Annotated in this window: 52 protein-coding genes (1 of these 52 running past the window's edge); 16 read left to right on the forward strand and 36 right to left on the reverse strand. The window is 69.6% G+C overall.

Features of this window, described 5'->3' with window-relative positions; all coding sequences use genetic code 11:
• Positions 1-217, reverse strand: the 5' end (the start) of a protein-coding gene (ftsH, locus tag ODE13_RS11635) for an ATP-dependent zinc metalloprotease FtsH (RefSeq protein ID WP_322479425.1). The gene continues 1,775 nt to the left of window position 1, outside the view; 217 of the gene's 1,992 nt are visible here — the first part of the coding sequence; the start codon lies at positions 215-217; its stop codon lies off the left edge, out of view.
• Positions 218-512: 295 nt separating this feature from the next.
• Between ftsH and ODE13_RS11640 the strand changes: the two genes are divergently transcribed.
• Genes ODE13_RS11640 through ODE13_RS11650 form a run of 3 tightly spaced genes read left to right on the forward strand, consistent with a single transcriptional unit; the run spans position 513 to position 3,959 of the window.
• Positions 513-2,264, forward strand: a complete 1,752-nt coding sequence (locus ODE13_RS11640) for an ATP-binding cassette domain-containing protein (RefSeq protein ID WP_322479426.1) — start codon at positions 513-515, stop codon at positions 2,262-2,264.
• On the forward strand, positions 2,261-3,409 hold the full coding sequence (locus tag ODE13_RS11645) for an ABC transporter transmembrane domain-containing protein (protein WP_322479427.1): 1,149 nt from the start codon (positions 2,261-2,263) through the stop codon (positions 3,407-3,409). Before ODE13_RS11640 ends, ODE13_RS11645 begins: the two co-directional genes overlap by 4 nt.
• Positions 3,396-3,959 carry an ABC transporter ATP-binding protein gene (locus ODE13_RS11650; protein ID WP_322479428.1) on the forward strand — a complete coding sequence of 188 codons (564 nt, stop codon included), beginning with the start codon at positions 3,396-3,398 and terminating at the stop codon, positions 3,957-3,959. The genes ODE13_RS11645 and ODE13_RS11650 overlap by 14 nt, the downstream gene beginning before the upstream one ends.
• 42 nt (positions 3,960-4,001) lie before the next feature.
• On the opposite strand, the gene ODE13_RS11655 is transcribed toward ODE13_RS11650, so the two are convergent.
• From ODE13_RS11655 to ODE13_RS11700, 10 genes are all read right to left on the reverse strand, one after another.
• Positions 4,002-5,024, reverse strand: coding sequence for an ABC transporter substrate-binding protein (locus tag ODE13_RS11655; protein ID WP_322479429.1), 1,023 nt, complete (start codon positions 5,022-5,024; stop codon positions 4,002-4,004).
• A 62-nt stretch (positions 5,025-5,086) separates the two neighbouring features.
• A complete protein-coding gene (locus ODE13_RS11660) occupies positions 5,087-5,896 on the reverse strand; it encodes an ABC transporter ATP-binding protein (protein ID WP_322479430.1) in 810 nt (269 codons plus the stop codon).
• The gene (locus ODE13_RS11665; RefSeq protein WP_322479431.1) at positions 5,893-7,152 is read right to left on the reverse strand and encodes an iron ABC transporter permease; all 1,260 of its coding nucleotides are present in this window, start codon (positions 7,150-7,152) and stop codon (positions 5,893-5,895) included. Before ODE13_RS11665 ends, ODE13_RS11660 begins: the two co-directional genes overlap by 4 nt.
• 55 nt (positions 7,153-7,207) lie before the next feature.
• Entirely contained in the window at positions 7,208-8,605 is a 1,398-nt protein-coding gene (locus ODE13_RS11670; protein WP_322479432.1) for a 2-hydroxycarboxylate transporter family protein, read from the reverse strand.
• A gap of 326 nt (positions 8,606-8,931) precedes the next feature.
• Positions 8,932-9,606 carry a GntR family transcriptional regulator gene (locus ODE13_RS11675; protein WP_322479433.1) on the reverse strand — a complete coding sequence of 225 codons (675 nt, stop codon included), beginning with the start codon at positions 9,604-9,606 and terminating at the stop codon, positions 8,932-8,934.
• Between the two features lie 126 nt (positions 9,607-9,732).
• A complete protein-coding gene (gene hpt / locus ODE13_RS11680) occupies positions 9,733-10,284 on the reverse strand; it encodes a hypoxanthine phosphoribosyltransferase (protein WP_179541550.1) in 552 nt (183 codons plus the stop codon).
• A gap of 89 nt (positions 10,285-10,373) precedes the next feature.
• A complete protein-coding gene (tilS, locus tag ODE13_RS11685) occupies positions 10,374-11,393 on the reverse strand; it encodes a tRNA lysidine(34) synthetase TilS (RefSeq protein ID WP_322479434.1) in 1,020 nt (339 codons plus the stop codon).
• A 1-nt stretch (position 11,394) separates the two neighbouring features.
• Positions 11,395-12,687 (reverse strand): zinc-dependent metalloprotease, encoded by a 1,293-nt coding sequence (locus tag ODE13_RS11690; RefSeq protein WP_322479435.1) that lies wholly within the window; start codon positions 12,685-12,687, stop codon positions 11,395-11,397.
• A gap of 91 nt (positions 12,688-12,778) precedes the next feature.
• Positions 12,779-13,258: an inorganic diphosphatase gene (ppa, locus tag ODE13_RS11695; protein ID WP_322479529.1), complete on the reverse strand. Its 480-nt coding sequence runs from the start codon at positions 13,256-13,258 to the stop codon at positions 12,779-12,781.
• A gap of 112 nt (positions 13,259-13,370) precedes the next feature.
• Complete coding sequence (locus ODE13_RS11700) at positions 13,371-14,345, reverse strand: F510_1955 family glycosylhydrolase (RefSeq protein WP_322479436.1); 975 nt, start codon at positions 14,343-14,345, stop codon at positions 13,371-13,373.
• Positions 14,346-14,423: 78 nt separating this feature from the next.
• Here ODE13_RS11700 and ODE13_RS11705 point away from each other — a divergent pair, with 78 nt between their 5' ends.
• The gene (locus tag ODE13_RS11705; protein ID WP_322479437.1) at positions 14,424-14,987 is read left to right on the forward strand and encodes a GNAT family N-acetyltransferase; all 564 of its coding nucleotides are present in this window, start codon (positions 14,424-14,426) and stop codon (positions 14,985-14,987) included.
• Positions 14,988-15,017: 30 nt separating this feature from the next.
• Here ODE13_RS11705 and ODE13_RS11710 read toward each other — a convergent pair whose 3' ends face one another.
• The 3 genes from ODE13_RS11710 to ODE13_RS11720 form a co-directional block, all read right to left on the reverse strand.
• The gene (locus ODE13_RS11710; protein WP_322479438.1) at positions 15,018-16,304 is read right to left on the reverse strand and encodes a DNA glycosylase AlkZ-like family protein; all 1,287 of its coding nucleotides are present in this window, start codon (positions 16,302-16,304) and stop codon (positions 15,018-15,020) included.
• Between the two features lie 92 nt (positions 16,305-16,396).
• Positions 16,397-17,173, reverse strand: coding sequence for a GNAT family N-acetyltransferase (locus ODE13_RS11715; protein ID WP_322479439.1), 777 nt, complete (start codon positions 17,171-17,173; stop codon positions 16,397-16,399).
• Between the two features lie 114 nt (positions 17,174-17,287).
• A complete protein-coding gene (locus ODE13_RS11720; protein WP_322479440.1) occupies positions 17,288-18,781 on the reverse strand; it encodes a cytochrome P450 in 1,494 nt (497 codons plus the stop codon).
• 310 nt (positions 18,782-19,091) lie between these two features.
• On the opposite strand from ODE13_RS11720, the gene ODE13_RS11725 reads away from it, so the two are divergent.
• Genes ODE13_RS11725 through ODE13_RS11735 form a run of 3 tightly spaced genes read left to right on the forward strand, consistent with a single transcriptional unit; the run spans position 19,092 to position 22,153 of the window.
• Entirely contained in the window at positions 19,092-20,810 is a 1,719-nt protein-coding gene (locus ODE13_RS11725; RefSeq protein ID WP_322479441.1) for a carbon starvation protein A, read from the forward strand.
• Positions 20,811-20,820: 10 nt separating this feature from the next.
• A complete protein-coding gene (locus ODE13_RS11730; RefSeq protein ID WP_322479442.1) occupies positions 20,821-21,099 on the forward strand; it encodes a cory-CC-star protein in 279 nt (92 codons plus the stop codon).
• Between the two features lie 46 nt (positions 21,100-21,145).
• A complete protein-coding gene (locus tag ODE13_RS11735; RefSeq protein ID WP_322479443.1) occupies positions 21,146-22,153 on the forward strand; it encodes an ArsA family ATPase in 1,008 nt (335 codons plus the stop codon).
• A 16-nt stretch (positions 22,154-22,169) separates the two neighbouring features.
• Here the strand turns inward: ODE13_RS11735 and ODE13_RS11740 are convergent, their stop codons facing one another.
• Positions 22,170-23,048 carry an HAD family hydrolase gene (locus ODE13_RS11740; protein WP_416210677.1) on the reverse strand — a complete coding sequence of 293 codons (879 nt, stop codon included), beginning with the start codon at positions 23,046-23,048 and terminating at the stop codon, positions 22,170-22,172.
• Between the two features lie 189 nt (positions 23,049-23,237).
• Here ODE13_RS11740 and ODE13_RS11745 point away from each other — a divergent pair, with 189 nt between their 5' ends.
• Positions 23,238-24,167, forward strand: a complete 930-nt coding sequence (locus tag ODE13_RS11745; RefSeq protein ID WP_322479444.1) for a galactose mutarotase — start codon at positions 23,238-23,240, stop codon at positions 24,165-24,167.
• A 44-nt stretch (positions 24,168-24,211) separates the two neighbouring features.
• Here ODE13_RS11745 and ODE13_RS11750 read toward each other — a convergent pair whose 3' ends face one another.
• Positions 24,212-25,681, reverse strand: coding sequence for an ROK family transcriptional regulator (locus tag ODE13_RS11750; protein ID WP_322479445.1), 1,470 nt, complete (start codon positions 25,679-25,681; stop codon positions 24,212-24,214).
• A 112-nt stretch (positions 25,682-25,793) separates the two neighbouring features.
• Here ODE13_RS11750 and xylA point away from each other — a divergent pair, with 112 nt between their 5' ends.
• Entirely contained in the window at positions 25,794-26,969 is a 1,176-nt protein-coding gene (xylA, locus tag ODE13_RS11755; RefSeq protein ID WP_322479446.1) for a xylose isomerase, read from the forward strand.
• 37 nt (positions 26,970-27,006) lie between these two features.
• Positions 27,007-28,467 (forward strand): xylulokinase, encoded by a 1,461-nt coding sequence (gene xylB, locus ODE13_RS11760; RefSeq protein WP_322479447.1) that lies wholly within the window; start codon positions 27,007-27,009, stop codon positions 28,465-28,467.
• A gap of 10 nt (positions 28,468-28,477) precedes the next feature.
• Here the strand turns inward: xylB and ODE13_RS11765 are convergent, their stop codons facing one another.
• From ODE13_RS11765 to ODE13_RS11825, 13 genes are all read right to left on the reverse strand, one after another.
• A complete protein-coding gene (locus ODE13_RS11765; protein WP_322479448.1) occupies positions 28,478-28,978 on the reverse strand; it encodes a DNA starvation/stationary phase protection protein in 501 nt (166 codons plus the stop codon).
• A gap of 107 nt (positions 28,979-29,085) precedes the next feature.
• On the reverse strand, positions 29,086-31,479 hold the full coding sequence (locus tag ODE13_RS11770) for a beta-glucosidase family protein (RefSeq protein ID WP_322479449.1): 2,394 nt from the start codon (positions 31,477-31,479) through the stop codon (positions 29,086-29,088).
• 54 nt (positions 31,480-31,533) lie between these two features.
• The gene (locus ODE13_RS11775; RefSeq protein WP_416210679.1) at positions 31,534-32,466 is read right to left on the reverse strand and encodes a carbohydrate ABC transporter permease; all 933 of its coding nucleotides are present in this window, start codon (positions 32,464-32,466) and stop codon (positions 31,534-31,536) included.
• Positions 32,463-33,380: a carbohydrate ABC transporter permease gene (locus ODE13_RS11780; protein WP_179541534.1), complete on the reverse strand. Its 918-nt coding sequence runs from the start codon at positions 33,378-33,380 to the stop codon at positions 32,463-32,465. Before ODE13_RS11780 ends, ODE13_RS11775 begins: the two co-directional genes overlap by 4 nt.
• Before the next feature lie 13 nt (positions 33,381-33,393).
• A complete protein-coding gene (locus ODE13_RS11785; protein WP_322479451.1) occupies positions 33,394-34,689 on the reverse strand; it encodes an extracellular solute-binding protein in 1,296 nt (431 codons plus the stop codon).
• A gap of 354 nt (positions 34,690-35,043) precedes the next feature.
• Positions 35,044-35,745 (reverse strand): DUF6226 family protein, encoded by a 702-nt coding sequence (locus ODE13_RS11790; protein WP_322479452.1) that lies wholly within the window; start codon positions 35,743-35,745, stop codon positions 35,044-35,046.
• Positions 35,673-36,044: a hypothetical protein gene (locus ODE13_RS11795; protein WP_322479453.1), complete on the reverse strand. Its 372-nt coding sequence runs from the start codon at positions 36,042-36,044 to the stop codon at positions 35,673-35,675. The genes ODE13_RS11790 and ODE13_RS11795 overlap by 73 nt, the downstream gene beginning before the upstream one ends.
• A gap of 162 nt (positions 36,045-36,206) precedes the next feature.
• Entirely contained in the window at positions 36,207-37,148 is a 942-nt protein-coding gene (locus ODE13_RS11800) for an SMP-30/gluconolactonase/LRE family protein (protein ID WP_322479454.1), read from the reverse strand.
• Positions 37,145-37,939 (reverse strand): triose-phosphate isomerase, encoded by a 795-nt coding sequence (locus tag ODE13_RS11805; RefSeq protein WP_416210681.1) that lies wholly within the window; start codon positions 37,937-37,939, stop codon positions 37,145-37,147. The genes ODE13_RS11800 and ODE13_RS11805 overlap by 4 nt, the downstream gene beginning before the upstream one ends.
• Positions 37,940-37,986: 47 nt before the next feature.
• Positions 37,987-39,708 carry a dihydroxyacetone kinase family protein gene (locus tag ODE13_RS11810; RefSeq protein ID WP_322479456.1) on the reverse strand — a complete coding sequence of 574 codons (1,722 nt, stop codon included), beginning with the start codon at positions 39,706-39,708 and terminating at the stop codon, positions 37,987-37,989.
• Between the two features lie 53 nt (positions 39,709-39,761).
• Positions 39,762-41,165 carry a gluconate:H+ symporter gene (locus tag ODE13_RS11815; RefSeq protein WP_322479457.1) on the reverse strand — a complete coding sequence of 468 codons (1,404 nt, stop codon included), beginning with the start codon at positions 41,163-41,165 and terminating at the stop codon, positions 39,762-39,764.
• 10 nt (positions 41,166-41,175) lie between these two features.
• Positions 41,176-42,168 (reverse strand): 3-hydroxyacyl-CoA dehydrogenase family protein, encoded by a 993-nt coding sequence (locus ODE13_RS11820; protein ID WP_322479458.1) that lies wholly within the window; start codon positions 42,166-42,168, stop codon positions 41,176-41,178.
• The gene (locus tag ODE13_RS11825; protein ID WP_322479459.1) at positions 42,165-43,148 is read right to left on the reverse strand and encodes a sugar phosphate isomerase/epimerase family protein; all 984 of its coding nucleotides are present in this window, start codon (positions 43,146-43,148) and stop codon (positions 42,165-42,167) included. The genes ODE13_RS11820 and ODE13_RS11825 overlap by 4 nt, the downstream gene beginning before the upstream one ends.
• A 140-nt stretch (positions 43,149-43,288) precedes the next feature.
• Between ODE13_RS11825 and ODE13_RS11830 the strand changes: the two genes are divergently transcribed.
• Entirely contained in the window at positions 43,289-44,053 is a 765-nt protein-coding gene (locus ODE13_RS11830; protein WP_322479460.1) for a GntR family transcriptional regulator, read from the forward strand.
• A 20-nt stretch (positions 44,054-44,073) separates the two neighbouring features.
• Here ODE13_RS11830 and ODE13_RS11835 read toward each other — a convergent pair whose 3' ends face one another.
• Together ODE13_RS11835 and ODE13_RS11840 are read right to left on the reverse strand one after the other, a co-directional pair.
• Positions 44,074-45,357, reverse strand: a complete 1,284-nt coding sequence (locus tag ODE13_RS11835; protein WP_322479461.1) for an extracellular solute-binding protein — start codon at positions 45,355-45,357, stop codon at positions 44,074-44,076.
• A gap of 74 nt (positions 45,358-45,431) precedes the next feature.
• Positions 45,432-46,652 (reverse strand): ROK family protein, encoded by a 1,221-nt coding sequence (locus tag ODE13_RS11840; protein WP_322479462.1) that lies wholly within the window; start codon positions 46,650-46,652, stop codon positions 45,432-45,434.
• A gap of 120 nt (positions 46,653-46,772) precedes the next feature.
• Between ODE13_RS11840 and ODE13_RS11845 the strand changes: the two genes are divergently transcribed.
• From ODE13_RS11845 to ODE13_RS11855, 3 genes are read left to right on the forward strand one after another with little or no spacing between them, the layout of a single operon-like run.
• Entirely contained in the window at positions 46,773-48,041 is a 1,269-nt protein-coding gene (locus ODE13_RS11845; protein ID WP_322479463.1) for an ABC transporter substrate-binding protein, read from the forward strand.
• A gap of 24 nt (positions 48,042-48,065) precedes the next feature.
• Positions 48,066-48,968 (forward strand): sugar ABC transporter permease, encoded by a 903-nt coding sequence (locus tag ODE13_RS11850; RefSeq protein ID WP_322479464.1) that lies wholly within the window; start codon positions 48,066-48,068, stop codon positions 48,966-48,968.
• 2 nt (positions 48,969-48,970) lie between these two features.
• A complete protein-coding gene (locus ODE13_RS11855; RefSeq protein WP_322479465.1) occupies positions 48,971-49,861 on the forward strand; it encodes a carbohydrate ABC transporter permease in 891 nt (296 codons plus the stop codon).
• Positions 49,862-49,942: 81 nt separating this feature from the next.
• On the opposite strand, the gene serS is transcribed toward ODE13_RS11855, so the two are convergent.
• Positions 49,943-51,232, reverse strand: a complete 1,290-nt coding sequence (gene serS / locus ODE13_RS11860; RefSeq protein WP_322479466.1) for a serine--tRNA ligase — start codon at positions 51,230-51,232, stop codon at positions 49,943-49,945.
• 44 nt (positions 51,233-51,276) lie between these two features.
• Between serS and ODE13_RS11865 the strand changes: the two genes are divergently transcribed.
• Positions 51,277-52,461: a diacylglycerol/lipid kinase family protein gene (locus ODE13_RS11865; RefSeq protein WP_322479467.1), complete on the forward strand. Its 1,185-nt coding sequence runs from the start codon at positions 51,277-51,279 to the stop codon at positions 52,459-52,461.
• Positions 52,462-52,479: 18 nt separating this feature from the next.
• On the opposite strand, the gene pheA is transcribed toward ODE13_RS11865, so the two are convergent.
• Together pheA and ODE13_RS11875 are read right to left on the reverse strand one after the other, a co-directional pair.
• Positions 52,480-53,427 (reverse strand): prephenate dehydratase, encoded by a 948-nt coding sequence (pheA, locus tag ODE13_RS11870; RefSeq protein ID WP_322479468.1) that lies wholly within the window; start codon positions 53,425-53,427, stop codon positions 52,480-52,482.
• Positions 53,424-53,753, reverse strand: a complete 330-nt coding sequence (locus tag ODE13_RS11875) for a rhodanese-like domain-containing protein (protein ID WP_322479531.1) — start codon at positions 53,751-53,753, stop codon at positions 53,424-53,426. Before ODE13_RS11875 ends, pheA begins: the two co-directional genes overlap by 4 nt.
• Positions 53,754-53,932: 179 nt before the next feature.
• Here ODE13_RS11875 and ODE13_RS11880 point away from each other — a divergent pair, with 179 nt between their 5' ends.
• Positions 53,933-55,486, forward strand: a complete 1,554-nt coding sequence (locus ODE13_RS11880) for an amidase (RefSeq protein WP_322479469.1) — start codon at positions 53,933-53,935, stop codon at positions 55,484-55,486.
• Positions 55,487-55,557: 71 nt separating this feature from the next.
• Here ODE13_RS11880 and ODE13_RS11885 read toward each other — a convergent pair whose 3' ends face one another.
• Both ODE13_RS11885 and ODE13_RS11890 read right to left on the reverse strand, forming a co-directional pair.
• Positions 55,558-55,680 (reverse strand): hypothetical protein, encoded by a 123-nt coding sequence (locus ODE13_RS11885; protein ID WP_322479470.1) that lies wholly within the window; start codon positions 55,678-55,680, stop codon positions 55,558-55,560.
• A 711-nt stretch (positions 55,681-56,391) separates the two neighbouring features.
• The gene (locus tag ODE13_RS11890; protein WP_322479471.1) at positions 56,392-56,607 is read right to left on the reverse strand and encodes a CsbD family protein; all 216 of its coding nucleotides are present in this window, start codon (positions 56,605-56,607) and stop codon (positions 56,392-56,394) included.
• Positions 56,608-56,802: the final 195 nt, after the last annotated feature.

Below are 56,802 nucleotides of genomic sequence, written 5' to 3' on the forward strand. Positions count from 1 at the left end.
CATAAGGCTCGGTGAGGTGCAGGTCCACCCGGTGGTCGCCGTCGTCGATCCGCGCCTCGGAGACCTGCCCGTCCTGGATCAGCTCCATGCCGATGTTGGTGTCCACCCGCGAGCCGGTCTGGCCCGAGGAGAACAGCATGGGCACCACGATGAGCAGCGCCGCCACCGCCAACAGGATCCAGAACAGCGGACCGGTGAAGATCTTCTTCAAGTTCATGCAGCTCCGTCAGACACAGGGGACACACCTAGCGCACCAGAGTACTGGCAGTGCCTGACAACGGCACCTACGGCGTCGTCACGTTCGCGACAGGTGGAATGAGGAATCGCCCCGTCCTCCGGCGGAGGCGGCCGTGCAGCCAGGACGAACCACGGTGCCCTCATGAAAACGATTCCCATTTGATATACGGTGAGCATCGACCGCCCGGGCCGACGCGACCGGCGCCTCACCGGACCGACTCTTCCCGTGCCGGCCCTTCCCACCTCAGTCCTCCCCGCCGCGGCAGGTAATCCTCATGATGATCGTCCCTGAGCTCGTCCACCTCTCCCGGGATCACCGCCACCGGTTCCGACGAGTGACGGGCACGCTGGTCGGCGTCTCCCTCACCCATCTCGTCCAGGCGCTGTCCGTCGCCGGCGCCCTGACCGCAGTGGTGCAGGCGCGCCCGGGGCTCGGCGCCCTGTGGCTCAGCGTGCTGGCGATGGCCGCCGTCACGCGGCTGCTGCTGCGGCAGCATCAGCAGCGTCTCGCCTCGGACCTGGGCACGGAGATCCGGCGTCAGATGCGGGCACGGGTGCTGCGTCGCCTGCTGGTGCCAGGACGTCTGCATGATGTCGCCAGTCGCGCCGGATCCGCCCGGCTGACCGCGGTGGACGCGGTCGACGGCGTCGACGCCTACCTCACCCGCTACCTGCCGCATGTGGCGCAGGTGGCCGTGGTCTGCCCTCTGCTGGTGCTGGCCATGGCGGCGTTCTCCCCTGCGGCGGCCGGAGTCCTGGCGATCTTCGTGCTCCTCGCCGTGGTCGCACCGCGAGCCTTCAACCGGTGGATGACCACGCGTTCCCGAGAGCGCTGGGAGTCCTATGACGATCTCAGCGCCGACGTCCAGGAGAGCCTGCAGGGGATGCGGACCCTGCAGCTGCTCGGCGCGGTCCCGGCGCGGCGCCGGTCGCTGCGGCGGCGCTCGGCGCGGCTCCACCGAGAGACCGTGCGGACCATGCGGACGTCTCTGTGGGAGACCGGGATCCTGGATCTGATGATCCAGGCCGGCACTGCGGTGGCGTCCGCACTGGCGATCCTCACCGCAGCCGGGGTCAGCGACGACGGACTGCTGGCCGCTCCCTTTGCTGCCGTCGCCGAGGACCCCTTCCGGATCTTCGCGGTGCTCGTGCTGGCCTCCGAGACGTTCCGCCCCATCCGGGACGTCTCGCAGCAGTGGCACGCCGGGTTCCTCGGCCTCTCCGCGGTGGGCACCCTGCGCGAGCATGGAGCCTTCGACGCCGACCCGCCCTCCCCGACGCCACCGGAGAAGCCCGGCCCTGACGACAGGCGCCGGCGGCGAGCGTCCGGTTCGCTGCGTCTCGAGGGTGTGCACCATCAGTATCCGCGCACCGTCTCACCTGTTCTGCGCGGCGTCGAGGCCGAGTTCCTCCCTGACCGGATCTCGGTGATCTCCGGGCCCTCGGGAGCAGGGAAGTCCACCCTCTTCGACATCGTCCTGGGGCTGCTGGAGCCTGAGTCCGGGCAGGTCACCCTGGCCGACCGCCGCCCTCATCCCCAGGAGATCACCGTGGCCTCTCAGGCGCCGTCGCTGCTCTCCGGAACCCTGCGCGAGAACCTCTGCCTCGCGGCGTCCGACGACGTCGACACCCCCATGATCCTGGACGCCTGCGCCGATGCCGGCCTCGACGGGCTGCTGGCCGAGCTCCCCGAAGGCCTGGACACTCTGATCGCCGAGGGCGGAGCCTCGCTCTCCCGCGGGCAGGCCCAACGCGTGGCCATCGCGCGCGCCTATCTGGCCGACCGGCCGGTCCTGCTGATGGACGAACCGACCAGCGCCCTGGACACGGACAGCGCCAGGCATGTGCTGTCGCGGCTCCGTGAGCGGGCCGAGGGCCGCATCGTGCTCGTCATCAGCCACCGCGACGACGTCGCCGCCGTCGCCGACCAGCGATGGCATCTCGAGAGCGGCCTGCTCCGGCCGCTCGACGCCGCCTCGTCCGTCACAGCGGACCCGCCGCCCGCCCACCTGGAGGATGACGCGTGACCCCCCTCGGAGGACACGTCCAAGCAGACGGCGCGGACGCCCGCCCGATGCTCGTGCTGCTGCGGCTGCTGCGTCCCATGGCCGGCCCCATGCTCTGGACGGGGTTCGCCTCCTGGGCCGGCTGGTCCTCCCTGATGGCGATCACGGTGATGGGAGCCTGGGGCGTGGGGCACTCCGTGGTGCTGAACACCTTGCCGCCAGCGGCATTCTGGTGGGCTCTGGGCCTCGCTGTGGCTGTGCGAGTGCTGCTGACCTGGCACGAGATGGATATCTCCCACGCCCTGGCGTACCGGGTGCTCGATCTGCTGCGGATGCGTCTGTTCGACTCCTACGCGGCCCAGGTGGTCGAGGGGAGGCAGGCCCATTCTGGGGAGGCCGCCGCCACTGCTCTGACCGACCTGGAGAAGCTCGAGTTCTTCTACGCCCATACGATCGCGCAGATCGCCTCGGCGCTGTTGACGTTCGCAGTGGGCGCTGTCGCGCTGTGCCTGCTGGACCCGGCGATGGGGGCGGCCGTGGTGATGCTGGGGGCTCTGCTGATGGCCAGCGGCCTGTTCCTGCGAGGACGCCTGACTCAGGCCGGGCAGGACCAGCAGGAGGAGACGAGCCGCCTCTCCACGTTTCTGACCGATGTCTTCGGCAACGCCCGGGACGTCCTGAGCTTCTCGCTCACCGACCGGATCGTCGACGAGACGGAGCTGCGCACCGGGCGCATCAGCCGTCACGAGCGCCGGGCGGCTCTTCTCCAGAGCCTCGCTGAGGGCGCCCGCGACCTTCTCACGGTGGCGGCGCTGCTCACGGTCCTGCTGCTGGGCCTCCGCGGTGCGGTGGCGCCGGAGCTGATGGCTGCGGCGGTGACCCTGGCGATGATGAGCCTGGCTCCGCTGATCGGGGCCGCCGACACCCTCGGGCGCCTGCACCCCCTGCAGGCCTCCGCCGCGCGGGTGGCCGCACAGCTCGAGGACGGCGCCCCCTCCGCGGCCCCGGCATCACGGGAGCGCATCGACGACGGCCCCGCGAGCGCGCCCGGCCGAGCCCAGTCGTCCCCCGACTGCCGCCTGGGGCCTACAGATCAGCGAGCTGCGGCACCGTCACCCGGGCCGTGGGGAGCTGCGCTACCCCGAGATCACCGTGCACCCCGGTGAGCATGTCGCCATCACCGGACCCTCCGGCGTCGGGAAGACCACGCTGGTGAACCTGGTGGCGGGCCTGTGGCGGCCCAGTGCGGGCGAGGTGTTGCTGGTCGTTCAGGCCGACGCTCTGCCGGGCCGGAGCCCGCAGGCAATACCGGAGGAGGAGCTCCGCGCTCGGGTGGCGGTGGTGGACCAGGAGTCACGCCTGTTCCGCGGCACGGTGGCGCAGAATCTGCGCATGGGAGCACCTGACGGGCTGCTTCCTGACGAGGAGCTCCAGGACGTCCTCGGCGCCGTGGGCGCCGATGGGTGGATCAGCCTGGAGGACGAGCTCGGCGAGACCGGACTGCGCCTCTCCGGAGGTCAGCGCGCCCGACTCTGCCTGGCGCGGGCGCTGGTCCGGCGCCCTGCGCTGCTGATCCTCGACGAGGTCACCGCCAGCCTGGACGCGGAGACGGAGGCCGGCATCACCGGCCTGATCCGCTCCCTGGAATGCACCGTGCTGACCGTCTCACACCGAGCCAGCACCGTGGCAACGGCGGACCGGGTCATCGCGCTGTGAGAGCCCCATCCGCCGTCGCCGCTGCTGGCGGGTCGGCGTGGCTCAGTCCCCGTACAGACCCTCGGCCACCAGCTCGACGGCGTCGACATTCTGCAGCGAGCCGGGGAACAGGTGATGGTTCGGCACCGGGATCAGCCAATCCTCCTGCACCGCCTGGATCTCCGCGTGGTTCTGCTCGAAGTACTCCCGAGTGGCCTCCTCGTGGGCGGCGTCCTCGACGCCGAAGGTGATCGCCTCGGGATCCCGAGCGGCCAGCTCCTCGGCACTGATCTGCGCGAACACGAAGGAGGAGAACTGCTCCTCATCCGGGGAGAAGACGTTGTCCCCACCGGCCTGGGCGATGATGTCGTACTCCACCCCACCTCCGACCACCGAGATCGAATCGCCCTCCACGTACACCTGGGCGACCGTCAGCGGCTCGGCGCCCTCACTGAGCTGGGCTGCCTGGTCGAGACGCTCCCGGCCGTCGGCGATCAGCTCAGCGGCGGACTCCTCGGCGGCGAAGATCTCCCCCACGTTCTCGATATCGACGAACAGGTCCTCGACGGTCCCCTCTGCGCGCCGCTCGAAGCAGCCGCCGGTGGCGATATAGGGGGCCGCTCCCGCCTCGTCGAGCTGCTCGATGCTGGCGAAGCCCTGATCGGCGCTGAACTCGTAGCTGGTCGGGGCGTACACGAAGTCGGGCTCCACCTGCATGAGTATCTCTCGTGCGGGCGGCATGTCCTCACTGAGCTCCTCGACGCCGTCCAGCTGTGCTCCGATGTCCTCCGGAAGCTCTGACGAGGCGGTCTGGGCGAGGCCGACCATCCGGTCCGCCAGGCCGAGCCGCACCAGCAGCTCAGTCTGTGCCGGGCTCATCCCCACGATGCGCTGGGGAGCGGCGTCGAACTGCAGCTGCTGGCCGCAGTTCTCCAGGGAGACGTCGACGTCGGCGCTCTCCGCGCCGTCCGTCCGGCCCTCCGCGGCGTCGGCATCGGCAGGGTCCTCGACCCCGGACCCGCAGGCGGTCAGCAGCAGGCCCGCGCCCGCAAGGGCCGCGATGGTCGGACGAGTGGTCTTCAGCATGGGTGGGTCCTCGTGGTGTCGGTGTACAGGTGGGTGGTGCCGGTCTTCCCGGCGGGTGTGCCTCAGACCTCGAGGCGGTCGAAGGCCAGGCGGGTCTGCTGCCCTCCGGGGAGGGTCAGGGTGGTGGCGCGGACCCCGAAGGCCCCCCGCACCTGCGTCTCGGTGAGCACCTCTGCCACGGGCCCATGGTCCAGCAGCCGACCATCGGACAGGACCGCGGCGTGGTCGCAGTAGGCGAGCGCCAGGTTGAGGTCATGGACTGCGACCACTGCGGTGCGGCCGAGGTCCCGCACGATGTGCAGCAGCTCCATCTGGAAGGCGATGTCGAGGTGATTCGTGGGCTCGTCCAGCAGCAGCGTGCCGGTGCCCTGCGCGAGCGCCCGAGCCAGCAGGACCCGCTGCTTCTCCCCTCCGGAGAGTTCGGAGAAGGAGCGGGCCGCCAGGTGCCCGGCGCGTGCCGTCTCGAGGCTGCGGACCACCTCGGCGAGGTCGGCGTCGGTGTCGGGGCTGAAGCCGCGATGGTGGATGGAGCGGGCCATCAGCACGATGTCCAGCACTGACTGGCCCATACCGGCGCTGTCCACCACCGTCTGCGCCTCCTGGGACATCACGGCGATCCGGCGGGCCACCTGACGGCGCGGCAGCTGCCACAGGTCCTCCCCGGCCAGACTCACCGTCCCGGCGTCGGGTTTCACGAGCCGATAGGCCGTCTTCAGCAGCGTGGACTTGCCGGATCCGTTGGGACCCACCAGCGCGGTGACCTGACCCGCCGGGGCGGTGAAGCTGACCTCCTCGACCAGCCGCCGGCCGGCGCGCTCCACGGTCACTCCGCAGAAGCGCAGCCCGGCTGCGGGCTCCTCCGCCTCGCTCATGCGCCCGCCTCCATCCGGCCGCGCAGGCTCCGGAGACGTCCGCCCCAGGAGCTCCGCGCGCGCCGGGGGCGCAGCAGCCACAGGAAGAACGGCGCGCCGACGGCGGCGGTGAAGATTCCGATGGGCACTTCGGTCGGAGCGGCGGCGGTCCGTGCCGCGAGGTCCGCAGCGGCGAGGAACAGCGCGCCTCCCAGCACGGCGACCGGGAGCATGAGCCGGTGGTCCGACCCCACCAGCAGCCGTGCCGTGTGCGGGATGATCAGCCCCACGAATCCGATGCCGCCGCAGACCGCGACCACAGAGGCGGTCAGCAGAGCGGCCAGCACCAGGGAGCCGATGCGCAGGGCGTTGACGTTCACGCCCAGTGCGGTGGCGGTCTCATCCCCGGCCATCAGGGCGTTGAGCCCGCGGGCGTTGACTCCTGCGAAGACGAGCACCAGTCCCAGCACGACCGCAGGAAGCATCAGTTGGCCGAACGTGGCCGCCGAAAGGCTGCCGAGCAGGAAGAACATCACCGAGAACACCTGGTGGGCGTCCCCGGTGAGGGTGAGGAAGCTGGTGACCGCGCTCAGCAGCGAGCCCAGCGCGACACCTGCGAGGATCAGCCGGGTCGGGACGACGACGCCGTCCTGCTGAGCACAGAGGAACACGGCCCCGGTGGCGGCCAGCGCGCCGACGAAGGCGGCCACGGAGATCGTGACCCCGCCCAGGGCCGCCGAGCCGAAGGAGATCACCGCGACGGCGCCCAGCCCGGCCCCGGAGGAGACCCCGAGCAGGTAGGGCTCGGCCAGCGGGTTCCGCACCACCGCCTGCATCAATCCTCCGGCCAATGCCAGCCCGGCGCCGCCGATCAGGGCCAGGAGCACTCGTGGCAGACGGAACTGCCAGACCGCCTGGTCCTCCAAGCCGGTGTAGCTGCCGTCGGACATCCACGGCATCCCCGGGATCAGATGCCCGAGGATGAGCCGCCCCGCGTCGATCATGGTCAGACTGATCGGCCCGGTGGAGACCGAGAGGAGCAGGACGCCGATGATCCCCAGCGCCAGGAGGAGCACCACGGCACGCTGGAAGCGCAGCACCCACCGTCGGGTCAGGGCCACCTGACGGGCGACGCCGGTGTCGCCCAGGGCAGACGCGGGGCCTGACGGGGGGAGCCCGTCTCCCACGGGCCCCGCGTCGTCGGCCGCCTGCTCCGCCGTCAGGCGAGACGACGGGGCCCGCGTGGTGGAGGACAGGGCGGGTGGAGACTGGGGCACCCTGTCATACTACGTTATTGCGAACACCTCGCAATAGATTGCTGGCGCGCCCTGCTCAGCCCAGGATCGGGATCAGCAGGGAGACGCTCAGCAGCACCAGCGCCCCACCGATGCGCGAGCTGACCTGGAGGAAGGGCATCAGCTCAAGCCGGTTCGCCGCGGAGACCACGGCGACGTCACCCGTGCCGCCCATGTCCGTCATGCCCATGCCGATGGCCACAGAGGTCTCGGCGAAGTACATCTTCACCAGCCAGCCCAGCGCACCGGACACCAGGATGGCGACGATGACGGCCAGCACCACCAGCACCGGGTAGCGCCAGTCGGAGAGCAGGGCACCGAGCTCGTCGAACTCGAAATAGGTGATGGAGATGCCGACCAGCAGGGCCGGCGTCAGCGTGCTCGAGACGAAGGCGAACCACGTCGAGACGGCGTCCTCGAACGCCTCCGGCACCAGACCGAAGATCTTGATCAGCGCCGCCAGCAGGATCGTCCAGGCGTAGGCGTGGATGCCCGGGACGAACTCGGCCACGAGGGTGCCCAGCAGGAACAGCGTGCAGGCCATGGTCAGACCGACCAGCAGCACGGAGAACGCTCCGGAGGTCGGCTTCGGCTTGGACTTGAACTGATCGGCGCTCCCCTCCACCCGGACGATCTGCCCGTTGCCGTTGAAGCCCAGGAAGAACTGCTGGCCCTTATAGGTGATGCCGTTGAAGATGCCGGCGCAGAAGATGGTCAGCACGTTGGCGATGATCACCGCGGGGATCAGCTGGGCCACGTAGGAGCCGGCGTCCCCACCCATCTGGTCCGCATAGATCCCGGACATCGGCACGATACCTGCACCCACGCCACCACCGATGATCGGCGCCGCGATGAAGAAGACCGACTCGCGCAGCCCGAAGCCCAGGGCGGTGCCGATCAGGCCGATCACAAGGAAGACGGAGACGATGGTGCCCAGCAGCGGCACGGCGATCCGGGCCCCGGCCTTGAGCAGCAGGGCGCGGGGCATGCCCAGGATGGAGCCGGCGATCAGGCTGGCGATGTAGAGGTCGATGAAGCCGATCTGACCGCCGTCGGTGAAGACGTCCATCGTCTCCGCCAGCGACGTCGGGAACAGACCGAAGTGCAGCAGGACCGCTGGAGTGAGGATGCACAGCACCGTCGGGAGGCCGTAGTTGCGCAGCCCCGGGACACGTCCGCCGATCCAGTTCAGCAGCCCGCCGATCAGAATCACCACGGCGAAGCCTGCCAGCATCGATGTGGGCAGCACGCCGAGGGCGGCACAGGCGGCCACGATGGCGAAGAGCAGTGCGAACCAGCCGATGGGCAGCCCCATGATGCGAGTCCAGCTCTCCGGACGCGATATCTCCGCCGTGGCGTCGACGGCAGGCCGGTCCCCTCCCTGGTGTTCGGGCACATGCTGCCCCTCTGTGATCGTACGCGATGTCCGTTCCATCAGTGTCTCCCCATCGTCTTCCGGTCCGTGTGGGCCGACCGGCCGAACTCCTCGGATAGTCCGCTCGCTGCCTGGCGGGTGTCATGTGGGTCACATCATTGTGACGGGGATGACATTAGCGGGGATTTTATAAAATATCAACCTTGGTGATGTGAAGCACCTGAAGGCCATGATCACCGGCTGCTGCCGCGATCCCGGAGTATATGGGGAGGCACCATGCCCGGCTGACGCGCTCCAGCTCCGAGGAGGTGCCGGTCAGCGCGACACGCTGGGCAGCCAGCTGCGACGACGACGGCGTCCAGCCCTGAGGGCTCGACCCTCGGCGATCAGTCCTCGCGAAGGTTCCGCAGTGCCGCCTCACGACCGTGCTCGATGTGCACCCGCATGGCCTCGGCGGCGTCGTCGAGCCGCCCCTCGGCTATCGCATCGACGATGCGGTGGTGCTCCTCGGAGGACTGTCCCACCCGCGAGACTGATCCATAGAGACCCAGGGAGGGATACGGCATGCCGGCCCAGAGCTGGTCGATGAAGCCCGCCAGCAGGGCGTCGCCGCTGAGCCGATAGATCGCCAGATGGAGCTCCTCGTTGCTCTCCACGGTCTCCAGCGGAGTCGCCGCCTCGTCGCAGGCCACCACCAGCTCGTGGAGGCGAGCCAGGTCGTTCGAGGTGGCACGCTCACCGGCGAGCCGGACAGCCATGGGCTCCAGCACGCAGCGCAGACGGTAGACCTGCTCGATGCGCTCGACGGTCAGTTCGGCGATGAAGGTGCCCCGATGGGGGTCATGCACCACGAAGCCCTCGGACTCCAGGCGGTTCAACGCCTCACGCACCGGGGTCAGGCTCATGCCCAGGTGCTCGGAGAGCCGCTTGAGGGTGACCCGCTCCCCCGGCTCGAGATCACCGACGCGGATGCTCTTCCGAAGCGTGGCATAGGCGGCCGCAGCCTTGGAGACCGGCCGCAGGGAGCTCCCTAGGGCCGACCGTGCTCCCGACGATGCCACAGCTCACCTCATCCGATCGACAGCACGACGCAGGCCGCAGCGCAGCAGAGGCGAGCCCTGAGCGGTGTGACGCAGATGACAGTTTATAACATCACGGGTCGGCGGTCCGAGCCGCGCACCCGGGGGTCACTCGTAGACGTGCGGGGCGAGGATGCCCACGCAGTCGAGGTTTCGGTACTTCTCAGCGAAGTCCAGGCCGTAGCCGACGACGAACTTGTTCGGGATGTCCATGCCGACGTACTTGACGTCGATGTCCACCTTGACCGCATCCGGCTTCCGCAACAGGGTGCAGATCTCCACCGAGGCGGGGCCTCGAGACTCCAGGTTGGACTTCAACCAGGACAACGTCAGGCCGGAATCGATGATGTCCTCCACGATGAGCACGTGACGATTCATCAGATCGGCGTCGAGGTCCTTCAGGATGCGGACCACTCCGGAGGACTTCGTGCCGGAGCCGTAGGAGGACACCGCCATCCAGTCCATGGTCACGTGACTGCTCAGCGCACGGGAGAGGTCAGCCATGACCATCACCGCGCCCTTGAGCACCCCCACCAGGAGCACATCCTTGTCGGCATAGTCACGGTCGATCTCCGCGGCGAGCTCCTTGATGCGTGCGTCGATCTCTTCCTTGGTGCAGAGGACCTCGGTCAGGTCTGCAGTGACGTCCTGGGCGTCCATGAGTGCTGATGCGCTCCTCAGTGTGGGCGGTGTCGGGCGGTGCGCCCCGTGCGGCAGATGATCGGTGGACCGGCCTCTGGGCCGGATCCTCAGGGCCCCGGCGCGGCGGCGCCCCGAGGAACGAGCACAAGTTTTCCATAGTCGGGCGAATCATGCGTGCCCCGATGTGCCGTGACGTGACCCTCCAGCTGGATCGGCCCCGCCGAACCCTGCCGTGCCAGCAGCGACTCCACCGCCCGCAGCCGCTCGAAGGAGGGTGCAGACCCGCCCACGGCCACCACCGCCAGGGCGATGATCCGACGCCGCAGCGCCGCCGGCTCGCTCTTCAGCCGATCCAGCGGAAGCCGGAGGCGGCCGGCGTCGTCGGGGTCCTCCAGCAGCACGGCGAAGATCTCCTTGGCCTGAGCGTCGAGGAGATCGGCGTCCTCCGCGGCGATCTGGGCGGTGCGGGCCAGCGCCTCGCGCACTGATGAGGAGAGGTGCTCCTCCAGGTGGGGCAGCACCTCGCTCCGCACCCGGGAACGCAGCAGCCGCGGGTCCTGGTTGGCCGGATCCTGCCAGGGGGTGAGCCCTGCCCACAGGCAGATCGCCTCGGTGTCCCGGCGGCTGAGCCCCAGCAGCGGACGGCGGAACGGGCCGCGCACCGCCGGCATGCCCGCGAGCGAGCGGGTCCCGGATCCGCGCGCCAGGCCCAGCAGCACCTGCTCAGCCTGGTCATCCCGGGTGTGGGCGAGCAGCACCCGGGATGCCCCCGTCTCGGCCATGGCACGGTGGAAGGCCCCATAGCGGGCGCGTCGGGCGGCGGCCTCCGGCCCTTCCGGGGAGTCCTGATCAACCTCGACGGTGAGGCTGCGCAGCGGATCCAGGCCCAAGACGTCAAGCTGCTCCCGGGCGACGGCTGTGACCTCCGCGCTCCTGGCGTGCAGCCGGTGGTCCACCACGACGGCGCCCACCACCGCCTCGCCCCGGCGGTGAAGGTGGGAGGCCGCAACGGCGAGCGCCAGGGAATCAGCGCCGCCGGAGCAGGCCACCAGGTTCGGCCGGTCCGGATCGAGCATCTCGGCCACGGCCCGGCGGGCAGCGCCCACCACCGGGGGCAGGGCCGCCATGTCAGTCCTCGGCGGGGGTCTCGGCGGCGGAGGTCTCGGCGAAGCCCATCCGGGCGACCCACCGGTCAGGATCGTGCAGCTCCTCCTCGGTGGGCAGGTGCTCTGCACTCTCCCAGACCTGGTTGAACCGCTCCATGCCGACGGTCTCGACCACACGGCTGACGAATCGCTGGCCGTCGGTGTACTGGCGGGCCTTGACGTCGAGCTGGAGCAGCCTCCTGACCCAGCGCTCCAGGATGCTGCGGTGCTTGCCCCGGTCCTGGAAACGTCGGCGGATGGTCTTCACGGAGGGCACGATCGAGGAGTCGACGGCGTCCATCACGTGGTTGGCGTGGCCCTCCAGCAGGCTCATCACTGCGGTGATCTGCGAGTAGGCCTCGCGAGCCTCCTCGCTGCCGATCAGCTCGATGAGGCGGTTGCGCGGAGGCCCGCTCGCGCCGCCGTGGGCCTGCGCGTCACGGGAGCCGCCGTCACCGGAGCCGCCGTCAGAGGATTCGCCGTCGTCGCCCGCTCCTGACCCGCCGCTCTGGTCCTCGCCACGCTGCTGCAGCTCCTCCTTCAGGTGGCGCAGAGCCTCGGCGAGCCGATCCCCGAGCGAGTCGGCCGCTCCGAGGGTGGAGCTGGAGAGCGTACCGATCAGCCCCAGCAGATGCTCGGGCAGCCAGGGGGCCGCGGCGAACTGGACCCGGTGGGTCTGCTCGTGGAGACACACCCAGAGCCGAAAGTCAGCGGGCTCGAGGTTGAGCTCCTGGCGCAGCATCACCACATTGGGGGCCACCAGCATGAGCCGGCCCCCCGCGGGGGCGAAGGGGTCGAACTGGCCGAGCACGTTCGCCGAGAGGAAGCCCAGGACCGCGCCGAGCTCCGTGCCGGCGACGGCCGAGCCGAACACCTGGGTGCTGCTGCCGGGCCTGACCATCTCCGGCTTGGCGGCGACAGCCTCCTCCAACGCAGGGGTGAGCAGACGGCGGAAGGATGCGGCGTTCGCCTTCGCCCAGGTGGCACGGTCGACGATGAAGGTGTCCGAGTTCCCGGCCTCCGAGCCGGCGCCGAGCCCGGCGGCGGCCTCCAGGCCGGTGATGCGGTGGACGTGGTCCACACTGGCGTGGGCGGCGTCGCGCAGCGCGGCGACCTCCGCGGCCGCCTCGCGGGCGGACAGCCGCGGCCCGGGCGGGACGAGCCGGGCGGCGGACTGCTCGGCGACGTCCCAGGCGATGAGCAGGTCAGCGGGGGACTCTGCGGGGCTTCCGTCGGCGGGGTTTCCGGTCGACGGCTCTGCGACGGTGTGCTCCATGGATCCATCACACCACAGGTGGGCGGCACGGGGCAGGGCGGAACAGCCGGGCCTGCGGCCCTTCCCCCGCACCAGCTCAGCTGAGCCCGGGTCAGCTGCCGTAGCGCTCGATGCTGCGCTGCAGCTCGGCCTCGGCCGCCTCGCGGCCCTCCCAGCCCTCGATCTTGACCCACTTGCCGGGCTCGAGGTCCTTGTACCGGGTGAAGAAGTGCTCGATCTCCTGCTTGAGGAACTCGCCGAGGTCCTCCAGCTCCTGGATGTGGTCGAAGCGCTTGTCATCCGGGACGCAGACCAGCTTGGCGTCACCGCCGCCGTCGTCGGTCATGTTCAGCACGCCGATCGGGCGGGCCTCGACGACCACGCCGGGGATCAGGTCGATCTCCGGGATGTAGACCAGCGCGTCCAGCGGGTCGCCGTCCTCGCCGAGGGTGTCGTCGAAGTAGCCGTAGTGGGTCGGGTACTGCATGGAGGTGAACAGCACCCGGTCCAGACGCAGGCGGTGGGTCTCGTGGTCGATCTCGTACTTCACCCGGGATCCGGCGGGGATCTCGATAGTCACATCGCGGGTCAGCGCCACAGGGGCCTCCTTGGGAAGAGCGTGGAATTCTCGAAGCCAGCGTACACAGAACCTGACGGCGACGTGTGCACACAGCCACGCCGTCGGTGGAGCTCGTGAGCCCTGCTCACTCCTCGTGGACAGCCTCGAAGGTCTCCCCGGCGTCGCTGCTGTGCAGCACGGCCCCTTCGACGGCCACCCACAGCTCATCCTCGTCCACAGCGTGCACCGCCTCCGGGTAGCCCTCCGGCAGCGTCGCGGAGCCCTGTGTCTCCTCCCAGGTGGCGCCGTCATCGTCGCTGCGATGCAGACCACCGGCAGGATCCAGGCCGTAGAGCGTGCCGTCGGCCGCCCAGTCAACCGCCAGCAGCAGCGGGGCGTCCTGCAGGGCAGCGAAACTCTGCCCGCCGTCTCTGCTGAGGACGGGCCCGTCCGGGGTGGTGCCGAGCACCGAGTCCGGGTCGCGGAGGTCGACGGCGACCCCGGCCATCGCCGGAGCCTCAGGAGACTGCCAGGTCTCGCCGCCGTCGTCACTGACCATCAGCTGGTCCCCGCCGGTGGCGTCCACGCCGTAGACCCGCTGCCCGGCAGCATCCAGCGCATGGAAGTCCGCCTCCCCGCCCAGGGAGACCTCCTGCCAGGTGGCACCGCCGTCAGAGGACTCGATGAGCCCGAGGTTCGACGGCGCGTCCTGCCCCTGGCCCGGGTGCCCGCTGGCGAGCAGCCGCCCCTCGTCCACCACGGTGAACCCCATGAAATCCTGCACCTCGGAGAGGCGCTCCGGTGCGCCGTCGTCGAGCCGGAAGAGCCCGTAGTGGCTGGCGATCAGCAGCGCGCCGTCGGAGGGATCCACCCCGAGGCCATGGATGTGCTCCATATGGGCCCCCGCATGGGCCTCCCCGGCGGACTCGTCGCCCTCGGCCGGGGGCTGGTGAGCGTCGTCATGGGTGCCCTCGTCGCCGTCGCCGAGCACGGAGAGCAGGATGACGGCGAGGATCAGTCCCAGCAGCACGGCCACTGCGACCCACCGCCAAGCCGACTTCCCCGGGACCCGACGGCTCCGATCCTCGCCGGATCGCTCCTGCAGGGGGCTGCGTGGCATGGACTTCCTCACTCTGATCTCTGGACAGCACAGCAGATTTCTACGCAGTGTAGTAGAAGGGAGTCCTACACTGGGGCCGTGACCACACAGGAGCTGCCCACCCTGCTCACCTCCCGACTCCGGCTGCGCACTGTGGCCGAGGACGACGTCGCCCACGTGCGGGACATGTACTCCCGGCCCGAGGTCACCGAGTTCATCGGCACCGCCGACTGGGTGGAGACCACCCGCGAGCAGGCCCTGAGCCGCATCGCCCGGTATCGTGCCGCGGCCGGCACGGCCACCGGCATCTGGCTGATCGAGACGCTGGAGCAGCACCGGCCGGCCGGGTTCGCGCTGCTCAAGCCCATCCCCTGGTCGAGGCACCTCACGGCACCGGACGACGGCACGGCGCCCGAGCCGCCTCAGGATCTGGAGATCGGCTGGCACCTGCACCCGGACACCTGGGGCCAGGGCTATGCCACGGAGTCCGCCCGCGCGCTGCTCGCCCATGCTCGGCGCCACCGGCTCGACCATCTGGTGGCTGTCACTCACCGGGAGAACCTGGCCTCGCAGCGGGTGGCCACGCGGATCGGGATGACCCACCGCGGCATCACTGATCGCTACTACGACACCACGTGTGAGCTGTTCACCATCGAGCTGTGAGCGTACGGACCCGGCAGACCGCGCGGAAGGTCACCCCGGCATCTCCAGCGTGACGCCGAGCTGCCGCGCCAGGGTCCTGCCCGCTCCACGGGCACGGGGCACCAGCACCCGCCGGGGCACCCCTGCCTCCGGGAAGATCTCGTTGATGCGCAGCTGATCACCCACCCGCTGGATGTCCACCCGGCCGATCATCCGTCCGCCGGAGAGCACCCCCATCACGTAGTGCCCGTAGACGCGCTTCGCCCGCGGGACATAGGCCTCGAAGAGATAGTCGAAGTCGAAGACCCGGCGCGCCCGACGGCGGTCGCGCAGCAGCGGGTCGAAGGGACCGATCAGGCGGGCCTCCCGCGGCTCGCCCCAGGTCTCGCGCGCCCCCGCGTCCGACGCTGCCCCAGGGGAGACGTCGACGGCGGAGTGGGCGGACGGCGCGGCCACCACCCCCTGGGCTGAGGGGTCCGGCAGCACGCCGTCGAGCAGCTCCGGGAGGCAGAAGGCCTGGTCCCGCCCGGTGGCGCCCGGCCAGCCCGGCACCTGCACCGGCGCCAGCCCCGCCTGCTCGATCCCGACGGCGGCATCCTCCGCGGGGAGGTGGTAGTGGTGGGCGAAGTCGGCGCGAGTCATCACCGCCAGGTTCGCGGCGGCCCGACGGGCCAGTGCGGCCAGCAGCTGCTCGTCAGGGAGGTCCTCCGCCTGACGCACCGCCTCCGGCAAGGCCCGCTCGGGCAGGTCGAACAGCCGCGTGGTGCCGTCGCGGGCGGTGATCACCAGGTCTCCGGTGCGCACCATCAGTTCGGCGGTCTGCTTCACCTGCGTCCAGTTCCATCCCGTGGTCCGCTCCCCGGAGCCCACCTGGGACTCGATGGTGCCGATCTGCACCCCGCCGGGTGCGGCGGCCACCACCTGGCGGATCTGTTCGACCACTCCTGCCGGCAGCTGGGGCCGGTGGCCGCTGGCGTGGCGTTCCCGCCGCAGCCGCAGCAGCGGCCAGTCCTCAAGGGGGAACACGCAGGCGACCTTCGTGAAGGACTCGAAGGAGGCCACCTGCCCGTCCGGCCAGAGGGAGGAGTCGACGTCGTCGGCGCGGGACGTGCGCGGCAGTCGGGTCAGGCTGGTGAGCCGCTGAGCAGTGGAGACACGCATGAGCGGATCCAGCTGGATCAGGCCGATGTCGCGCAGGACGTCGGCGGCGTCGGAGGCGAAGGCGCTGTCGAGGCGTTCGCCGCCGGCCCTCGAACCGCCGTCGGGGGCACCCGCGGCGGGCGGGATGCGCTGCGCGGCTACCACGGCGCGTCGCACCCAGTCGCGGTGCACTGTCACGGGACGGGTTCCGGTAGAGGTTCGCGAGGAGGTCTGCACACCTCCATCCTGCCGCACCCGACGCCCCGGAGGGGATGGGACCGCGGGCGGGATCAGCCGGCGAGGAACTCCCGCAGCCGTTCCGAACCCTGCACCTGCACGAACCAGTCCGGGCGCACCAGATCCTCGGCGGCCAGCCGGTACTCCTCCTGCCATTCCGCCTGTTCACCGTGCGCATCCGGCACCAACCTCCGCCCGACCACCTGGTAACCCAGCCCGAGCGAGACCCGCCGAGAGCGCTCGTTCCACTCGTAGGCTCCTGAGGTGGCATACGCGGCGCCGAAGTGGTCCACGGCCCAGAGCAGCATGCCGGCGCGCATCTCACGGCCATAGCCGTGTCCCTGCTGATCGGCGCGCAGCCAGCTGCCGGAGGCCACAGTCCGCAGCACCGTCCAGTGCTGCGCCCCACAGTCCTGCATGCCGATCAGCCGCTCTCCGGAGCGCACGACGCCGGCTCCCGCAGACCCAGCCCCGTCCCGTCCGGACCAGCCTGGCCCAGCCCTGTCCAGCCCGCCGTCGTCGTCGGGCTTGAGGAACACTCCAAGCATGAGCGACCAGGATTCCGGACCGACCTTCGCCCGGTGGGACCACACCCACGACAGGGAGGCACGGATCAGCTCCTCAGGGGGCTTGTCGTTCCAGGCGTGGGCGAAGGGATTCCGCTCGGTGTGAGTCACTCCGGAGGTCGCCGCGGCCACGTAGGCGGGGAAGTCATCCTCGCGGAGCACGCGCAGGGCCAGCCGCGGAGTCTCGACGCGCAGCCCGAAGGGCGGCCAGATCTCCTCGAGCGACTGCGCAGGGTCGTCGGTGCGGATGCTGAAGCGTGCCATCACCCCATCCTGCCGCACCCGCACTGCAGAGATCGTCTCTCTGTTGCAGATCGTCGCCGAATCCAGAGACGATCTGCAACAGAGAGACGATCTCTGGGCCCGAACCGGGACGCCTCAGCGCTCAGTGAGCCGGAACTCCAGCGCATACGGGTCCAGCAGCGAGGGCAGCTCCTTCTCCCGCCCCAGGCTGTGCGAGAGCAGATCCACCTCATGGCCCTGCAGCACCCGGGCCAGCATGCTGCTGGTGACCAGCAGCACCAGCTGCCGCCCGGGGCAGATGCCCGTTCCCAAGCTGAACGGCATCAGCGGCCACTCCCCCTGGGCGGGCGAGCCCTCGCGCTGCCCGTCGCGCCGCACCTCATGCTGCGGCTCGTGCTGGCCGCTCTGGGACATCCGCTCCTCCCAGATCTCCGGGGCGAAGCGGTGCGCGAAGTCCAGCCTGCGCTCGTCGCGGTGGAAGAACGGGGCGAAGATCAGCACCGAGACGCCGGCGGGCATGATCCCGTGCTCGAACTCCACCTCCATGGTGGTCTCCCGCAGAATCAGCGGGGTGGTGGGCCACAGTCGCAGCGCCTCCAGGACGGTGGCGCGCAGCAGCTCCAGCGTCGGGGCGTCCTCGCCGGACTCATCCTTCAGCTGGATCCGCGCAGTGCGCAGCCGGGCCGGATGGGAGGCCAGCAGCGCCAAGGCACGGAACGTGGCCATTCCGGCGGGGTCGAAGGCGAAGAGCCACTGCGGCACCTGGTGAGCGGGCTTGCCGCCGTCGGCGTCGAACTCTCCCGGCGCACCTTGCGCGTGGACCTCGGACATGACGGCGGCCAGGCTCCCGGGTTCCGCGCGGTCCAGGGCGTCCTGGATGCGGGAGAGGAACTCCTCGCGGGCCTCCTCGTCCACCGGCCGCAGGAAGGCCAGGTTCCCGCGCTGCCGCAGGTCGTCCAGCAGCGCGGTGAACTCCTCATCCTCACGGGCGGAGTCACCCATCACCAGGCGACGCACGATCCGGAACCAGGTCCTGCTGAACCGCTCCCAGTCCAGGGCGCCCCCGTCGTCGTCGATCTCGGCGAGCATCTGATCGGTCTCCTCGTGGACCACCGGCAGGAACACCTCCGCCATCCGGTGCACGGGGTGGTCCGGATCCAGCACCATCTCATTGAGATGACGACGCACCGCACGGTCCCCGCCGTGGGAGATCAAGGAGACACCCGGCTGGAAATGCTGCAGAGCACGCCGCTTCAGCGTCTCCGCAGCGGCGAAGGGCTCAGGCGTCTGGTCCAGGATCCGGTGGACATGGTCCGGATCCAGCACCAGCGCCAGCGGCCGTCCGGGCAGCGGCACCAGCAGCGGTCCCCGTCCGTACTTCTCGGAGAGCGCCTGCACCCGACGGACGGCACGGGCCTCCAGATCGAGGCGTTCGACGGCGGCCACGACCCCTGGCCGCCGGACGATCGGGCCTTTGGCCGCCATCGGGGCGAGCACGTCACGCAGGATCAGTGCGGTCTCGGCGCGCGTCGCCCTCGGCAGCGGGTTCTGCACAGAGTTGGGCATGCTCGGAGCTGGGTGAGTGCGGGCGCGGGTCTGATGGCCGGGTGCGGGGGTCTGCTGGGTCATCTCGGGCACCTCTCTCGCGGGGTCGGTGTCACAGGTCGGTCTCCGAAAACCGGCGTCCTCCTCGCCGTCCAGCCTAGAGAGGAGGACGCGCTCTCTCCAGGCCCCCGGCCCGAGAACCTCCTGCTGCTGGGCTCCTGCGGCCACCAGACCGCCACGTGGCGGCAAGTCCTGCGACGCCGCTCACGACCCGCCGCTGATCAGGACCGATGAGTCTGGGTGATGCGCGTCTCACGCGAGTACCATGACAGGCATCACTGGCATCACGTCCCGGGGGGCTCAACGTGGAGTCCGCCCGAGAGAGAGGGAGATCATGGACGGACCCAACTCACTGCTCCTAGCCGTCATCGGAGTGACACTGATGCTGGCCGGGTACTTCCTGTACTCGAAGTTCCTCGCCAAGAAGGTCTACAAGGTCAACGCCGAGTTCAAGACCCCGGCGCACCAGTTCGACGACGGCGTGGACTTCGTCCCGACGAACCGGTACATCCTCTGGGGCCACCACTTCACCTCGGTGGCCGGGGCCGCCCCGATCGTGGGGCCCGCAATCGCCGTCATCTGGGGCTGGCTGCCGGCCGTGCTGTGGGTGACCATCGGCACGGTGTTCATCGCCGGCATGCATGACTTCGGCGCTCTGTGGTCCTCCACCCGCAACAAGGGCCAGTCAATCGGCACGCTCTCCGGCCGCTACATCGGCCCGCGCGGGCGCAACCTCTTCCTGGTGGTCGTCTTCCTGCTGCTGCTGATGGTGGTTGCGGCCTTCGCCGTCGTCATCTCCGGGCTGCTGGTGGCTCAGCCGGGCGCGGTGATTCCCACCTGGGGCACGCTCATCGTCGCGGTGCTGGTGGGTCAGGCGATCTATCGGCTCCGCTGGAACCTGCTGGCGGTGACGCTGGCCGGGGTGGCGGCGCTCTACGCCCTGATCATCCTCGGCGACAGGTTCCCGGTGGTGCTGCCGGAGCAGGTGCTGGGCATGACCCCGGAGGGCTTCTGGATCGTGGCGCTGTTCGTCTACGCGGGCATCGCCTCCCTGCTGCCCGTGTGGGTGCTGCTGCAGCCGCGGGACTTCATCAACGGGATCCAGCTGTTCATCGGCCTGATCATCGTCTATGGCGCGGTGCTGATCGCGACGCCGACCGTGGTCGCCCCCGCCTTCAACCAGAACGTCCCGGAGGGCACACCGTCCCTGGTCCCCCTGCTGTTCGTGACCATCGCCTGCGGTGCGATCTCCGGCTTCCACGGCACCGTGGCCACCGGCACCACCTCCAAGCAGCTCGACCGGGAGACCGACGCCCGCTTCGTCGGCTACTTCGGAGCCGTCGGCGAGGGCCTGCTGGCCCTGGGCGCGATCATCGCGACCACCGCGGGCTTCCAGACGCTGGCCCAGTGGGAGGAGGTCTACGAGTCCTTCGGCTCCGGCGGGGTGCCGGCCTTCGTCGAGGGCGGCGCGAACATCGTCAACACCGGCCTGGGCATCCCGGCAGGGCTCTCGGCCACCATCCTGGCCACCATGGCGGTGCTCTTCGCCGCGACCACCATGGACACCGGGGTGCGCCTGATGCGCTTCGTGGTCCAGGAGATCGGCGAGCTGGCGAAGGTCCGGATCAACATCATCGCCGCCACGGCTGTCGTGCTGGTCATCGGCGTCGCGCTGACCTTCTCGCAGGGCGCGGACGGATCCGGGGGCATGCTGATCTGGCCGCTGTTCGGCACCACCAACCAGCTGTTGGCCGCGCTGACCATGTCCATCATCGTGGTGATGCTCATCCGCAAGGACCGGCCGTTCCTGCCGGTGCTGATCCCCATGGTGTTCGTGCTGGTCATGAGCATCTACGCCGCACTGGTGCAGCTGGTCAGCTTCTTCCGCGACGCGGAATGGCTGCTGCTCAGCATCGACGTGGTGATCATCGTCGCCGCCGTCTGGGTGCTGGTGGAGGCCGTCATCGCCATGGGTCAGGCTCATCGCGGGGCGAAGGAGCCGGAGGACGACGTCGCCCTCAGCGACGACGAGAAGCTGCCCCTGGACCGCTGAGCGCAGACCGGTGAGCCTCCTGGCACAGCTGCGAGCGCGGATCCGGCAGGTTGACGCCGGCCTGCGTGAGTTCTACGTGGCCCCCTATCGGCGCACGTTCGCACGCGCCCGGCGGGACGAGGAGGACCTGTTCATGATGCTGGTCCTCTCCGAGGCCCTCGGCGTGCCGAACCCCGCCGCCGGGGCCACTCTGGAGCTGCTGCCTGAGATGCTGGACCGCATGCACCAGTGGCATGTGCGGATGGGGATGGACCGGTCCCCGTTCGAGGAGCACATGCGCTGCTGCTGAGGGGTGCCGCTCATCGCCGTTCACACTGGGAGGAAGGGACCGCCCGATGCTGCTCGATCTCGCCCGGGACCGCCGCGTGCTCTTCGTCGGCGGCAAGGGCGGAGTGGGCAAGACCGCCGTCGCCTCCGCAGTGGGCCTGCACCGGGCTCAGCGGGGCGCCCGGGTCCTGGTGGTCTCCACCGACCCCGCGCACAATCTTGGCCATCTGTGGGCGCGCCCGGTGGGCGACAGGATCCTCACGCTGTGGCAGGACGACTCCGGCCCGGCTGCGCCCCGACGAGCATGTCTGTCCGGGGTCGAGATAGACCCCGACGCCACGACCTCCGCCCACTTGGAAGAGGTGGGCGCGACGCTGCGCAGCATGATGCCGGATCATCTGCAGGGCGAGGTGGACAAGCACCTGCAGCTCGCGGCCCGCTCCCCCGGGACCCATGAGGCAGCCGTCCTGGAACGGATCGCCACCCTGCTGCAGGAGCACGGCGGGGAGGACGACGACGCGTTCGACCTGATCGTCTTCGACACCGCCCCCTCCGGACACACGGCCCGGCTGATGGCCTTGCCGGAGATCATGACGGCCTGGACCTCGGCGCTTCTGGACCGGCGCACCCGCGCGGAGCGCTTCGGAGCGGCGGTGCGTGCCTTAGATGCCGACGACGCCCCCGACGGCTCCTCGCAGGCGGCCCGCGACCGGCGCATCCGGCAGGTGCTCACCCGCCGTCAGGCGCGCTTCGAGGCCATGCGTCAAGTGCTCACCGACGCCGAGCGGTGCAGCTTCGTGATCGTGCTGACCGCCGAGAGGCTGCCGGTGCTGGAATCTGTGGAGCTCCACGCCCAGCTGGTCGACACCGGGGTCGACGTCGGCGGGTTCGTGGTCAACCGGCTCTCGCCGCACGACGCCGGGGACTTCCTGGCTCGGCGTCGAGACCAGGAGGAGGGCCATCTGGCGGAGCTGTCGCGGCTGGTGCCGGGCGCACGCCTGGACACGCTGCCGCTGCTGGGCGGGGACCTGGTGGGCCAGGAGGCGCTGCAGCGCCTCGGCGCCCAGCTGCGCTGACGCCGCCGCGCGTCCCTCAGTCCGCGAGGATGCTGGTGAGCACGTCCACCAGGCCGTCCTCGTCCACGTGGCCGGTGACTTCGTCGGCCACGGCCTTGACCTCCTCGGGCGCCTGGCCCATCGCCACGCCGCGGCCGGCCCAGGCGAGCATCTCGATGTCGTTGCGCCCGTCTCCGCAGGCCACGGTCACCTCGATCGGCGCGGCGATCTTCTCGCGCAGCGCCTCCAAGGAGGAGGCCTTGGTGACCCCGGCGGCGGCGATGTCCAGCCAGGCGGACCAGCCCACGGAGTAGGTGACGCCCTGCAGGCCGATGCTGGCCACCGCGGCGGTGAACTCCTCGGAGGTGGCGTCGTCGGAGTTGACCACCAGGCGCACCGCCTCCGCGTGCCGCATCTTGTGCAGGCTGGTGCCCTCGGCCCACAGGCCGAAGGACATGTCCTGGAACCGTTCGGTGGAGAGGAAGGTCCCGGCAGAGGTCTCGATCGCGTACTTCGCGTTGGGCAGCCGGCGCTGCAGCGCGTCCAGGGCGGGCGCCGGGTCGAAGACGCGCCGATCGAGGACCTCGTAGCCGTCCTCCAGCTCGAGGTCGATCCGGACCGTGACCCCGCCGTTGCTGCACACCGCGTAGCCATGGGTGACGCCGATCATCTCGATGATCGGCAGCGTCGCCGGCAGGGAACGTCCGGTGGAGACCACGACGGTGTGACCATCGGCCACCACGGCGCGTCCGGCCACACGAACGGCCTCGGACATGTGACCATCATGGTTGACCAATGTGCCGTCGACGTCGAGGCAGACCATCGCCTTGCCCTGCTGATGGGCGAAGGCTCCTCCCCGGCCCGCGGCCGGGAGGGAGAAGTCGGTGGTGTCGTCAGTCCGGATGCTTGAGTTCATATCGCTGCCTGTAATGTCTCGAGTGTGGTCCATCTCCTGATGTGGCATCTTTCCGCTCACGGGGGAATGGTCCATTATGCCGGATCGTGACAGTGCAGGCAGAATGAGGGATGAACGCATGAGGGACGTCGGGTGACGTCTCGCCGCGGAAGGTCGGTCCAGCACCGGCCGAGGACCACGGGAGGACATATGGACGAGTCACGAAGCAGCGTGACGATCACCGGCGGCGGCTATGTCGCGGAGATCGGCCTGCGGGGCGGGCAGCTGCTGAGCCTGCGCCATGAACAGGACGAGCTGGTGGTGCCGGCTGCGCAGGCTGAGGGCTCCTACGCCGGGGCGGTGCTCGCCCCGTGGCCCAACCGCATCGCGGGGGCCACCTATGTCCACGACGAGACCCTCTACGAGCTCCCGGACCCCGAGGAGGGGACCGGCGCCGCGCTGCACGGCCTCCTGCGCCATGCGGACTTCGAGATCGTCAGGCAGGATGACTCCGAAGTCGAGCTGACCACCCTCCTGGAGGCCTCCGAGGGCTACCCCTTCGCCCTCGAGTTCGTGCTCTTCTACCGGGTCTCCTCCGACATCGGCCTGGCCGCCACGCTGATGGCCCGCCAGCCCGAGGAGACCACCACGGAAGAGGGCGTGGACGCCTTCCAGGCGGCCAATGCCGCTCCGGCGCCCTACGGCGTCGGCTTCCACCCCTATCTGCGGGCCGGATCGGCCCCGCTGGACGAGTGCCGGCTGAGACTGCCCGCACGCACTGTGGCGACCACAGAGGCCACCGGGAAGGTCACCGGACGGAAGAGCGTCTCCGGGGATCTGGACCTCAGCAACGGCCCGCTGCTGGTGGGCCGCACGATCGACCACGCCTACACGGACCTCCCGGAGGAGGGCTGGACCGCGGAGCTGGTCCACGGACCCTCGGGCTTCGTGGTGCGGATGATCGCCGACACCCCCTGGGTCCAGGTCTACACCGGCGAGCAGCTGGACCGCGCCGGGGTCGCCGTGGAGCCGATGACCTGCCCGCCGGACGCGTTCAACTCCGGAGAGGACGTCATCTACCTCGCCCCGGGCCAGTGGCACCGGGTGGGGTACAGCATCGAGGTCCGACACCGCGACTGAGCGGCCTCACGCCCGGCCGCCCTCACCCTCGGCCGACCCCAGGCTCAACCGGCCTCGGGCACCCAGCGCAGCGGGTCGTCCACCACTGCGCGCAGCGCGCGCAGCGCCCCACCTGTGGTGGCCGGGGCCACCCCGGTGGTGGTCTCCCGCACGCGGAAGCGGCTCCATCGGGCGGCCAGCACGCGCTGACGCAGCTCCTGCTCGATGCGGGGTCGCAGCAGGTCCGCCAGCGGTCCGAACTCTCCACCGAGGACGATGTCGTCGACGTCGAGCAGGTTCACCGCGCCGGAGAGCGCGACGCCGAGCGCCCACCCGGCGCGGTCGATCGCCTGACGCGCCCGCTCACCGGGCTCGTCCTCCCATTCGGTGAGCGAGACGAGCTCTTCGGCGGAGGCGGCCGGCTCCAGACCTGCCGCCTCGAGAAGGGCGCCCTTGCCGGCGAAGACCTCGAGGCAGCCGGAGGCGCCGCAGCGGCACTGCGGGCCGCCGGGCTCCACCGCGACATGGCCGATCTCTCCGGCCCAGCCGCGCGGGCCGGCGTCGACGATTCCGTCGATCACCACGGCGGCACCGATGCCCATCTGTGCGGAGACGTAGAAGAAGGTCTGCTCGCCCTCCTCGTGGGCGCTGAACTCCTGGGCGGCCGCCAGTGCGGAGAGCTTGGCCTCATTGGCCACCACGAAGAAGTCACCGAACCCGCCCAACCTCGGGCTCCCCTCGGGCAGTTCCGCCAGCTGCTCCGGACCGCCGAGCGATCGGCACATCATCTGCGGGACGTCGACGTCGCGCCAGCCCAGGTTGGGGGCCAGCATGAGGCGGTCCTCCTCGGCGGTGACCAGGCCGGGCAGAGCCATGACGGTGCCGACCACGCGGGCGCCGGCCTCGGAGGCCTGGCGGGCCACACGCAGAGCCAGCAGACCGATCTGCGGGAGCACCTCCGCCGGGTCGGAGGCGCTGAAGTCTCCTTCGATGATCTCCTCGGCGAGCACGCTGCCGGTGAGGTCGATGACCCGGGCGGCCATGAAGTCCACGTTGATCTCCACCCCGAGGCCCGCCAGAGTGCAGCGGGCGGGGTGCAGCGGCACGGCGGGGCGTCCGCGGGTGCCGCCCACGATCGGCGAGCCCTCACGTACGATGCCGGCGGCGAGCAGGTCGTCCACCAGGCGGGAGACGGTGGAGCGGGTCATCCCGGTGCGGATGGAGAGGTCGGCACGGGAGAGCGACTCCGCGGCGGAGAAGATCTCCTCGGTGATGAGCAGCAGGTTGGACTCGCGCAGGGTCTCCTGGCGGGCCCCGGGACGCTGAGCCTGGTGGTGGGGCGGACGTTCGCGGCGGCCGACGCCGCCCTCGGAGGTTCCCTGCTGAGGGCCGCCGTTGAGGCCGCGGCTGATGCCGCGCCGCCCCAGCCGCGCGATGGGCCCGGGGCCGATGCCTCCGAGTCGGCCACCGAGCGCGATGCCGGGGCCGTAGGCAGTGCCTTCCGGCTGTGCTGGGCTGCGAGTCGGATCCGTCACGGACTTGATCTTAGCCTCCAAAGCATTTATGTTTCATCTAGATACAAAATCGACACGGGGCGGATCGTCCCACCCACCCTACGCGCACGCCCCTTTCCCTCAGGAGGACCATATGGCCACGCCCCACGACACCAGATTCTCCTTCGGCCTCTGGACCGTCGGATGGACCGCCCAGGATCAGTTCGGCTCGGCCTCCCGCCCGGCCTTCGAACCGTGGGAGTACCTGCCCAAGCTCAAGGAGGCGGGTGCCGACGGTGTGACGTTCCACGACGACGACGTCGCCCCCTTCGGCACCGACGAGGCCGAGCGTGAGAAGTGGTTCACCCGCTTCAAGGAGGTCGCCGACGAGGTGGGCCTGACCGTGGAGATGCTCACCACCAACACCTTCGGCCACCCGGTGTTCAAGGACGGCGGCCTGACCTCCAACGACCGCTCGATCCGCCGCTTCGGCCTGCGCAAGCTGCTGCGCAACGTGGACCGCGCCGCCGAGTTCGGCGCCGAGACCTTCGTGATGTGGGGCGGGCGCGAGGGCTCGGAGTACGACAACGCCAAGGACCTCCACGCCGCCCACCAGCGCTATGCGGAGGGCGTCGACACGGTGGCCGCCTACATCAAGGAGAAGGGCTACGACCTGCGTATCGCCCTGGAGCCCAAGCCCAACGAGCCCCGCGGCGACATCTTCCTGCCCACCATCGGCCACGCGCTGGGATTCATCGCAGAACTCGAGCACGGCGACATCGTCGGCCTCAACCCGGAGACGGGTCACGAGCAGATGGCCGGGCTGAACTTCACCCACGGCATCGCACAGGCGCTGTGGGCCGGGAAGCTGTTCCACATCGACCTCAACGGCCAGCGCTCCATCAAGTACGACCAGGACCTGGTCTTCGGCCACGGGGACCTGATCAGCGCCTTCTTCACGATCGATCTGCTGACCAACGGCTTCCCCAACGGCGGCCCCCGCTACGACGGCTGGCTGCACTTCGACTACAAGCCCTCGCGCACGGACCACGTGGACGGGATCTGGGACTCCGCGCGGGCCAACATCGAGATGGTCACCATGCTCTCCGAGAAGGCCACGGCCTACCGCCAGGACCCCAAGGTGCAGGAGGCCTTCAGGACCTCAGGCATCTTCGAGCTGGGCGAGTCGACCCTGGCCGAGGGAGAGTCGATCAGCGACCTGCTCGCCGACCGGTCCGCCTACGAGGACTTCGACCCTGAGGCCGCCGCCGAGCGGAACTTCGGCTTCGTGCGACTCAACCAGTTGGCGCTGAAGCACCTGATCGGCTGACGCTGCGCTCTACACTGGCCGTGACACGTCACCCCTGATGAAGGAGACCTCGGTGCCCACCCTCGTGGCCGGAATCGATTCCTCGACCCAGTCCTGCAAGGTCATCATCCGCGACGCCGAGACCGGCGCCCAGGTGCGGAGCGGCTCGGCCAAGCACCCTGAGGGCTCCGAGGTGGCGCCCTCCGCCTGGTGGGACGCCCTGCTCACGGCACTGGAGCAGGCCGGCGGGCTCGACGACGTCGCCGCCGCCGCGGTGGGCGGCCAGCAGCACGGCATGGTGGTCCTCGACGCCGACGGGGAGGTCATCCGTGAGGCCCTCCTGTGGAACGACACCCGCAGCGCCGACGCCGCGGCGGCGCTGATCGAGGAGCTGGGCGGCGGCGTCGAGGGCGCCGCCGCCTGGACCTCGCTGACCGGCTCGGTGCCGGTGGCGTCACTGACAGTGACCAAGCTGCGCTGGCTCGCCGACGCCGAGCCGGAGAACGCCCGGCGGGTGGCCGCCGTCGCCCTGCCCCATGACTGGCTGACCTGGCGGCTCTCCGGATCCACGGAGCTGAGTGAGCTGACCACCGACCGCTCCGACGCCTCCGGCACCGGGTACTACGACCCCGCCGCCGGCGAGTACAGATACGACCTGCTCGCCCGCGCGCTGCGGATCACCGAGCAGCAGGCCCGACGGATCGTGCTTCCCCGAGTGGTGGCGCCCCACGCGCAGGCCGGCACCGGGGACGCCTCCCGCGGATGGGGCCAGCTGGTCCTCGGCCCCGGCGCCGGGGACAACGCCGCCGCCGCACTCGGTCTGGGCATGGGCCGCGGAGACGTGGCCATCAGCATCGGCACCTCCGGGGTGGTCTCGGCGGTCTCCCGGCAGCCGATCCAGGATCCCACCGGCATGGTCACCGGCTTCGCCGACGCCACCGGCCAGTTCCTGCCGCTGGCGGTCACGCTCAACGGCTCGAGGGTCCTGGACGGGGCCGCGCAGATGCTCGGCGTCGACCATGACGGGCTGGCCGAGCTCGCGCTGGCCGCAGAGCCGAGCGCCCACGGGCTGACCCTGGTGCCCTACCTGGAGGGCGAGCGCACCCCGAACCTGCCCCGGGCCACCGGCTCGTTCATCGGGCTCTCGCTGGCCTCCATGAACCCGCAGGACGTCGCCCGCGCCGCCGTCGAAGGCCTGCTGTGCGGACTCGCGGACGGCCTGGAGGCGATGACCGCCCGCGGCGTTCCGGTGGAGTCGATCAAGCTGATCGGTGGGGCCGCGCGCTCGGCGGCCGTGCAGCAGATCGCTCCGGCGGTGCTGGGCCGCGAGGTGCAGGTCCCAGAACCGGGCGAGTATGTGGCCGACGGCGCGGCGCGGCAGGCCGCTTGGGTGCTCTCCGAAGGCCAGCATCCGCCGTCGTGGACCACCTCCGAGGTCCGCACCTTCACCGCGGAGCCGACCCCGCATGTGCGCGAGGCCTACGCGGCCCGGCGCGGTCTCATCGCCGAACGCGGCTGACGCCGCAGGGTCAGGACCCGGTGCGCTCCAAGTGGGAGCGGATGAACCACTGGAACAGCTCGAGCTCCTTGACCTGCCCGATCAGCATGTCCTCGGTGATGGGATCCACCTGTCCGGCCTTGGCCAGGACGTCGCGGTGGTCCTCGATGACACCGGTGTAGACCTTGTCCAGCTCGGCCAGGTGCACCAGGGAGTCCGCCTTGCCGAGCGGGTAGTCCTCCCAGTGCCGCCTCGCGACCAGCTCGCCGGTGCGGCCGCTGGGAGACCCGCCGAGGGTGGCGATCCGTTCGGCGGCCTCGTCCACGAACCCGCGTACCACCTCCACCTGGGGATCGAGCATCTCGTGGACGGCGATGAAGTGCGGCCCGGTCACGTTCCAGTGGACGTGCTTCAGAGCCAGCTGCAGGTCGTTCAACGCGTGGAGCCGGGTCTGCAGGAGCCCGGCGATCTCATGCCCGTTCTCCTGGGCCAGGCCCGGCACGGTGTAGTCGGAGTACTGCTCGTCAGACATGGGGAGCTCCTTTCACGGCGGGCCGGAGGCCCGCTCATCGACTGCTCGTACCCGCATCCTATGCCCGGCGCCCCGAGGTCGGACAAGCTCACACATCCCTCCCCGGCTCAGCTTACGCTGGCGGGGGTGGTCAGCACCCGGGCTCCGGTGATCTCCCGAATCTCGCCGCTGAGCCTCACCGTGGCCTCCAGAGGCAGGTCCCCGACGGAGGGGCCGGCCCAGAAGTCGATGCGCCCGGGCTCGACGATCCGCCGCAGCTCCACCCCGGTGAAGGAGAACCGGTCCGCGTGGACCTGGAAGCTGACCTCTCGGGTCTCCCCCGGCTGCAGGACCGCTCGGGCGTAGCCCAGCAGCTGCCGCACCGGGCGGGCCACCTGGGCCACTGGGTCGCCGAAGTAGAGCTGGACGACCTCGTCCACCGGACGGTCCCCGGTGTTGGCCACGGTGACGGTGGCCTCCACGGTGCCGTCCACGGCGATCTCCTCGGCCGAGAGACGCAGCCCTCGGTACTCCACCCGGCTGTAGCTCAGCCCGTGGCCGAAGGGGTACAGCGGGGTCGGGTCCAGGTTGGAGACGCCCTGGCTGTTCTGGCCGAGCGGTGCCGCGAGGTAGCCGGCCGGCTGGCCGCCCGGGTGCACCGGCACCCCGATCGGCAGACGGCCGACCGGCTCGATCTCCCCACTCAGCAGCGAGGCCAGCGCAGGGCCGCCCTCCTCTCCGGGGAAGAAGGCCTGGACGACGGCGGCACAGCGCTCGGCCAGCCCACCCAGCGCGTAGGGCCGGCCGGAGACCACCACGAGCACCACCGGCGTGCCGGAGCGCTCACCAGCCTCCAGCACGGCCTCCACGAGCTCCTGCTGAGCTCCGGGCAGGCGCAGGTCCTCGACGTCGCATCCCTCGCCCGAGGTGCCGGCGCCGAACATGCCGGCCAGGTCGCCCACGGTGACCACGGCCAGGTCCGCGGCGGCCGCCTGCTCCGCAGCATCGGCGATGCCGCTGGTGTCATGCTCCACGATGGGGGCGCCGGGGCTGTAGGTGATCTCGGCGCCGTCGTAGGTCTCGCGCAGGGCCGTGAGGATGCTGGGCATCGGCACGCCGATGCCCTGGTGGGGGAAGGTTCCGGCAGGGTACTTGGCCAGCACATGGTTGGGGAAGGAGTAGCAGCCCATCATGGTGCGCGGCTCGTCGGCGGAGGCGCCGATGACGGCGACCCGCTTCCCCGCTAGCGCCTCGGCGGGTGCGGGCAGCACGCCGTCGTTCTTCAGCAGCACCAGCGAGCGCGCGGCGACTCTGCGTGCCAGGGCGCGGTTGGCCGCGGAGTCCAGATCCACGGCCTCATCGATCTGCGGCTCCCAGCTCTCCCCTTCGCCGGCGTCGAGCATCCCGAGCTGCACCTTCTGCCGCAGCACCCGGCGGACGGAGCGGTCGATGACGGCCTCCTCGAGGTGCCCGTCGCGGACCTGCTGGGCCAGGGTGCGGTAGCCGCCGGTGTGCGGCAGCTCGACGTCCAGCCCGGCGGTGACGGCCAGCCGGGCGGCCTCGGCCTGGTCCTCGGCCACGCGGTGCATCCGCTCCAGGAAGGCGACCGACCAGTAGTCGGCCACCACGGTGCCGGTGAAGCCCCACCGATCGCGCAGCACCTCGGTGAGCAGCCACGGGGAGGCGGCCGGCGCCTCCCCGTCGATGTCGGCGTAGGAGTTCATCACGGAGCCGACACGGCCCTCGCGGACAGCCATCTCGAAGGGGGCGAGGATCAGGTCCTCGAGCTCGCGGCGGCCGATGTGCACCGGGGCATGGTTGCGTGCCGCCCGGGATGCGGCATAGCCGGCGAAGTGCTTCAACGTGGCGATGACCCCGCCGGACTGCAGCCCCTTCACGTAGGCGGTGCCCAGGGTGCCGACCACATAGGGGTCCTCACCGATGGTCTCCTCGACACGTCCCCAGCGGGCGTCACGGACGACGTCGAGCACTGGAGAGAGCCCCTGCTGGGCGCCGACGGCGGCCATGTCCCGGCCGATGGCGGCGGCCATCTCCTCGATCAGCTCCGGGTCGAAGGTCGCACCCCAGGCCAGGGATGTCGGGTAGACGGTGGCCTGGTAGGCGGTGAAGCCGGTCAGGCACTCCTCGTGGGCGAGCGCAGGGATGCCGAACCGATTCGCGGAGATGATCGCGGCCTGCCGCTCCCGCAGATCCTTCGCACCGTCGGCCACCGAGACCGCCACCGTGCCATAGGTGCGAGTCAGCTGCCCCTCGCCGTCGACGATCTCCTGGGCGAAGGGCAGCTTCCCCGCGGACATGGCGTCCTCCATGGGCGCCACCTCTCCCTGAGCCTCGGTGTCCTCGCGCATCTCCCAGTGCGATCCCAGCTGGGAGACCTTCTCCTCGAGGGTCATCTGCGCCAGCAGCGCCTCGACCCGCTCGGCGACCGGCAGCGAGACATCGTTCCAGGGTCCGGTGACCCGGTCCACGGCGGGGGCGTTCTGAGTGGTCACGTCGCTCATGGGAGCTCCTTCACGAAGGTCGTCGTCGAGATCGAGGGGGACGGGAGGATCAGGTCACTTGCCGAAGCCAGCGGTCAGACCGGCCACGATGTACCGGCGGCCCAGGATGTAGGCCACCAGCAGCGGCACAGCGGAGAGCACGACGGCGGCCAGTGTGGCGGGCACGTCGATGGCGAACTGGCCCTGGTACTCCCACAGGGACAGCGGCAGCACGCGCACGTCCCGGCTCTGAGTGAGGATCAGCGGGAACAGGAACCCGTTCCACACCTGCAGGGCCTGATAGATCCCTACCGTCATCAGCGCGGGGATGGACATCGGCACCACGAGGTTCCACAGGATCTTCCACTCCCCGGCTCCGTCCACGCGCATCGACTCGAACAGCTCCGCCGGGATGTCCCGGACGAAGTTGACGATGATCAGCACGCTCAGCGGGATCGCGAAGGCGATCTGCGGCAGGATCAGCGCCCACAGGGTGTCATAGAGACCCAGCTGCCGGATCAGGTAGTAGACGGGGATGATCGTGGCCTGCACCGGGATGGCGATGCCCAGCAGGATCACGCTGAACAGCCGCTGCCCGCCGGCGCTGATCGACCGCACGATGTAGTACGAGGCCATCAGCGAGACCGCCAGCACCACGGCCACGGTGGACAGGGTGACGATCACCGAGTTGAGGAAGAAGTGGAAGAAGTCGTTCTCGATGACCCGGACGAAGTTGCCCAGGGTGGGCTCCGCCGAGGGCACCAGCGGGTTCGACTGCGCCAGGTCGGTCCGGTCACGGAACGCGGTGATGACGATGAAGTAGATCGGCAGGATGATCACGGCCAGCCAGAGCCAACCGGAGATGCCTGCCAGGACGTTTGGCCGCTCGGTGGGCTTGCGCGCCTTCCGGCCGTTCGGGCTCGGCCGCCCGGCGGGGGTGATGACCTTCTCGGCGGCGCGTTCGGGGGTCTTCCCCGGGCCTGTCTTCACAGTGTCGGTGCTCATCACATACCTGCCTTGTCGCTCTCCATGCGGCTGGATCCGGAGATCTTGTTCAGCCCCAGGGAGAGGGTCAGTCCGACGGCGACCAGGATCACAGCGATCACCGAGGCGCCGCCCATGTCGAAGTTGCGGAATCCGGTGATGTACATGTCCAGCGGCAGGATGCGGGTGGCGCTGCCGGGTCCGCCCTGGGTCAGCACGAACACCAGGTCGAAGTAGGTCAGCGAGCCGACCAGCATCAGCGTGGATGAGGTGATGGCGGTGTAGCGCAGCTGGGGCAGCGTGATGGAGAGGAATTGCCGCACCCGGCCGGCGCCGTCGATGGTGGCCGCCTCGTAGAGGGAGGCCGGGATCTGCCGCACACCCGCTTGGTAGAGCAGCGAGTGGAACGGCACGAAGCACCATCCGACCACGAAGATCACCACGTAGAGTGCGATGTCCGGGTTGCCGAGCCACTGGGCGGGCAGCCAGTCGAAGGGGAGGGCCGTGCTGATCCCATAGTTCGGGCTGAACAGCGCCTGGAAGGTCAGGCCGACCGCCACCGAGGAGAACAGCAGCGGCAGGAAGAACAGCACCGACAGCAGGGCCCGGTACTTCTGCGCGCCGGCCATGAAGACGCCGAGCAGCAGGGCGACCGGCGCCTGGAAGACGAACGAGACGACCACGAAGACGAAGGTCAGCCACAGAGCGTTCTGCGTGTGGTCGCGCTCGAGGATCCGGAACCAGTTGTCCAATCCGGCGAAGCTGGGGGCGCCGAGGCCGTCCCAGCTCATGAAGGACAGGATCACCACGCCGGCGAGCGGGACGAGGGCGAAGATGCCGAAGAACAGGACCGCGGGCAGCGCCATCAGGAACGAAGGTCCCTTCTGGCGCCGCCCGGCTGTCCCGCCTCGGCGGACGGGGGAAACGGTCTGAGTCATGGTGCTCTCGGGCTCAGTCCTGGTAGGCGTTCATGTTCTCGGCGAACTCCTCGGGGGTGATGGTCCCCAGGAGGATGTTCTCCAGGTTCTCCATCAGCGGCTGGGCGACCTCAGGAGCCACCGCCTGGTCCCAGGAGAGCTGGAAGTGGTTCGCCCCGGCGACGAGCTCATCGGCGAACTGCAGGAAGTCGGCGTCCTCGGTCTCGGCGATGACGTCGTCGATGTCGTTCAGCGGGGGCAGGCCGCCGCCTTCGACCATGGTCTGCACAGTCTCCTCGTTGTAGAGGTGCTCGGTGATGTAGTCGAGGGCGACCTGCTGCTCCTCCTCGGAGGAGTCGGCGGAGACCGACCAGAAGTTGGCCGGGTTGCCCACGATGTTGCTGGGATCCCCGGCGCCGTCCTCCAGGACGGGGAACTCGGCGAAGCCGAAGTCGCCGGACTCCGCGAAGTCGGGGAAGTCCGAGTGCACGGTGGCGTAGACCCAGGAGCCCTGCAGCAGCATGGCGGCCTCGCCGTCGGCGAGCAGGCGGGCGTCCTCGTTCTGGCCGGCGTCCACACCGGTGAAGGTGTCGGCATCGAAGCCGCCCTCAGTGGCCAGCTCCTGGATGGTCTCCAGGGCGAACAGGATGGACTCCTCGCTCCAGGCTCCGGCCTCGCCGTCGACGACGGCCTGGAAGACCTCCTCACCGCCGTGACGGTCGGTGAGGTACTGCAGCCACATCAGCGCCGGCCAGACGGAGCCGCCTGCCACGGAGAACGGGGTGATGTCATTCTCGTTGAAGACCTCGATGGCCTCTTCGACGTCGGACCAGTCCTGCGGGACCTCGAGGTCGACCTGGTCGAAGAGCTCCTGGTTGTAGTACATGACCACAGGCTGGACATCGTTCATCGGCACCGCGTACTGGGCGCCCTCGACCTCCCCGTTCTGCCAGACAGACTCGTGGATCCGGGACTCGAGCTCGCCGACCTCGTCGGTGAGGTCCACCACGCGGTCCTGGGCGACGTACTCGTTCAGCGCGCCGCCCGTCCACGACATGATCAGGGTGGGTGCCTCACCGGAACCGACCACGGTGCGGATGCGCTCCTTGTAGGCGTCGTTCTCGAACTCCTCGACGGAGATCTGCTGGCCGTCCTCGGCCTGTTCGTTCCAGCGCTCGAGGTCCTCGTCGATGGTGGGCCAGCCGCCGCCGGTGAGGATCCAGGCGTCGGCATCGGCGGCGTCGTCGCCGCCTCCGCAGGCGGACAGGGCCAGCAGGGAGGTGACCGCGACGCCGGCGGTGGCGATGCGGATCGGAGGTCTGTGGGTCATGGGTGGTCCTTTCTCAACGGTGCGAGGTGGTGCAGGGCCGGGAGAGCGTCGCTGGTGCCTCGACGGACGCCGCAGAGGGCGCCTCCCGGGAGTGATCCCCATTTCGTCTTTCCGCAAGACTAAATAGCGTACAAGAGGGTGTCAAGCGCCACAGGTCACAGCAGGAGACGGGGCAGGAGATGGAGCAGGCGGCGGCCGTCGGCGCGAAGGATCGCGCTCTCACAATGGGGCACGGAATCCGATGCTCTCGGAGGCAGAACCGGCACCCACCGCAGATCGTCTCTCTATTGCGGATCGTCTCTGGATTCAGCGACGATCCGCAATAGAGAGACGATCTTCAGAGGAGAGGGTCATTCAGCCGCGCCACCACGGCTCCCCGCGCAGCACCTCGCACCCTCGTGGGGCCTGCCCCGCCCGGGCGTCGTCGAGGACCCGGCTGATGTCCCGCGGAATCCCGAGCCCGCTGGCACGCGCCCCGCTCGGGGTGCCCCAGGCGACCCAGCGGCGCCTGCCCCGCCCGCCCCTGACGTGCACCATTCCACCGACCACGGTGAGGATCTGCTGATCGAGCGCCGCAAGCAGATCCGCAGAACCGGAGTCGCAGGCGTCGCAGCCGCAGTCCGGCACCCAGTCCAGCAGCACCGGCCCGGAGCCTCCGCGGGGGTCACCCATCCCGACGGCGACGACGGCCTCCGCGACGCCCTCCAGGGCACCGGCCACCAGGATCAGCGGCTGGGCATCCGCCCGCCGAGGCACGACGGCGCGCGCCCGCGGATGCTCCGACTGGAAGGTCCACGACGTCGGTACAGCGGCCGACTCGGCATCGCCCAGGCCGAGACGTTCCAGGGCACGTTCCCAGGCACGGGCCCTTGCCCCCACGATGCGGTGCCGTGCGGGCTCGCTGACCCGCGAATAGGCGTCCTCGGGCGCATCGCGTCCGGGCAGAAGCCGCTGCGGATACGGGTCGTCCCAGGTGATCTCACTCAGCGGGTCGGCGCGGAATTCCTCGTCGACGGCGGCGAGGACGTCGTCGCGCGTGGTGTCCTGACCGCGCACTCGGACGCCCTTCCGACACCGACCTGCCGGTTGTGCTGCCAGGAGATCAGAAGGGCTGGTCCGGCCAGGAGCAGGAATAGCGCCGGGATGATGATCGGGTGGAAGGAGAAACTGGCGTAGGTCGCTCCGCCTCCTATGAGTGCCCCGCCTGCCCCGGTCAGCACGACGACGCCGGAGGGCTTGTGTGTGGGATAGCCGATCCAGGGCAGTCGCTCGGCAGGATTGGCGCGCGCCAGGCGCAGGGTCTGGTGGATCACCAGGGCACCGCCGCAGAGTGCGGCCAGGATTCCGAACAGCATGCGTTCAGCCGACCAGGGAGGATGCCGGCTGCGCAACATCTGACGCCGCAACCCGCACCACCGCAACTCGGCAACACAGCCCGCAGATCGTCTCTCTATTGCGGATCGTCTCTGGATTCAGCGACGATCCGCAATAGAGAGACGATCTCTGGAGGGGGATGCTCAGCCGCGCCAGGCGGCGTCGCGGACTCTCACTCGCTGGTGATACAGCCCACTCGTGGCCGCGATGTACAGGTCCATCCCGTCAGGACCGCCGAAGCACAGGTTCGCCACCACCTCTGGGACCGGCAGGTGCCCCAGGTGCTGCCCCGACGGCGAGTACAGGTGGACCCCGTCCCCGGCGGAACTCCAGATCCGGCCGGCCTCGTCCACGCGGATCCCGTCCGGGACGCCGTCGGCGATCTCGAAGAGCGTCCGCCCCTGCCCGCACCGCACCGCGCGGCCGGTCCGGGCCGCGCCGCCGTCGCGGATCACCGGGTAGGCGCGCACATGGTGCGGATTCCCCTCTCCCGGTTTCCGGGCGGCGAGGGTGTCGCTGACGTAGAGCACCGACTCGTCCGGGGAGAACGCCAGCCCGTTGGGATCACCCATGTCGGTGATCATCGGCTCGGCCAGCCCGGTGTCCGAGTCCACTCGGAACACATGGCAGCCGCCGTACTCCATCTCCCCGGGGTGGCCCTCCTCCGGGTTGACGATCCCGTACGGCGGGTCGGTGAACCAGACGGCCCCATCGGAGGCGACGACGACGTCGTTGGGCGAGTTGAAGCGGCCCTCCGCCCAGCGCTCCACCACCGGGGTGACCACGGCGCCCTCCTCCCCGGCGACTTCGACCTCCACCCGTCGGAGGCCGTGGGAGCACTGCACCACCGCGCCGTCGGGCCGCAGGGTGCGGCCATTGGTGAACTCCACACCGTCGCGATGGACGGTGGTCTCTCCGGTGCCCGGGTCATACTGCAGGATGCGGTCACCAGGGATGTCGGACCAGCGCACGACGCCGGCGTCGGGCACCCAGCAGGGCCCTTCGGACCAGGTGGCGCCGTCGCCGACCTGGCGCAGCGTGGAGTGGGGCTCGAGCAGGTCTTCAAGTCTCAGCGTCGAGGTCATTCCCTCAGCCTGCCATGGGCGCCGCGGACATGGGAGGCCCCGATTTCCAGCAGCTCCAGATACCCGTCCAGCTCCCAGGCCGCGCGGCCGACGAACAGCCCGTCCACCCCGGGGATCCCCAGCAGCTCAGCCGCATTGTCCTGGTTCACCGAGCCACCGTAGAGCACTGCCTCCACCTGGGCGCCGTAGACCCGCTCCAGCGCGGCGAAGGGTTCGGCGAGCTCCTCCACAGTGGCAGGCCGGCCCTGCTCGCCGATGGCCCAGATCGGTTCATAGGCCAGCAGCACCCGAGCCAGCTGGGCGGAGTCCAGGCCGGCGAGCGCCCCGCGGGCCTGGGCGAGGATGAATTCCTCGGCCTCCCCGGCCTCACGGACCTCGAGGGGCTCGCCGACGCACAGCAGCGGCTGCAGCCCGTGGTCCAGCACGGTCCGGACCTTCAGCCGGGTGGTCTCCACAGTTTCGCCGAAGTGCTCGCGCCGCTCGGAGTGGCCGATCTCGACCAGCCGGGCTCCGGCGTCGGCGGCCTGCGGCACGGAGATCTCACCGGTCCAGGCGCCGGACTCCTCCCAGTGGGCGTTCTGCGCGCCCAGGATCACCTGCGTCTCCACACCGCGCCGCTCCCCCACGCCGCGCCGCTCCCCCAGGCCGCGCAGCTCCTCGGCGACGACGGAGAGGGCAGTGTGCGGTGGGATGATGAAGGCCTGCACACCGTCGGTCAGCTCCGGCCGGGCGAGGATCGCCTCGGCCAGCCCTCCGGCGTAGTCGCGGGCCTCGGCGAGGGTCTTGGTCATCTTCCAGCTGGTGCCGATCCAGCACGAGGACCTCGTCCCGATCCCCATCAGCGCGCACCCAGACGGGCGGCGACGTCGGCAGCGAGCATCCCGAAGGAGACCGCCCCCGGATCCGGCGTGCCCCGGGACTTCTCTCCCAGCACTCGGGAGCGGCCCAGGCGCGCGGTGAGATCGGCAGTGGCGGCGGCGGCCTGCTGGGCGGTCGAGGCGGCCTGCTGCGCGGCGGACCCGAGGTGGGCGTCGCGCGCGAACGCCTCGGCGAGGGCCTGCGCATAGGGGGTGGCGGCGTCCATCATGGTCTTGTCGCCGGGCTGCGCTCCGCCCAACCGGGCCACGGCGGCGACCGCGGCGCCGAGGGCCTCCACGATCTCGGCGTCGCTCGGAGCGGCGTCGTCACGCAGCGCACCTCCGGCGGCGGTCAGCGCGGCACCCCACAGGGCCCCCGAGGTGCCGCCGGCGGACTCGGCCCAGGCGGATCCGGCATGCACCAGCAGGGTGCGCACCCCGGCGCCGCCATCGCGCGCCCGACGGGCGGCGGTCACCGCACCGCCGGTGCCCAGCCGCATACCCTGCCCGTGGTCACCGTCACCGGCAACGGCGTCCATGCGGCCCAGCTCCTCCTCATGGGCGGCGCAGGTGGCCTCGAAGCTCTCCAGCAGCCGCAGCGCCTCCCCGGCACAGGCCTGGGACTCGGCGGCGGCGGCCGGGATCTCCTCCGTCCCGGGTGCATAGAGGTCCGTGCGAGCGGGGGCCTCGTCACTGGGGCCGACGACGGCGCCGCCGCGGCGGTACGCGGGGGTGTCCACCGGGGCGAGCCAGTGGCGTTCGAGCTCCTCGTCCAGCAGCACCAGGGTCAGCGAGAGCCCGGACATGTCCAAGCTGGTGACGAACTCGCCCACCTCGGGGCGGACCACGGTGAGTCCGGCGTCGTCCAGGCGCTCGGCGACCCGGCGGTGCACCACGAAAAGCTCTTCGTACTTCACCGTGCCCAGCCCGTTGAGGAGCATCGCCACGCGGCCGGTGTGCTGCTCGGGCAGCTCGGCGAGCAGCCCGTCGACCAGCAGGTCGGCGACCTCGTCGGCGGTGCCCAGCGGGCGGTCCTCCACCCCGGGTTCGCCGTGGATGCCCAGCCCCACGCCCATGGTTCCGGGCTCCACGTGGAACAGCGCCTCCTCGGCCCCGGGGAGGGTGCAGCCGTCGAAGGCCACGCCCAGGGAGCGGGTGGCGTCGTTGGCCTTGCGGGCGATGCGCTCGGCCTCATCCAGATCGGCCCCGGCCTCGATGGCCGCGCCGGTGATCTTGAAGACCGGCAGGTCCCCGGCGATGCCGCGCCGGGTGAGCCGCTGGTCGACAGGCCCGGAGGCGACGTCGTCGGTGACTGCGACGATGCGCACGTCGACGCCCTCGGCGCGGAGCTTCTCCGCCGCGGCGCCGAAGTGGAGCACGTCCCCGGCGTAGTTCCCGAAGCCCAGGATCACCCCTCCCCCGTTGTCCGCGTTGCGGGCCACCGCGTGCACCTGCGACGCCGAGGGGGAGGCGAAGATGTTCCCGCAGGGGGCCCCGTGACCCATCCCCGGGCCCACCCATCCGGCGAAGGCCGGATAGTGTCCGGAGCCGCCCCCGATCACCAGGGCGGGCTGGCCCTGCGGGGTCTGCCGGGCACGGACCACTCCTCCATGGACCGGCATCACATGGTCGGGGTGGGCGGCGACGAAACCCGCCAGGGCCTCGGCCGCGAAGGCCGATGGAGCGTTGATCAGGTGAGTCATCAGGTGTCCTCGTCTCAAGTTCTCTGGTGCAGGGTCCGGCTCAGGTGACCAGTTCAGGTGACCAGCGCATAGGTCACCCAGCTGAGCAGGAAGGCCATGACGCCGATCGCGGTGCCGATGACCGACCAGGTCTTCAGAGTGGTCATCGTGTCGAAGCCGCAGAACCGGCCGACCAGCCAGAAGCCGGAGTCGTTGAAGTGGGAGCAGGTGATCGAGCCGGCGACGATGGCGACCACCACGGTGGCCAGCGCGAAGCCGTCCAGGCCGAGGGACGCCACGCCCGGCGCCATGATCGAGCCGGCCGTGGTGGCGGCGACGGTGGCCGAGCCCTGGGCCACCCGGATGGCCACGGCCACCAGGAACCCGGCGAGGATGACCGGCAGGCCCATGGCGTCGAGGCCCCCGGCGATGGACTCGCCGATGCCTGTGGCCGTCAGCACGGCCCCGAAGGCGCCGCCGGCGCCGGTGATGAGGATGATCGAGCAGACTGGGGCCAAGGCGTTGTCGGTGAGGTCGGACAGCGCGGAGCCCACGGACTCGCCTCTCCCGCGACGCGGCCGGATGTAGAGCAGGTACATCGCCACCAGGGAGGAGATCAGCAGCGCCACCGGAGTCGGACCGATCAGCTGGGAGAGTGCGAAGACCGCGCTTTCGTCGCTGAGCGTGCCGTCGGCCTCCAAAGTGGTGGAGAGCGTGTTGAAGAAGATCAGCACCAGCGGCAGCACCAGGCAGAAGACGACGATGCCGAAGGCCGGCAGCTCGTCCTCCTCCTTGACCTCTGGCTCCCCGAAGAGGTTCGGCACCGGGTAGTCGGGGTAACGCTTGGCCAGGACCAGGCCCAGCCGGTAGCCGGCCAGGTACCAGGTCGGCAGGCCCACGAGCAGTGCGACCACCAGCACGGTGCCGACGTCGGCACCCATCACGGTGGCCGCCGCCGTCGGGCCCGGATGGGGCGGGGTGAGCGCGTGCATCATCAGGAACGCGCCGATGGAGGGCAGCACATAGAGCATGAAGCTGCCGCCGAGCCGGCGGGCCACCGTGTAGATGATCGGCAGCATCACGATGAAGCCGGCGTCGAGGAAGATCGGGAACGCGTAGAACAGCGAGGCCACGGCGAGCGCCAGCGGGGCCTTCCGCTCTCCGAACGTCCGCAGCATCCTCTCGGCGAGGACCTGGGCGCCGCCGGAGGCCTCGACGAGCCGGCCCAGCACGGCGCCGAAGCCGATGAGCAGCGCCACGTTGCCCACGGTGGTGGAGAACCCGCTGACGACGACGTCGAGCACGTCGCCGACCCCGATCCCGGCCACCAGCGCGGTGAGCAGGGAGACGATGATCAGCGCGAAGAAGGCGTGCAGCCTGACCTTGACGATCAGCAGCATCAGCACCGCGATCGAGGCTGCCGCGATGAGCAGCAGCGCCCAGGTGGGATGCTCCACGGCCAGTGTCATCTCATCCATGGGTGTTTCCTCAGGCCCGCTGGGCGGCGGAGTCGGCAGGCACGGTGCCTCGCGGGGCAGGGCCGAGCTCGCGCAGCAGCTCCCCCATGCGGGCGTAGGCCTTGTTCCGGTAGGCGATCAGCTCGGCGGCGGTCTTCTCGTCGAAGTCGCCGGTCCAGCCCTTGCCGTTCTTCACCCCGTGGCGGCCGGCATCGACGGTGTCCTGCAGCATCTTGGGAGTGGCCAGACGCTCTCCGAAGGCCTCCTCGACGATACGGAAGCACTTCGCGTAGACGTCGAGCCCGGCCTGGTCCGCGATGGCGAAGGGGCCGAAGAATCCCAGCCGGAAGCCGAAGGTGGTGCGCACGATGGTGTCCACCGCCTCGGGGGTGGCCACACCCTCCTCCACCACGGAGACGGCCTCCTTCAGCAGGGCGTACTGCAGCCGGTTGAGCACCATGCCTGGCACGTCGGCGACCTCGGCGCCCTCCTTGCCGATGCGCGGAAGTAGCTCCCGGACGGCGTCGACGGCCCACTGCTCGGTGGCCTCGCCGGAGACCAGCTCGACCCCGGGGATGAAGGGCGCGGGGTTGGAGAAGTGGACGGTGAGGAACCGCTCGGGGTTCTTCACATGCGGGGCGAGCACGTGGACGGGGATCGTGGAGGTGTTGGTGCCGATGACGGCGTCCTCGCGGGCGTGCTGGGAGATCCTGCCGAGCACGTCCTGTTTGACCTCCGGAGCCTCGAAGACGGCCTCCTCGATGAAGTCGGCGCGGCCGACGGAGTCCTCGAAGCTGGTCCCGGCGCGCAGGTGAGCGCGGATCGTCTCGGTGGAGCCGGCGGGGTAGAGGCCCTGGTCCTCGAACTCCTGGGCCTCGCGAAGCAGGCGCTCCAGGCCTCGGGCGGTGGTCTCGGGGTCGACGTCGACGATCTGCACGTCGAGTCCGGCCAGAGCCATGCACTGGGCGATGCCTCCGCCCATGTAGCCTGCGCCGACGACTGTGACAGTGGTGATCGTGGTCATGCGGGGTTCTCCTCTGAGATGTGTGAGGTGCGGGCCGGCGTCGCGGAACCCAGCACCTGGCGGATGTAGTCGCGGTTCTCGGCGCAGACGCCGATCGAGTCGGAGCCGTAGTGCTCGCAGCAGAAGGGTCCGGTGAAGCCGAGCTCCAGCGCCCGGCGGATGATGCGCCGGTAGTTGATGTAGCCGTGCTTGAGCGGCAGGGGCACGGTCGCGTAGGCCCCGGTGGCGGGGTCGAAGTCCCGGGAGTAGTTCTTGATGTGCCAGAAGTTGGTGTGCGGAAGAACCTTCTCGAACATCGCGTCGGGGTCCTCCACAGGACGGTGCAGGCGCACGAGGTTACCCAGGTCGGGGTTCAGCCCGACGGCGGCGTGGTCGACGTCGCGGATGAAGGCGACTGCCTCGTCGGGGGTACCGACGAAGGTGTCCTCGTACATCTCCAGGCTGAGCTGGATGCCGTTGGCCTGGGCATGGTCCCCGAGCTCGCGGATGCGTTTGATGGCCAGGGGGCGCAGGGCCGGGTCGTCCACGTGCCCTTCGGCGAGCCAGAACCAGAGGGCGTCGGCCTGGGCAGGGGTGAAGGCCTGCATGAAGCCGGTGTTGACGATGGTGGCACCGAACTCGGGGGCGATGTCGATCAGCCGGTGGGCGTCGGCGAGGTTGCGCTCCCCGTGCTGGGCGTCGACCACGGAGTTGCGGGTCATGGAGATCGAGGGGATCTGCAGGTCGTGGTCGGCGAGGATCCGCTTGAACTCCTCGAGCCGGGCGTCCGTGAGCCGGTGCAGCGGCAGCCAGGCGTCGGTGGGGTCGATGTGGGAGAAGCCGAGATCACGCATCTGGGCGAGGCAGTCGGCCCAGTAGGACGTCGGCGCCTCCGACACCGGCCCTCCGTCCGGACCGGTGGGTCCGAAGGCGAGCATGTTGCCGGCGATGGGCCAGTCCTGCGCAGTGTACGGGACGGAGGGCGGGGTGTCGGCGGGCATGGAGTCCTCTCTGCCGAAACGAAGGGTGGACCGGAGCGATGTGACCTGAGTCTTATGGCATGCGCCACATCGTGGCATATCCTATAGGAAATAGGAAGTGCCGCCATGGGACGACGCCGACCCGCTAGGATCACCAGACGATGAGCAACTCCTCCAACCTCCAGACCCCAGGGGCCTCGGCACCTGGCGCCGACTCCCGACCGCCGGTGGCCCGGCGCGCCCTGCGCGACGAGGTCTACAGCGCCTTGTTCGATCGGATCCTCAACGGATCGGCCCCGGCGGGAAGCTCGATGAGCATCGACGCACTGGCCCGCGACCTGGACGTCTCCCCCACTCCGGTGCGTGAGGCCCTGGTGCAGCTTGAGCACACCGGCCTGGTGACCCGGGTCGCGCTGAAGGGGTATCGCGTGGCGCCGCAGCTGACCGGCGATCAGCTGCGCGAGCTCTTCGAGATGCGGATGATCGTGGAGATGGCCGCCGTCGAGCGTGCAGCCAACTCCTGGGAGGCTCTGCTGCCGCGGCTCCGCGCCGCCCACGCACGGCACGTGCGCACCGCAGACCGGGTGCGCGCCCTGCGCACCCGGCGCGACGACGCCGACGCGGCAGGCGCGGCGCCGGACGACTTCGAGGACCTGCGGGAGTACATGGCCGCAGACCGCGACTTCCACCGCGTGATCCTTGAAGCGGCGGGGAACCGCTACCTGCTGCAGACCAGTGAATCGCTCAGCGCCCACGTGCAGCGACTGCGCCAGACCGTGGACCACGGAGAGCTGGACCTCGACGAGGCCCTGGCCGAGCACGCGGCCGTGCTGACTGCCTTCGAGTCCGGAGATCCCGAGCAGATGCGCCACGCGCTGCGCATCCACCTGGAGGCCGTGGCCGACCGCGTGCACGGCGATGACTGAGCGTCACGGATCCGACGACGTCACTCCGGCTGGGTCGCGTCCATGGCCGAGGCGAATTCCTCCGGAGTGATCTGCCCGAGGAAGACCAGCTCGAGGTTCTCCAGCAGCACCTGCTCCTGACTGGGGTCCACCGCCTGGTCCCAGGAGAGCTGGAAGTTCGGCGCCTCGCGAACGGCGTCATAGGCGAAGCCGAGGAACTCCTCGTCGTCCGTCTCGGCGATCTTCTCGTCCAGGCCCTCCAGCGGCGGGATGTTGCCCGTCTCCAGCATGGCGTCCACGGAGTCGTCATTGAACAGGTGCTCGCTGAGGTAGTCGATCCCGGCCTGCTGCTCCTCGTCCGAGGCGTCAGCGGAGACCGACCAGAAGTTGGCCGGATTGCCCACGATGTTCGCAGGGTCACCCTCGCCTCCGGAGATCTCCGGGAAGGTCGTGAACCTGAAGTCGTCGGAGGCGGCGAAGTCCGGGACGTCCTCGAGCATGCGCGAATAGACCCACGAACCCTGCAGCACCATCGCGGCTCGGCCGTCGGCAAGCATCTGTGCATCTTCGTTCTGATCCGCCACCACCGAGGCGAAGCCGGGGTCGAAGGCGTCCGCCTCGACCAGCTCCTGAACCTTCTCCATCGCCTCGATGATCGCCGGATGAGACCATGCGTCCGGCTCTCCGGCAACGACGGCGTCGAAGACCTCCGGGCCGCCGATCCGATCCGTGAGATACGAGGCCCACATCAGCATCGGCCAGCGGGAACCGCCGGCGAGGGCGAACGGGTGGACTCCCACCTCGTTGAGGCTCTCGACGGCGGTGAGCAGCTCGTCCCAGTCAGTGGGGACCTCGACGCCCGCCTCGTCGAAGACGGCCTGATTGACGTAGAGGACCACCGGCTGGACGTTGTTCATCGGCACCGCGTAGATGCTGCCGTCGACCTCTCCGTTGGCGACCACGGAGTCGATGAGCCGCTCGCGCAGCTGCTCAGTGGAGTCGGTGAGATCGACGACGTAGTCGTGCTCGACGTACTCCAGCAGGGTGCCGCCGGTCCAGCCGGCGATGAGCGTGGGCGCCTCCCCGGAGCCGACGGCGGTGCGGATGCGCTCCTTGTAGACGTCGTTCGCGAAGCTGTCCACAGTGATGGCCTGGTCGGGATTCTCGTCACTCCACGCCTCGAGGTCCTCCTCCACGACCGGCCAGACTCCGCCGTTGAGCACCCACGCATTGGGCTCAGATCCTCCCCCTCCCTCGCCGCAGGCCGTCAGGCCGAGCAGCAGCGCCGTCGTCGCGCCGATGGTGGTGATCCGTGATGCCTGCATGATGAAGCCCTCTCTGAAGTGATACGACTCACAGGCATTATTGCCTCTTCAGAGAACAAAAGAAAGGGTGGCCCTCAGCCGTCGACGCTCGACTCCAGCAGAGCTCCGTCGCGCACGTCGGCGATCGCCGCCGAGATGGCGCCGCGCAGCACGACGTCAGCACCGTGCTGGGAGGGGACAAGCTCGGCCCACCGCTGTGTCGGATTCCGACTCAGGATCTCCCGGGTGCGCCGCAGCACCGGCTCCGCCGAGGAGGCGAAGGCGCCGGCGATGATGATCCGATCCAAGTCCAGGAGCCCGGAGAGCAGCTGGACCACCGGGGCCAGGCGCCCGGCGAGCGCGTCCACGACCTGCAGTGCGGTGGCATCACCCCGCTCCGCCGCGCTGAAGACCGCCTCCGCGCCGCGCTCCTCCTCCGGAAGCTCGGCCAGCTCACCGGTGAGCTCACCCTCCCGCGCCAGCCGTCGCAGCTCCCAGCGCGCACGGCGCGCCAGGCCGTGAGGAGCCTCGACCCCCATGACCATGTCCAGGACGCGCATCTCTCCGACACCGCCGCGCGTGCCGCGCAGCAGCCGGCCGTCCACCACGATGCCCGCACCGAACCGCTCGGCGGAGAGCAGCGTCGCGAAGGAGCGGACGCCGACACCCACGCCGTCGGAGGCCTCACAGAGCGCGCCCAGGTTCGCATCGTTGTCGAGCCGCACCGTCCAGCCACGCTCCTCGAACAGAGTGGCGAGGCCCGGATTCATGGCGGGCCAATAGTCCTCGGCGTCATCAGCAGGGGGCGACTCCCCCTCCGGATCCACCGGAGCGGGAACACCGATGACGACGGCGGCGATGCGCTCCGAGGTCACGTCCGCCTCCTCCAGCGCCTCGTCTACGAGTCGCTCCAACGTCTGGCGTCGATCCAGAGCCCCCCGCATCGCGCTGACATCCCGACTGACCCGCGTCAGCTCCACGCCGTGCAGGTCAGCCACCGCGACGGTGAACAGGTCTTCGTCGGCGTCGCATGCCACGACCAGCGCGGCGTCGGGCCGGAAGGCATGGCGCAGCGCAGGGCGCCCTTTGGCATATCGGCCGGCGGCCCGGGCGTCTGCCACCTTCTGGAACCAGCCGGCCTCGACGAGCTCCCGGCAGACGGAGAGCACCGTGGCTCGGGTGAGGCCCGTCTTCTCCATGAACTCGGTGGCGGTCAGCGCCCCCCCGGTCCAGGCGGCGTCGAGCAGGCGCCGGGCATTGACCGTGCGCTGTGAGGCCTGACCCGCGATGGCTTGAAGCTCTGTGACGTCATTCACGCCAGAATTATAGACGCGCTTATATTTACATGCTAAATTTACGCATTGCATGATGTGGTGCAGGTCACTGCACGCCATGTCGACCGACGTCTTCCCCGACCCACCCCCCAGGAGGCCAGCATGGGCGCACCCCCAGCACCGGTGTCACGGCGGAGTCTCATCGCCGGAACCGCGGGGCTCGCCGCACTCTCACTCGTCGGGTGCACCGGCGGCCGCGGTGAGGCCACCGAGCTCCGCTTCTATCAGACCAAACGCGAGGTCATCCCCTACGTCGGGGGCCTGCTGCAAGACTTCCGCGAGGAGTTCCCGGGCATCCGCCCGATCCACGACACCAGCGAGGGCACCCTCAACGGCATGTTCGTGCGCAGCTCACCGCCGGACCTCGCACTGCAGCTCTACAACTACGAGATGGCTCGCTTCGTGGGGCGCGGCGAGCTGAGCGACCTCTCTGACCTGCCCGAGACGCAGGCGATCGCCGATCCGGTGATGGAACAGGTCGAGATCTACCCGCAGTACGAGGGGCGCACCTCGGTGCTGCCGTACTCGATGATGGCCGCCTCAGTCATCTACAACAAGGAGATCTTTGACGAGCACGGCGTGGAGGTGCCGACCACCTACAGCGAGTTCATCGACGCCTGCGAGACGTTCGAAGCAGCCGACGTCACACCCGTCTACGGCACCTACGGGGACGCCTGGACCGTCAAGCAGGGCCTGGTCGACTATGCGGTCGGCGGGATGGTCGACGTCATCGACTTCTTCGAGCAGCTTCGCGCCCAGGGCCCGGATGTCGGCCCCGACTCCCCGGTGTCCTTCAGCAAGGTCCTGCGCGAACCGCTGGAGAAGATGCTCGAGATCGCACAGTACACGCAGGGCGATGCCCGAGGACGCAACTACGGCGACGGCAACAACGCCTTCGCCAGCGGCGAGGCAGCGATGTACTTCCAAGGGCCCTGGGCCCTCATCGAGGTCGGGCAGATCAATCCTGATCTGGCGGTCGGCACCTTCCCGCTGCCCATGACGGAGGACCCCGCCGACAACAAGGTCCGCGTCAATCTGGACCTCGCACTCTGGATCCCCGAGGGCTCCAGAAACCAGGAGGAAGCCCGCGAGCTGCTCCAGTTCCTCGCCCGCCCGGAGATTCAGGACGCGTACAACGAGCACGCGCTCGGTTTCGGAGTGCGCACAGACGCCCCAGACGTCACCGATGAACGCATCGCCGAGATGCAGCCCTATGTCGACCGCGGCGCCATCTACCAGGGAGTGTCCCAGGGCATCCCGCTCACCATCCCCTTCGAAAGCTACTGCCAGGATCTCGTCTTCGGAGCGGATCTCGAGAACATGCTCAGCACGCTCGACGCCGACTGGGCCCGCCTGGCCAAGCGCAGCTGACCGGCCGACTGATCAAGGAGCATCATGTCTCTCACCACCTCCGACACCACGAAGTCCGCCGCCCCAGCCCGCAAGCGGGGACCCGACCGGACGCACTGGCTGTTCCTGCTGCCCACCCTGATCGTCTTCACCCTGTGCATCGCGCTGCCAGCGGTGATGGGCATCTTCTTCAGCTTCACCAACTCCGTCGGCTACGGAGACTGGGATTTCGTGGGGCTGGCCAACTACCAGCTGATGTTCACGGATCCTGCGATCATGTGGTCCTTCGGCTTCACCCTCGGGTTCTCCGCCGTGACGGTGGTGGTGACCAACGTCATCGCCTTCCTGCTCGCCGTCGGCCTGACCTCGCAGATCCGAGGGCGCGTGGTGCTGCGGACCGTGTTCGTCATCCCGATGGTGGTCTCCCCCATCATCATCGCCTTCGTCTTCCAGTTCCTGTTCGCCCGCTCGCTGCCGGCGGCGGCCCAGGCCGTAGGATTCGGCCCGCTGGAGTCAAGCATTCTCGCCGACTCGGACCTCGCCTGGATCTCGATCGTCATCGTCACCGCCTGGCAGGCCATCCCCGGCACCATGCTGATCTACATCGCCGGCCTGGTGGCCATCCCCCACGACGTCTATGAGGCCTCCTCCATCGACGGGGCCGGGCCGTGGAAGCAGCTGCTGACGATCACCGTCCCGCTCATGACGGGCTACATCGTCATCAACGTGATCCTGACCTTCAAGAACTTCCTGAACGCCTACGACATCATCGTCGGCCTGACCGACGGTGGTCCGGGCACCTCCACGCGCACCGTGGCGATGACGATCTTCTCCGGGTTCACCGACGGCGACTACGCCTACCAGATGGCCACCGCCACCATCTTCTTCCTCATCACCCTGGCCATCGCCCTCGTCCAGCTGCGCCTGATGCGCCGAAAGGAGAAGTGATCATGTCCACTCCTGACCTCACCTCGACCTCCAGCACCGTCCCCACCAGACGCTCCCGGCCGCTCATCCGACCTCGGAAAAAGTTCAACGTCCCCCTGACGATCCTGCTGGTCGTCTGCACGCTGACCGTCCTGGTGCCGTTCTTCGTCACCGTGTCCATGGCCTTCAAGACCGGTTCCCAAGCGGTCCAGGGGCAGGCGTTCACCCTGCCCAGTCCGGTCAGCATCGAGGGCTTCGTCGAAGCCTGGCGGCTGACCGACTTCCCGGTCAGCTTCGCCATCTCGGTGTTCGTCTCGGCGATCGCCGTCGCGGGCGCCGTGCTGATCAGCACCATGGCCGCCTATTCGATCTACGCCAACTGGGAGCGCAGGTTCTTCAGGTTCGCCTTCTTCTACATCCTGGCGGCGATGTTCCTGCCCTTCCCGGTGCTCGCACTCTCACAGATCAAGCTCAGCGGAATGGTGGGCCTGGACACGCCGCTCGGCGTCGGCATCCTGCACATCATGTTCCATCTGGGCTTCAACGTGCTTCTGCTGACCACCTTCCTGCGCAACATGCCCCCCGCCCTGGAGGAGGCGGCCCGCATCGACGGGGCCAGCACCTGGCAGACCTTCTGGAGGATCATCTTCCCGGTGCTCGCCCCGATGAGCGCGACCGTGGGCATCTTCGCCTTCCTGTTCTCTTGGAACGACTTCATGATGCCGTCGATGATCATCTCTGATCCCTCGCTGCAGACGCTGCCCGTGGTGAACCAGCTCTTCCAGAGCCAGTTCAGCAGCAACTACCACGTCTCCTTCGCCTCATATCTGATGGCGCTGGCGCCGTCGATCCTCGTCTTCGTCTTCACGCAGCGCTGGGTGCTCTCCGGGGTCACCCAGGGTGCGGTGAAGTAGCAGATCGCCGCATCCCCCCCCCCGAGGAGCCGGCAACAGTCCTGGGGCGAGTCGGCAGCAGTCCGGGGGGGGTCACGTCAGTCAGCGGACCGGCTCGAGCACCTCGAGTCCGCCCAGGTACGGGCGAAGCGCCTCAGGCACCTGCACGGACCCGTCGGCCTGCTGGTGGTTCTCCAGGATCGCCACCAGCCAACGCGTGGTGGCCAGGGTCCCGTTGAGGGTCGCGACCGGGCGGGTGGGGCCCTTGGAGCCGTCCTCCTTGACCGTGCGCTCCCGGATGTTGAGCCGACGCGCCTGGAAGCTGCCGCAGTCCGAGGTCGAGGTCAGCTCCCGGTAGGTGCCCTGGGTGGGGACCCACGCTTCGCAGTCGAACTTCCGCGCCGCAGAGAGCCCGAGGTCCCCGGCCGCGATGTCCACCACCCGGTAGGGCAGTTCGAGGGCCTTCAGCATCTCCTCCTCCCAGCCGAGCAGACGACGGTGCTCCGCCTCGGCGTCCTCCTGGGCGCAGTAGATGAACATCTCCAGCTTGTTGAACTGGTGCACCCGCAGGATCCCGCGGGTGTCCTTGCCGTGCGAGCCGGCCTCACGCCGGTAGCAGGAGGACCAGCCGGCGTAACGGACGGGCCCGTCGGTGAGGTCCATGATCTCGTCGGCGTGGTAGCCGGCGATCGCCACCTCCGAGGTGCCCACCAGGTAGAGGTCGTCCCGCTCGAGGCGGTAGATCTCCTCGTCGTGCTCGACGTCGAAGCCGGTGCCCTGCATGGTCTCGGGGCGCACCAGCGTGGGGGTGATCATCGGGGTGAAGCCCTCGCCGAGCGCCTTGTCCAGCCCCATCTGCATGATGGCCAGCTCCAGGCGGGCTCCGTACCCCTTGAGGAAGTAGAAGCGAGCACCCGAGACCTTCGCCCCACGCTCCATGTCCACGGCGTCCAGACCCTCTGCCAGCGCCAGATGATCCTGGGGCTCGAAGCCCTCGCCGGTGAAGTCTCGCGGGGAGCCCTCCTCGCGCAGCACCACGAAGTCGTCCTCGCCCCCGGAGGGGACGCCCTGATGGATCAGGTTGGGCACCCGGCGCTGCAGCGAACGAAGCGCCTCGTCGGCCTCGCCGCTGGCTGCCTCGGCGGCCTTCACCTGCGTGGACAGGTCCTTGACCTCAGCCAGCAGCCGCTGCTTCTCCTCGCCCTGGGCCTGGGCGACCCTCTTGCCGAAGGCCTTCTGCTCGGCGCGCAGGGACTCGAACCGGGCGATCGCCTCGTTCCGGGACTGCTGTGCGGAGATCAGCTGGTCCACCACGGATTCGTCGGCCTGCCGCGCGCGCTGGCTGGCCCTGTAGGCGTCGGGGTTGTCGATGAGGTCCTTGATGTCGATCACGGGTCTAGCCTAACGGCTGGTCGATTGCTGGCTAGACTGGCGTGGTGAGCCTCGAGCTGCTGTTTACCCTGCTGATCGCCTCCGCCCTGGTGCACGTCATCGCCCTGGTGGTGATCATCCGTGCCCTGGTCACCACTCGCCGCCTCCAGGAGGAGATCGCCGAGATAGGCCGCCTCCAGGACCGAGCCCAGCACGACGCCGACCACGGCCTCCCGACACGCGCCGAGCGGCAGGTCGCCCTGGTGGTCAATCCGACCAAGGCCGAGGCCGACGAAGTCGTCCGTCTGGTGCACTCCGCCTGCTCCCGCGCGGGAATGCAGGCGCCGCTTCTGCTGGCCACCACCGCATCGGATCCCGGCCACCAGATGGCGGCCGACGCTGTGAGCAGGGGCGCCCACGTGGTCATCGCCGCCGGCGGAGACGGCACGGTCCGCGCCGTGGCGGCCGAACTGACCGGCACCGACGTCGCGCTGGGCATCATCCCGATGGGCACCGGCAATCTCTTCGCCCGCAACATCGGCCTGCCCTACCAGGATCTTCAGGCCTGCGTGGACGAGTCGCTGCACGGCCTCTCCCACCGGGTGGACACCCTGGACCTCGCCCTGCACCGCGCCGACGGCACCACGGACAAGGAGAACTCGCTGGTCATCGCCGGCGGCGGGCTCGACGCCGAGGTCATGGGTGACACCCGTGAAGCGCTCAAGCAGCGCGCCGGCTGGCTGGCCTACGGAGAGTCCGGCATGCGCCATGTGATGGGCCGCCGGCGCAGCATCACCGTCGCCGTCGACGACGCCGAGCCGGAGACCCACCGGGTGCGCTCGGTGCTTCTGGCCAACTGCGGGATGCTCCAGGCCGGCATGATCCTGGTGCCTTCGGCACGGTTCGACGACGGCCGACTCGACGCAGTGCTGTTCACCCCGCGCCATGCATGGGACTGGGCGAAAATCGTCGCCAAGACCGTCACGCGCTTCACCGCGGACATTCCGGTGATGACGGTGCGGCAGGCACGGGTCAGCACCCTGACCATGGCGGAGCCGCTGCCCTTCCAGATCGACGGCGACGCCGTCGGGGAGGTCGTCGCCGTCGAAGCCCGCGTCCGGCCCTCCTCATTGATCGTCAACGGTGTGACCGGTGCCCCGTGGATGGAATCGGGGCGTTTCGAGGTGGACCCGGCTGAGGACTGGGAGCGCCGGAGCGAGCTTCACGAGGCCGACGGCCCGAACTCCTGAACCGTCCGCAGGTGCGGCTCATCGGCGGCGCAGCGTCTCGATCCAGGTGCGCGCGGCGGAGAACGCGGCGTCGCTGACCTCGGAAGTGATCTGCTGGGGGCGCCGATCGGCCCGCGGGTAGGAGCCCAGGAAGCGGATCTTCGGGGAGATCCGATGCACGCCGGCGAGCGCGTCGGCCACCCGGGCCTCGTCGATATGGCCTTCCAGGTCGATGGAGAAGAAGTACTGTCCGAGCCCGTCTCCGGTGGGACGGGACTCGATGCGGCACAGGTTCACCCCTCGCGTGGAGAAGTGCTCCAGCAGCTCCATCAGCGCCCCGGCCCGGTCCTCGGGCAGCGGAATCATGATGGCGGTCTTGTCCGCGCCGGTGGGCTCCGGGATCGGACCGGGCCTGGAGACCAGCACGAACCGGGTCACCGCTCCTGGGACGTCCTCCACGCCGCGGGCGACCACATGAAGCCCGAGCTGCTCGGCGACCAGCGGCGCGCAGATCGAGGCATCGGCCGCAGGGTCCTCCCTGAGCAGCGCCTGCGCCCCAGCCGCGGTGGACGAGGCGGGGATGAACTCGGCGTGAGGGACGGAGGCCTCGGCCCATCGGCGGACCTGGGCCCAGGCGTGGGTGTGGGTGGTCAGCGAGTGGATGCGGCTCAACGTGGTGGGCGCGCGGGACGCCACCACGAAGGTGATGGGCACCAGCGCCTCGGCCACGATGTGCAGCTGGTGGGCCACCGAGACGGCGTCGAGGGTGGCGGTCACCCCACCCTCCACTGAGTTCTCGATGGGCACCATGGCGGCGTCGACGGTGCCCTCCTCCACCATGGTCAGCGCGGAGAGCACCGAGGAGGCAGGCACCTTCTCCGCGGTCTCGACGCCAGGCATCTGCAGCAGGGCCGCCTCGGTGAAGGTGCCGGCCGGCCCCAGGTAGGCATAGCGGGTGAAGGGCAGGGGTGCGGGTGTCTGGCTCACAGGATCCGGGGCTCCTCTCCACTGTCGGCTTCCAGTGTGCGGCCGGCCTCGATCCAGCCGTCCATGCCGTCGGCGACGAAGACCGCCGAGTAGCCCTGTGCGGTGAGCCACTGGGTGATCTGCACCGACCGGCCGCCGGTGCGGCAGATCACGTGATAGTCCTCGTCCGGGTCCAGCTCGCCCTCGAAGCGGGCGGGGATCTCATCCACGGGGATGTGCAGCGCCCCGGGGGCATGGCCGGCGGAGAATTCGTAGCCTTCACGGACGTCCAGCAGGTGGGCGCCCTCGGGCACGTCGGCGGCACGGATGGTCTCGAAGTCCGACATCGCTACCTCCCAGGAGACGGGGACGGGGTCCAGGTGCAGTCTGGCTGCTCCGGCTGAGACTACCGGCTCCTCGCCGGCGACGGTGGCCGACGACGTCGTCGGCCCACCATCCGAGACGCGGCAGGACGGGTGAGCACCGGCCCGTGCGGTCATCGCCGGGATGCGCTTAGGGTGGCGTCATGACCCACCGCGCCGATCCTCCCGCCCCTGATCAGGCCCACACCACAGACACCTCGATGGCGGATTTCCGGGCCGCGACCGCCGCCCAGTGGCGGACCGCGTTCCTCGTCGGCGACGTCTCTGCGGTAGAGCTGACGGCCACTGCGCTGACGGCCGCGGCGGCGGGCACCTCGCTGGGTGCCTTCATCCATGTGGACCCCGATGCCGCCCTCGCCCGTGCCGCTGAGATCGACACGGTGCGCAGGCTGGTGCGTGGTGCCGGACACGGCCAGACCACGCGGCTGAGCGAGCTCTCGGCCCATCACCCGCTGCTCGGCCTGCCGACCGCCTTCAAGGACCTGGTCGACGTCGCCGGAATGCCCACCACACGGGGCACCGCGGCACTTCCGCCGCAGACTCCCGGCCGGGACGATCCGCTGCCCCGGCGGCTGCACTTCGCAGGAGCCGTCAGCGTGGGCAAGACCCAGGTCCCAGAGTTCGGACTGCCCTGCTATTCGGAGAACTCCCTGGCTCGCCCCTCGCGGAATCCGCTGGATCCGCGGCGCATTTCGGGCGGCTCCACGGGCGGCGGGGCCGCCGCCGTGGCGGCAGGGATGCTGCCGTTGGCTCCGGGCAGCGACGGGGGCGGCTCGGTGAGGATCCCGGCTGCGGCCTGCGGCTTGGTGGGGCTGAAGCCCGGACGCGGCCGGCTGCCCGATGACGTCGTCTCCGACCAGGTGGGCGACCTCGTGGTCTCCGGCCCGATCGCGGAGACGGCGGAGGACGCGGCGCTGCTCTTCGACGTCATGGCCGGGCACCGGTTCAGGGCCCCGGAACGGCCGGGCGGCCGACGTGCGCGCCGACGCGCGGCGCAGGTAGGTCCGACTCTGGCTGAGGGCCCGGCGATGCGGATCGTGCGCGAGGCGCTGGACGACGGACTGGAGCCGCTGCGGGTGGGGGTCACCACGGAGTCGCCGTTCAGTCCGGAGCTGGACGTCACGCTTGACGAGGACGCGGTCCGGGCGCTGGAGGAGGCCATCAGCCGACTCGAGGCGCTCGGACACCAGGTGCAGGGGAGCAGGGAGGGCACCAGCCCTGACCGAATCTGGCCGACGGGGTATCACCGGCACTTCCAAGCGCTGTGGACCTCCCGCCTGGGGCAGATCGGCTTCACCGAGGATCAGCTCTCGCTCCTGGCCCCGCTGACCCGGTACTTCGTGGAGCTCTCCTCCACTCGACCGCAGTCCGAGACGGAGCAGGCCCAGCGCACCCTGCAGGCCTTCGCTGAGGACGCCGAGAGCTGCCTGGACCCCTGGGATGTGCTGGTCACCCCGATGTTGGCCTTCCGCCCGCCGGAGGTCGGATGGTTCGCCTCCCTGGGCCCGGCCGAGGACTACGTGCAGCAATGTCGGTTCACCCCGTACTCCTCGGTGGTCAACGTGATGGGCCTGCCCGCCGTCAACGTGCCCGTGCTCACCGGTGACGACGGCCTGAGCTGGTCGGTGCAGATCATCGGCCGCCACGGTGCGGAGGAGCGGCTGCTCGCCCTGGCGGCGACGCTGCAGCGGGACTGAGCGGAGCGAGACCGGGCGGGGCACCACGCCGCCGGGCCGCCGCACAGAGGCGGATCGACCCGGCGGGGCGATCAGAACTGGCGCGGGCCGGTCAGCGCCCGCACGATCACCTCTTCCCTGCGGCGCTCGGCCTCCTGACGGACGAGGTGACGGCGGTGGAGCTCCTGCGGACTCAGCCGCGATGCCGGCCGCACCCGCTGACTCTCACTCCGCTGAGACCATTCCACCAGTGCGGCGCCGATCGAGTGGGCGGCCCGCCGCAGGAGGGATTGACTGAATGAATTGATATTGACGACAGACAAGAAGAAACTCCAGAAGATATCTGGGCACAGGGGTGCCCAGTAAAGATGAGTGAGAGCAAAAACTGATACGGGGGCGCGATTCAACGCGCGCCGATCATGGCGCAGAGCAGAGCTCGGCGCATCAGAGAATCAGTGAAGAAGAGTGCACAGCAGTGCAGATCCGCGAAGTCGGTACCACCACATCAGGGCTTCAGCCACCTCGGGGACGCCGTGGCGTCACCTCGTGGGGCCCGCCTGCGGGGCAGCCTGACGTGCGTCGACTCAGCAGCCGCGGGTGAATCGCGCGGAGTGCCCTCGATGGGCACCGCCGTCGAAGATTCCACGGGGGTACGCGATCACAAACCCGTGCACCGCAGTGCTGGTTGTGCCGGTCTGACCTGAAGTCATTGTGGTCACCATGAAGATCGCCCCCTCCTTTCGTGGAATCCTGAGGCACAGGAATTTCGTGCTCAACAATAGCAGGGAATCACGACGTTGTGAACACCCTGGGGAAGATTTTCTTCTCGAACCACGATGCATTCCCTCTGGACACGACGACGCCGGGACCGCATCGCGATCCCGGCGTCGAACGGACCTCAGGGGCTCAGCCCCCGAGGAGAGGTCTCACTTCTTGAAGTTGTCAGTGACGCCTTTGGCCGCTTCCTTGGCGTCGGCGGCAGTGTCCTTGACGTTCTCGACGGTCTCCTTGACCTTGCCCTGGAGGCCCTGGGCCTTGCCCTCGGCCTCCGTGCGCTTGTCGTCGGTCGCCTTGCCGGCCGTCTCCTTGGCCTGCCCGGACACTTGATCCTTCGCGGCGTCGAACTTGTCTCCGAGTCCCATGATGACTCCTCTCCGTCGATGTCTTCGGACACCACCTAGGTTACCGAGGAGAAGCTTCACCGTCACCAGCTCCCGGCGAACTCCCAGGAAACCAGCGGCCACCGCACTCAGGCCACCGTCGACCACCATGGCCATAGTGGAAGCCCGAGGAGCCTGAGGAGACCCGCCACCAGTCACCGACTGGGACGCCGCCAC

The sequence above is a fragment of the Nesterenkonia sp. HG001 genome (assembly GCF_034438835.1).
Lineage (GTDB): Bacteria > Actinomycetota > Actinomycetes > Actinomycetales > Micrococcaceae > Nesterenkonia > Nesterenkonia xinjiangensis.

What these genes read in the sequence shown, in the direction of transcription:
- ODE13_RS11640 (WP_322479426.1), top strand. Translation starts at nt 513, where the DNA reads ATGATGATCGTCCCTGAGCTCGTCCACCTCTCCCGGGATCACCGCCAC.
- ODE13_RS11655 (WP_322479429.1), bottom strand. Translation starts at nt 5,024, where the DNA reads ATGCTGAAGACCACTCGTCCGACCATCGCGGCCCTTGCGGGCGCGGGC.
- ODE13_RS11660 (WP_322479430.1), bottom strand. Translation starts at nt 5,896, where the DNA reads ATGAGCGAGGCGGAGGAGCCCGCAGCCGGGCTGCGCTTCTGCGGAGTG.
- ODE13_RS11670 (WP_322479432.1), bottom strand. Translation starts at nt 8,605, where the DNA reads ATGGAACGGACATCGCGTACGATCACAGAGGGGCAGCATGTGCCCGAA.
- hpt (WP_179541550.1), bottom strand. Translation starts at nt 10,284, where the DNA reads ATGGACGCCCAGGACGTCACTGCAGACCTGACCGAGGTCCTCTGCACC.
- tilS (WP_322479434.1), bottom strand. Translation starts at nt 11,393, where the DNA reads ATGGCGGCCCTGCCCCCGGTGGTGGGCGCTGCCCGCCGGGCCGTGGCC.
- ODE13_RS11690 (WP_322479435.1), bottom strand. Translation starts at nt 12,687, where the DNA reads ATGGAGCACACCGTCGCAGAGCCGTCGACCGGAAACCCCGCCGACGGA.
- ODE13_RS11700 (WP_322479436.1), bottom strand. Translation starts at nt 14,345, where the DNA reads ATGCCACGCAGCCCCCTGCAGGAGCGATCCGGCGAGGATCGGAGCCGT.
- ODE13_RS11715 (WP_322479439.1), bottom strand. Translation starts at nt 17,173, where the DNA reads ATGGCACGCTTCAGCATCCGCACCGACGACCCTGCGCAGTCGCTCGAG.
- ODE13_RS11720 (WP_322479440.1), bottom strand. Translation starts at nt 18,781, where the DNA reads ATGACCCAGCAGACCCCCGCACCCGGCCATCAGACCCGCGCCCGCACT.
- ODE13_RS11725 (WP_322479441.1), top strand. Translation starts at nt 19,092, where the DNA reads ATGGACGGACCCAACTCACTGCTCCTAGCCGTCATCGGAGTGACACTG.
- ODE13_RS11735 (WP_322479443.1), top strand. Translation starts at nt 21,146, where the DNA reads ATGCTGCTCGATCTCGCCCGGGACCGCCGCGTGCTCTTCGTCGGCGGC.
- ODE13_RS11740 (WP_416210677.1), bottom strand. Translation starts at nt 23,048, where the DNA reads ATGAACTCAAGCATCCGGACTGACGACACCACCGACTTCTCCCTCCCG.
- ODE13_RS11745 (WP_322479444.1), top strand. Translation starts at nt 23,238, where the DNA reads ATGGACGAGTCACGAAGCAGCGTGACGATCACCGGCGGCGGCTATGTC.
- xylA (WP_322479446.1), top strand. Translation starts at nt 25,794, where the DNA reads ATGGCCACGCCCCACGACACCAGATTCTCCTTCGGCCTCTGGACCGTC.
- xylB (WP_322479447.1), top strand. Translation starts at nt 27,007, where the DNA reads ATGAAGGAGACCTCGGTGCCCACCCTCGTGGCCGGAATCGATTCCTCG.
- ODE13_RS11765 (WP_322479448.1), bottom strand. Translation starts at nt 28,978, where the DNA reads ATGTCTGACGAGCAGTACTCCGACTACACCGTGCCGGGCCTGGCCCAG.
- ODE13_RS11770 (WP_322479449.1), bottom strand. Translation starts at nt 31,479, where the DNA reads ATGAGCGACGTGACCACTCAGAACGCCCCCGCCGTGGACCGGGTCACC.
- ODE13_RS11780 (WP_179541534.1), bottom strand. Translation starts at nt 33,380, where the DNA reads ATGACTCAGACCGTTTCCCCCGTCCGCCGAGGCGGGACAGCCGGGCGG.
- ODE13_RS11785 (WP_322479451.1), bottom strand. Translation starts at nt 34,689, where the DNA reads ATGACCCACAGACCTCCGATCCGCATCGCCACCGCCGGCGTCGCGGTC.
- ODE13_RS11795 (WP_322479453.1), bottom strand. Translation starts at nt 36,044, where the DNA reads ATGCTGTTCGGAATCCTGGCCGCACTCTGCGGCGGTGCCCTGGTGATC.
- ODE13_RS11800 (WP_322479454.1), bottom strand. Translation starts at nt 37,148, where the DNA reads ATGACCTCGACGCTGAGACTTGAAGACCTGCTCGAGCCCCACTCCACG.
- ODE13_RS11805 (WP_416210681.1), bottom strand. Translation starts at nt 37,939, where the DNA reads ATGACCAAGACCCTCGCCGAGGCCCGCGACTACGCCGGAGGGCTGGCC.
- ODE13_RS11810 (WP_322479456.1), bottom strand. Translation starts at nt 39,708, where the DNA reads ATGACTCACCTGATCAACGCTCCATCGGCCTTCGCGGCCGAGGCCCTG.
- ODE13_RS11815 (WP_322479457.1), bottom strand. Translation starts at nt 41,165, where the DNA reads ATGGATGAGATGACACTGGCCGTGGAGCATCCCACCTGGGCGCTGCTG.
- ODE13_RS11820 (WP_322479458.1), bottom strand. Translation starts at nt 42,168, where the DNA reads ATGACCACGATCACCACTGTCACAGTCGTCGGCGCAGGCTACATGGGC.
- ODE13_RS11825 (WP_322479459.1), bottom strand. Translation starts at nt 43,148, where the DNA reads ATGCCCGCCGACACCCCGCCCTCCGTCCCGTACACTGCGCAGGACTGG.
- ODE13_RS11830 (WP_322479460.1), top strand. Translation starts at nt 43,289, where the DNA reads ATGAGCAACTCCTCCAACCTCCAGACCCCAGGGGCCTCGGCACCTGGC.
- ODE13_RS11835 (WP_322479461.1), bottom strand. Translation starts at nt 45,357, where the DNA reads ATGCAGGCATCACGGATCACCACCATCGGCGCGACGACGGCGCTGCTG.
- ODE13_RS11845 (WP_322479463.1), top strand. Translation starts at nt 46,773, where the DNA reads ATGGGCGCACCCCCAGCACCGGTGTCACGGCGGAGTCTCATCGCCGGA.
- ODE13_RS11850 (WP_322479464.1), top strand. Translation starts at nt 48,066, where the DNA reads ATGTCTCTCACCACCTCCGACACCACGAAGTCCGCCGCCCCAGCCCGC.
- ODE13_RS11855 (WP_322479465.1), top strand. Translation starts at nt 48,971, where the DNA reads ATGTCCACTCCTGACCTCACCTCGACCTCCAGCACCGTCCCCACCAGA.
- ODE13_RS11875 (WP_322479531.1), bottom strand. Translation starts at nt 53,753, where the DNA reads ATGTCGGACTTCGAGACCATCCGTGCCGCCGACGTGCCCGAGGGCGCC.
- ODE13_RS11880 (WP_322479469.1), top strand. Translation starts at nt 53,933, where the DNA reads ATGACCCACCGCGCCGATCCTCCCGCCCCTGATCAGGCCCACACCACA.
- ODE13_RS11890 (WP_322479471.1), bottom strand. Translation starts at nt 56,607, where the DNA reads ATGGGACTCGGAGACAAGTTCGACGCCGCGAAGGATCAAGTGTCCGGG.